Origin of the sequence: Flavobacterium branchiicola, assembly GCF_018383905.1 — a bacterium.
Classification (GTDB): domain Bacteria; phylum Bacteroidota; class Bacteroidia; order Flavobacteriales; family Flavobacteriaceae; genus Flavobacterium; species Flavobacterium branchiicola.
In genome coordinates this window covers 115344-158604 of the sequence record NZ_JAGYWA010000009.1, presented here as the reverse complement: position 1 = coordinate 158604, position 43261 = coordinate 115344, and the positions used below count along the sequence as shown (strand labels likewise).

Annotated in this window: 21 protein-coding genes and 1 pseudogene (1 of these 22 running past the window's edge); 7 read left to right on the top strand and 15 right to left on the bottom strand. The window is 33.4% G+C overall.

Annotation, left to right across the window (positions count from 1 at the left end):
* From KHA98_RS20555 to KHA98_RS20495, 13 genes and pseudogenes are all read right to left on the bottom strand, one after another.
* Positions 1-451 (bottom strand): sugar-binding domain-containing protein (locus tag KHA98_RS20555; RefSeq protein WP_379732353.1); only part of this gene is annotated, 451 nt, incomplete at its 3' end.
* A 56-nt stretch (positions 452-507) separates the two neighbouring features.
* Positions 508-3642 (bottom strand): glycoside hydrolase family 2 TIM barrel-domain containing protein, encoded by a 3135-nt coding sequence (locus tag KHA98_RS20550; RefSeq protein WP_213259868.1) that lies wholly within the window; start codon positions 3640-3642, stop codon positions 508-510.
* A 206-nt stretch (positions 3643-3848) separates the two neighbouring features.
* Positions 3849-5366 carry a RagB/SusD family nutrient uptake outer membrane protein gene (locus KHA98_RS20545; protein WP_213259867.1) on the bottom strand — a complete coding sequence of 506 codons (1518 nt, stop codon included), beginning with the start codon at positions 5364-5366 and terminating at the stop codon, positions 3849-3851.
* Between the two features lie 10 nt (positions 5367-5376).
* Positions 5377-8424: a SusC/RagA family TonB-linked outer membrane protein gene (locus KHA98_RS20540; RefSeq protein ID WP_213259866.1), complete on the bottom strand. Its 3048-nt coding sequence runs from the start codon at positions 8422-8424 to the stop codon at positions 5377-5379.
* Between the two features lie 730 nt (positions 8425-9154).
* Positions 9155-13204 (bottom strand): hybrid sensor histidine kinase/response regulator transcription factor, encoded by a 4050-nt coding sequence (locus tag KHA98_RS20535; RefSeq protein ID WP_213259865.1) that lies wholly within the window; start codon positions 13202-13204, stop codon positions 9155-9157.
* Positions 13205-13710: 506 nt separating this feature from the next.
* Positions 13711-14358, bottom strand: a complete 648-nt coding sequence (locus KHA98_RS20530) for a hypothetical protein (protein WP_213259864.1) — start codon at positions 14356-14358, stop codon at positions 13711-13713.
* 340 nt (positions 14359-14698) lie between these two features.
* Positions 14699-16183, bottom strand: coding sequence for a tetratricopeptide repeat protein (locus KHA98_RS20525; RefSeq protein WP_213259863.1), 1485 nt, complete (start codon positions 16181-16183; stop codon positions 14699-14701).
* A gap of 1155 nt (positions 16184-17338) precedes the next feature.
* Positions 17339-17767 carry a lipocalin-like domain-containing protein gene (locus KHA98_RS20520; protein WP_213259862.1) on the bottom strand — a complete coding sequence of 143 codons (429 nt, stop codon included), beginning with the start codon at positions 17765-17767 and terminating at the stop codon, positions 17339-17341.
* A 249-nt stretch (positions 17768-18016) separates the two neighbouring features.
* The gene (locus KHA98_RS20515; RefSeq protein WP_213259861.1) at positions 18017-18958 is read right to left on the bottom strand and encodes a hydrogen peroxide-inducible genes activator; all 942 of its coding nucleotides are present in this window, start codon (positions 18956-18958) and stop codon (positions 18017-18019) included.
* 168 nt (positions 18959-19126) lie between these two features.
* The gene (locus tag KHA98_RS20510; protein WP_213259860.1) at positions 19127-21067 is read right to left on the bottom strand and encodes an OmpA family protein; all 1941 of its coding nucleotides are present in this window, start codon (positions 21065-21067) and stop codon (positions 19127-19129) included.
* 12 nt (positions 21068-21079) lie between these two features.
* On the bottom strand, positions 21080-22009 hold the full coding sequence (locus KHA98_RS20505) for a PorP/SprF family type IX secretion system membrane protein (RefSeq protein WP_213259859.1): 930 nt from the start codon (positions 22007-22009) through the stop codon (positions 21080-21082).
* 62 nt (positions 22010-22071) lie between these two features.
* A complete protein-coding gene (locus KHA98_RS20500) occupies positions 22072-27078 on the bottom strand; it encodes a T9SS type B sorting domain-containing protein (RefSeq protein ID WP_213259858.1) in 5007 nt (1668 codons plus the stop codon).
* 1072 nt (positions 27079-28150) lie between these two features.
* Positions 28151-28432: pseudogene (locus KHA98_RS20495) on the bottom strand (helix-turn-helix domain-containing protein); the annotation flags it as partial.
* A 332-nt stretch (positions 28433-28764) separates the two neighbouring features.
* Here KHA98_RS20495 and KHA98_RS20490 point away from each other — a divergent pair.
* The gene (locus KHA98_RS20490; protein WP_213259856.1) at positions 28765-31950 is read left to right on the top strand and encodes a starch-binding protein; all 3186 of its coding nucleotides are present in this window, start codon (positions 28765-28767) and stop codon (positions 31948-31950) included.
* Positions 31951-32341: 391 nt separating this feature from the next.
* On the opposite strand, the gene KHA98_RS20485 is transcribed toward KHA98_RS20490, so the two are convergent.
* Complete coding sequence (locus KHA98_RS20485) at positions 32342-33064, bottom strand: hypothetical protein (RefSeq protein WP_213259855.1); 723 nt, start codon at positions 33062-33064, stop codon at positions 32342-32344.
* Positions 33065-34207: 1143 nt separating this feature from the next.
* Here KHA98_RS20485 and KHA98_RS20480 point away from each other — a divergent pair.
* The 6 genes from KHA98_RS20480 to KHA98_RS20455 all read left to right on the top strand — a co-directional run bounded on the left by KHA98_RS20480 (position 34208) and on the right by KHA98_RS20455 (position 42515).
* Complete coding sequence (locus KHA98_RS20480; protein WP_213259854.1) at positions 34208-35767, top strand: O-antigen ligase family protein; 1560 nt, start codon at positions 34208-34210, stop codon at positions 35765-35767.
* Positions 35768-35789: 22 nt separating this feature from the next.
* Entirely contained in the window at positions 35790-37325 is a 1536-nt protein-coding gene (locus KHA98_RS20475; RefSeq protein WP_213259853.1) for a hypothetical protein, read from the top strand.
* A gap of 79 nt (positions 37326-37404) precedes the next feature.
* Complete coding sequence (locus tag KHA98_RS20470) at positions 37405-38688, top strand: hypothetical protein (protein WP_213259852.1); 1284 nt, start codon at positions 37405-37407, stop codon at positions 38686-38688.
* A gap of 117 nt (positions 38689-38805) precedes the next feature.
* On the top strand, positions 38806-40329 hold the full coding sequence (locus KHA98_RS20465; protein WP_213259851.1) for a T9SS type A sorting domain-containing protein: 1524 nt from the start codon (positions 38806-38808) through the stop codon (positions 40327-40329).
* Between the two features lie 5 nt (positions 40330-40334).
* On the top strand, positions 40335-41825 hold the full coding sequence (locus KHA98_RS20460) for an N-acetylmuramidase family protein (RefSeq protein ID WP_213259850.1): 1491 nt from the start codon (positions 40335-40337) through the stop codon (positions 41823-41825).
* Positions 41826-41843: 18 nt separating this feature from the next.
* Positions 41844-42515 carry a hypothetical protein gene (locus tag KHA98_RS20455; RefSeq protein ID WP_213259849.1) on the top strand — a complete coding sequence of 224 codons (672 nt, stop codon included), beginning with the start codon at positions 41844-41846 and terminating at the stop codon, positions 42513-42515.
* Between the two features lie 633 nt (positions 42516-43148).
* Here the strand turns inward: KHA98_RS20455 and KHA98_RS20450 are convergent.
* Positions 43149-43261, bottom strand: partial view of a CorA family divalent cation transporter gene (locus KHA98_RS20450; protein WP_213259848.1) — the 3' end only. The gene runs 847 nt beyond the window's last position; only the last 113 of its 960 coding nucleotides appear in the window; the start codon falls outside the window, past its right edge; its stop codon occupies positions 43149-43151.

Genomic DNA, 43261 nt, shown 5'->3' with positions numbered 1-43261 from the left:
CATAAGGCCAGGTTCCGACATAATTTCCGTTGAGGTAAATTTTGGCATTGGCCATTGCTCCATCAAAATCAACAAAAATCTGTTTTCCAGAATCGGAGGCAGGAACGGTGAAATGTTTGCGATACCAACCAATTCCTTTCCATGGCAATTTTCCGGTTTCGCCTCTTAATTCAATTCTGAAAGGCCCTTTTATAGCCCAGTCGTGCGGAAGGTTTAATTTTTCCCAGTTAATTTCATTAGTAGCAATTGCTTCCAGATTTTTAGGTTCTTCCTTAATCAATCCATCTGCCTGAAGTCCGTAGCGGGAAAAAATCCAGTTATCATCAAAAGACTGCGTGTCGGCTGAGCCCATTCTTTTTATCGCAGTTTGCTGAGAAAATCCAGTCGATCCTATGATAAAACAAAGTACCAATACTATACTTTTACTTATCGGAAATATCTTTCTGTACATCTTTGTGAGGTTAGTTATTATGATACTTTTTTGTAAAAGACTATATTATTTATTACTTATTTCTTTTTGGCTTTAATAATAAAACCATAACTATACTCCTTATTCTTTAATTGGTACTGTTGATGCGGAAGGGCTCCCCAGCTCGTATCACCCCCAAGGCCTCTTTGTGCTAAATCAACACAGACCACAACTTCATTTCGCGGAGTGATATCACTAGTATGACGATTTTTCTTTGTTAAACCCGGGTCAAAATCTTCAGGGTAATTATGTAGTGCACTTATTCCTAAAGGCTGCAATCCTTGAATTTCAATACCATTTCCTGAATTATCAGTGAGTGTTAGCCAGCGAACATCTGTTTTATAACCGTTTTCTTGTGGTCGGATATAAGGCACATATTGATCCGCTACTTTACTCTGGTAAATACCTTTTAAAGAAGATGCATTTCTGTCCTGATAGTTTTCCCAAGGGCCTCTTCCATAATAAGAAAAATTATCAAATTCTTTTTTTAGTGAAAACAGCATTCCAAAACGAGGCATTTCGGCTAATTCATTATTTCCTGCCTTGAATGAATTCATTAGGGTAAGACTACCATCTCCATTCATTGTGTAGGTAATAGTATAGGAAGACGCTACATCTTTTAAGAGGAGGTTTGCCACTACTATTGCCTGACCACCTTCTTCTTTTATTTCAATTGTTTTCAAACTGCCAGAACTCCCTGCAGTTCTCCACATATTACTTGTTAACGGCATGTTATTGCCAAAATCATTATCAGTAGGGGCACGCCAAAAATTAGGAGTTGGCATTTGACTGAAGTAATACTCCCCATTTGATTTATATTGTATCATTAAACCCGTTTTCTTATCTATTGTTACCTCAACACCTGCCGAACTAAGAGTAATTAAATCATTACTATCTTTAACACCAGGTTTTATACCTGCCACATTTGATTTCACAAAGTATTTACCCTCCCCGATGGAAAATTGTTCTCGTGCAACTTCAAAATTTTGAGGCAAAACTTCTGTACCGTATTTTGTGTTTGCAAAAATATTTACAAGATATTCCACCCCGTCTTCAATGACTATTTTAGGCAGTTCGAGTTTAATTTGTTTTTTAGACTGCGGAGCTAATTCTATAGCAATATTACCGGTTTTAACAGCTACTCCATTTTTTAATACTTCATATTTAAAAGAGTACTGATTAAGGTTCGTATAACCAAATCCATTTTCAACTTCTATAATTCCTTTGGTCAAATCGATACCTTTAAAAAGAATATCCTGATAACTTTTTTTTACTTCAAAAGCACCAGGGTGCGGAATACGATCCGGCCACACCAATCCATCAACACAACCATTTTCATCATGAGTGTAATTTTGACCTCCCAGATCACCGCCATATGCCCAATATTTTCGTCCCGCTTCATCTTTCATCTCAAATCCCTGATCAACCCAATCCCAAATAAATCCGCCCTGCATGTTTTTACTACTGTGAATAATATTCCAATACTCCTGAAAATTCCCATTACTATTTCCCATAGAGTGTGCATATTCACACATTATAAAAGGGCGTTTTACATCTTTACGTGCGGCATATTCTTGCATATAAGCTATAGTAGGATACATAGGGCAAACTACATCGGTATTTTCCTGCTCCCCTGCCTGCTCGAACTGAACCAATCTGGTTTTATCTCTATTTTTAACCCATTGATATGCTTCATGGAACACAGGCCCGTTTCCGCATTCATTTCCTAATGACCAAAGGATGACAGAAGGTTGATTTTTATCGCGTTCAACTAAGCTGTAGATACGGTCCATATGTGCTGCCTTCCATTGCGGAAGATAGGCCGGATGTTTACTTTTGTCGAAAGGACCTTGTAATTCAGCCCCCATTCCATGTGTTTCAATGTTGGCTTCATCAACTAAAAACAAACCATATTTGTTACATAATTTTACCCATAACAAATTATTGGGATAATGACTACAACGCACCGCATTAATGTTGAGCTGCTTCATTAATCTGATATCCTTCATCATTGTTTCCTTGTCCTGATAATGTCCGGTCTTTGGATTATGCTCATGAATATTTACCCCATGTACCATAATGCGAATACCATTCACTAATAATTGTCCGTTTTTTAATTCTACTTTTCTGAAGCCTATCTGAGAAGCGACAGTTTCAACGAACTTTCCGTTCTCATCTTTTAATGTAAGGAGCAGTGTATATAAATCCGGAGTTTCATTACTCCATAATTTTGGCTTAGATACATTTTGAGTAAAAGTGGCAGACTGTGTTGAATTAGCTCCTACATTTATTTTTATGTTTCTTTTAAAAACTTCCTTTCCATCTGCATCTATTAATTTGGCCTCGATTCCCTGGTTATCTTTCGCCACTGTATTCATATTCTTTAAGACAACATCAACAGAGAGACTTCCATTTTTATAGGAAGCATCAAGATCGGGACGTGCAAAGAAATCTGCTATACGTGTATTGGATGTACTATATAGATAGACATTTCGATCAATCCCTGATAAGCGCCAAAAATCCTGATCCTCTAAATAAGAACCATCACTCCAGCGATAAACCTGAACCGCTATCTGATTTTTTCCTGCTTTTACATATGGGGTCAAATCAAACTCTGCCGGACTTTTAGTGTTTTCGCTATAGCCCACTTTCTGGCCGTTTACCCAAATATACATCGCTGAAGTTCCTGCTTCAAAATGCACATAAACACGGCGTCCTTTCCAATTTTGTGGCAACTCAAAAGTGCGTTTGTAGGACCCTACAGGATTATCTGAATGCGCTATAAACGGAGGATTTTTAACAAATGGATAGATTATATTGCTGTAAATAGGAATACCATATCCCATCAACTCCCAGTTAGAGGGCACTGTAATTTCATTCCAGTTGGTCGTACTAAAATCGGTTTTAAAAAAATCTTTTGGTCTCTGATCTGGTGTGGGCGACCAGTTAAACTTCCACTGCCCATCTAAAGACAAAAACCATGGCGAGCGGGTATATTCATCTGCAATTGCAGATGCATCGTCCGCATAAGGCAAAAATGCGGCCCTTGCCGGCTCACGATTTATTTCAAAAACAGCAGGATTTTCCCAATCATTATTTGAACTCATTTCCTGCGAATGAACTGCCAGTGAAGACAGTGCAAAAATAAAGGCTAAAACTGTACTTTTTCTCATATAATATTTCTTCTAATAGGTATCATCAAAATTTATCATTATCAAGAGTTTATCATTAATAGTCAGGTCTTAACTTTATTTCCTTACTGATAGATCAAATCAGCCCGACTAATGACAATGATAATAAGAGAAGACAAATGACTGATACAGGCAGATCAATCATTTGTCAAACTCACACAACTAATTAATTAAACAATTACTAACACTTACCAAGGTGTATTTTGAGTCATATTGGGATTATTATTCAATTCACTTTGCGGAATTGGATAGTAGGAGAATTTTGGAGTAAAAAGCTCATATCCACCTACCTGACTATCTTTTATTACTGTCTCTAAGATCCCCCATCTTCTTAGGTCGAAGAAATGTAACCCCTCACGAGCAAATTCAATATTTCTTTGATTCATAATTTCGGTCATCATTTGATCTTGTGTCCATCCTGTCATTGAAATATCATTCAATTTTGCTCTATCCCTGATTCTTTTAACAAGAGGTATTGCCTCTGCGACTTTTCCCTGCATTGTTTTTGCTTCGGCAAGCATTAAAATTACGTCGGCATAACGCATGGCAAATTCATTTAATTCTGATTTCCAATCTCCTTCGTCATTATTCCACCAATTTTGATTTTTTCTAATCCAAATGGCGTGTGCTCCAAATTTGGTAGCAAAATCAGCATTGTAAAAAATACATCCCGGATAGTTCCATGCAAGAGTAGTTAATGCTCTTGGATCAAATTCACCTGCAGCGGTTTTCTCTTTTGTCATTGCATTTAGCAAAACTGTGGTAGGTAATAATTCGTTCCACCCGCCTACTTCTCCAGGAGCGCATTCCTGAGCCATGGTTGTTGCTCTTGTTCTTTCCGGTGGTGTTCCTCCCCAAATAGTCGAGCCACCTACTTTGCTAAACTGAATTTCAAAAACAGATTCTTTACTGTTTTCATGCTTGCCATCAAATAATTCAGCGTAATTATCCACAAGCCCATAACCATTGGTACCTTCATTATTTACCAATTTGGTGAACTGTTCTTCAGCTTTTGCATAATCTTTCATATACAGGTAGGTTTTACCTAAAAAAGCAATAGCAGTGTTTTTGGTTATTCTTCCTTTTTGAGCTGCAGGATAGATTTCCGGTAAGGCACTATTAGCCGCAAATTGAAAATCGGCAATAACCTGATTCCAAACTTCAGCTTCAGTAGCTTTTGACTTAAAATAATCAGCCTGTGTCTGTATTAATTCAGTGGTAATTGGCACTGCCCCATATTCATTAACCAAATTAAAATAATTTAAACCTCGGAGAAAAGTTGCCTCAGCAACCAATTGCTCTCTTTTTATCGGATCAATATTCTGAATCTTTGGCGCATAACTAATTACTTGATTAGCACGAAAAATTCCAATATAAAGTGTTTTAAATATTTCCGCAGTCAGTTTATTTCCTGCATCATTCTTATAAAAAGATACCGAATAGCGATCCTGCACGTCATTTCTTGCCACAAAATTTTCTGTTCTGTTCTCTTTAAGCTGCATGGCTTGTATCTCCCAATAACCCGCATTATTATTATCCACCAGTGTATTGTATATAGTCGCTACACCAGATTCAAGATCTTCAGGGGTTTTCCAAAAAGAAGTTGTTGTTTGTTGACTTGGATTTTCTAATTCCAGATTGGTATCACAAGAACTCAGCACTGCAAGTCCCGATATTAGATATAGTATAATTGATTTCTTTTTCATTTTTTTCTAGTTAAAAGTTAATTTGCAAACCAAAAAGGATCGTCTTACTCAATGGATATGATTTGTAATCAATTCCTCTTCCGCCCAATGCATCTGCAGATACATCCGGGTTATAACCTGAATATTTTGTAAACGTATAAAGGTTATCTCCTGCAAAATAAATTCTACATTTATCGATAGATGCTTGTTTAGTAATACTATTTGGAATAGTATATCCTATTTGAATAGTTTTGATTCTCAGATAAGAACCGTTTTCCAGAAATCGATCTGAATAATCTGCACTATTATTATTTTTGTCATCGATATCTAACCTCGGAAAATTTGAATTTGGGTTAAAAGTATACGAATCTAATGTAGAGCTTGCATAATTGATATTTGCACGAACAGTTTCAAGATCTGTATTGTTTCCATTATAAATCTTATTGCCAGAAGTTCCTTGTAAAGCTATAGTACAATCCAGTCCTCTCCAATCTCCCTGAAAACGCATACCATACTCAAACTTAGGGAAAGCACTTCCTTTGTATTGTCTGTCCTCGCCATTGATTTCCCCGTCTCCATTATAATCAATGTAACGAATATCTCCCACCTTTGCATTTGGCTGAATAAGGGTTCCATTCTTGCTATGCGCATCAATCTCTGCCTGAGATCTGAATAATCCATCAGTATCTACCAGAAAAAAAGAATAAATAGGATAGCCTACTTTGGTATAAGTTACTGGTGCACCATGAAAAGATCCACTAGAACCTTCTACAATCTGACTTCCGGTACTAAGTTCATCTACATTATTTTTAATACTGGAGAAATTCCCTGTAATACTGAAATTAAAATCTTTTATTTTTTCATTATATGTAAGACTCATTTCATACCCTTTATTGGTAACATTCCCAGCATTAGTATACGGATTGTTATTAGAGCCAACTGATAATGGAATCGGCACTCTTAAAAGTAAATCTGAAGTTTGCTTTTTGAAATAATCGAAAGTGTATTGCACTTTTCCATTCCACAAATCAAGATCTAAACCAATATCCGAAGTGGCCGTTTCTTCCCATTTTAAATCTACCGCCGGAGAGTTCGTTTGAATATTTCCGTTCCATAATGTGTTTGGTTCCCCTATTCCATAACTGATTCCTGAAGTAATTAATCCTAAATACTGATAATCACCAATTTCCTGATTTCCTAACACACCATAACTTGCACGAATTTTTAAATCTGATATTGGCGTTTTTAGCTTCGTAAAGAAGTTTTCCTTTCCAATACCCCATGCAGCAGAAACTGAAGGGAAATTACCCCATTTATTATCTGGAGAGAATCGTGAAGAGCCATCACGTCTAATGGTAGCTGACAAACTATATTTATCATCATAAGAATAGATAACACGGCCTAAATAGGAAACCAGATTGTTTTCTAAATTAAAACCACTGGCCGCTGGTTGTATGGCTCCGGAAAGTGTGTAAATATTGTCTGGAATACCACTTACAGAACTTGTTACTGATTTGAATGTATTATTATAAACGGTGTATCCAACCAGAGCATTGAAATAGTTTTTACCAAAAGACTTGGTATAATTCAATGTATTTTCTACCTGAGTATAAAGGTTAAATTCATCTAAATGGGTCAAATCATTGTCCAGATTTTTAAAGAATCCCCCCACCTCATATCTCGGCGTATAACTATCTCTTACATTATCAGAAACAGTAGCTCCAAGATTTAGTTTGTACTTGAATCCATCAAAAAGATTAGCTTCAAGATAAGTATTTATTAAGGCTTGATAAGTGTCGCTTGTAACATCTAGAAGATTTAGGGCTGCAACGGGATTAAAAATATCTGTTACGGGTCCCGAAGCACCACCATATCCTCCAATTGCATTCTCATCATAAACAGCAAACCCAGGAATCATTGTAATGGCGCTTCCAAGCACATTTCTTCCCTGTCCGGGAACACCAGGTAACTCTTTTCTTTTTTCTTTGGTCAGTAAAATAGTTTCCCCTATTTTGAAAATCCCTTTTTTATAATCCGATTTCACCCTGATATTAAAACGATCATAATTGGTTTCTTTGATAATACCTTCCTGATTATAATAATTCAAAGACATGCTGTATTTTAAATTATCCGAGCCTCCTAAAAAACCTAATGAATAATTTTGGGTGGGTGCCACCCTAAAAATTTCATCTTGATAATCTACACCGGCTCCCCCTACTTCAGGATTAAGTGCTATAGGTAATGGTTCTTTTCCAGCAGCAGCATAGGCAGCATTACTTACTTTTGCCCAGCCTTCCTGATTTAATAAACTTAATTGTTTGGTAACGCTTGCTACTCCTCCAAATACATCCAGAGATACCTTTATATCCCCTTTTTTTCCATTTTTAGTGGTAATGATAATTACACCGTTTGCTGCTCTGGAACCATAAATTGCTGCAGCAGCGGCATCTTTTAGGACTTCTATCGACTCAATATCATTTGGACTTAAGTTATTCATAGAAGCAACCTGAATATCATCTACAAGAATCAACGGGTTGTTATTGTTTAAGGAACCCGCTCCTCTTATTTGAATTCTGGTTCCCGAACCAGGACTACCACCAGCCGCCTCTACAGAAACTCCAGCTACTTTCCCTTGAATGGCACTCCCTAAATTGGTATTACTCTGCGCGTCGAGTTGTTTTGCCTTCAGGCTGCTGATCGCTCCTGTAGCACCACTCTTTTTTACGCTTCCGTATCCAATAATTACCACTTCGTTTAGTGCGTTGCTTTCTTCATTTAGTGACACATCAACGGTTTCCCTGTTTTTGATAGCTTCCTCAACAGTGGTAAAACCAATATAAGAGAATACAAGTGTGCTTTGGGGATTTGAGACCGTAAGTTTATAGGTCCCGTCAAAATCGGTTACCGTCGAAGTTGTGGTTCCTTTAACTGTCACGGTAACACCTGGAATTTTCTGTCCTGTTTTACTTTCCCGTACAGTTCCTTTAATAGTATTTTGGGCTTGTGCGCAAAGAGATGAGATTAAAATAAAAACCGAAAGTGCTAGTTTGGACTGAATGAAAGATATAAAGCTTTTCATTCGACTGACATTTTTTTTGTTTTTCATAAATTCATAGTTTTAAAATTGGTTTTGGTTAATAGTTATTTTTAATTCACTTTTTAAAAAATTGAAATCAGTCTTTAAAAAATTGATATCATTGGTAAGTACAATTTTTATTATGCAACCTTTTTCATTTACTATCAGGTGAATCTCGTTTAGCCTTTTTTTTTTAATTGTTTTAATGCAATAATTTTTCTGAATTGGTTTCATTTTAAACAGGATTATAATAATGTGAAAGAGACTATTTGAAAGCTTTTTTAAACGTAAAAAACACACTTTACAAAAAACTTCCCAATATATTTTTTGGTCGCAATCTTATTTTTATTTGATGCAAAGTAATGTGTCTTCCCATGCTTTTAAGGGGGGTAAATTCAGGAAAAAACAAGGTCAAATTCACAATTAGTACTTTTTTTGGCAATAAAATTTCTAACTACAAAAAAAATTGTTCTTTTTTTTACATATATAACAATGTATAAAATAGCCACACCAATGGCTTTGCTTTAAATTAAAAAAGAGAAAGCAGGAGAAACTCAACTGTATGGAAGCATTTTTATGAGTTGATGGCATTACTGTTTTTTTGGGACAATGAGTGGGCAAAACCTAATTTAAAAACAATGAGCCCGATACAATATCGAGCTCACTATTTACAAATATCAGATTGCAACAGAATTAAAAGTTTTAAAATAGCATCTATAAAACTAAAATAATATCATTTAATAATATTGGTATCTGCATTAAAAGAGTTTTTATACTTTCTGATATATTCAGAAGGGGTCATTCCAAAAAGCTTTACAAATTGTTGTCTGAAATATTTAGGATCTTCAAAACCAACTTCTGCACTTGCCTGCGTAATATTGATATCCTTTGTCAATAATAACATAGCCGCTTTTCTGATTCTAACCGAACGAATAAAAGAACTTAAGGTTTGCCCTGATATGATTTTAATTTTAGTATATAACATACTATGGCTCATTCCCATTTCAAATGCGAAGTTTTTGATTTTGAAATCTTTTTTATGAATATTAGATTCCACAATATCGATACATTTTTGTAGTATTTCCTGATACTCCACCGGTACTTTCTGCGTGTTTTCCTTAAGGGTTATGCTGTCTAAAAAGTATTTTCGCAGATTACTTCTGTTTTTTAATAACGAATCTACGCGTGCCACCAGCATATCCTCATCAAATGGTTTTGTGATATAATCATCTGCCCCGTCGCTTATTCCCTGCAGATGAGTTTCCGGATTTTGCGATGCCGTGAGCAAAATCACCGGAATATGGGAAAGGGTATTATTTTCTTTTATTCTTCTGCACAATTCCAAACCATCCAATTCCTGCATCGTAATATCACTAATCACCAGATCAGGCATGTGTGTTTTGGTCAGTTTTAGTCCTTCCTCACCGTTCTCTGCACTATAAACAATATAAGTGTCGGAAAACAGTCTAATCAGATAATTTCTTATTTCAGCATTATCGTCAATAATTAAAACAGTGCGTTTGTCTGTGAGCATTATTTTATGAAAATCACCTTCTGTGGCCGCAAAATAATGTAAATCAGTTTCATCGTCTTTTTCGTCGTCCAGAAATTCATTTAACAATTGGCTTCTTTGATGAATTTCGTTAGAGATTTCTGCATCTTCAAAATGATCCACCCCTTTTAATAAAGTCAGTTTAAACACGCTTCCTTTTCCAATTTCACTAGTACAATTTACAGTTCCCTTATGTTTTTCTATAAAATACTTTACGATGAAAAGTCCAATTCCAAAACCAGTTCCAATAGATACTTTTGAATTTAACTGTTTGAATTTTTCGAATATGGCATCCATATTTTTTTCTTCTATGCCTTTACCTGTATCGGCAATCTCAAGAAACACCGCAGAATCATTTTCACTAAGTTTTAGCGTAATTTCTCCACCTGAGGGTGTATACTTAAAGGCGTTAGACATAAGATTAAACAAGGAAATTTCGATTTTCTCATAATCTCCTACGATTTCAACATCATAATCCGGAATACTAAAAATATAATTAATGTTTTTATCTTTTGCCTGACTTACAAAACACTGAAACACTTCATTACAAAGATTGTTTAAATTTATGGTCGAGAGTCGCAGGGAGTCCGCATCATTTTCAGCTTTACGAAAAAGCAACAGCTGATCAACCAAACTCAAAAGCCTTCGGGCGTTACGATGGGCAATTGCTAAATCACTCCCTGAAGAGCCTTTTTTAACACTTTCTTTCTGAACTGCTTTCTTGAGCGGATTTATGATAAGAGAAAGCGGCGTACGAAATTCGTGTGAAATATAGGTAAACATAGAGGATTGTTTCTCTGCAATTTCTTTCTCTTTCTTACTTTCTAGTTCTGCAATCGTGACTTTATACTTTAGTTCTTCCTTGTTTTTACTATACCTTCTGTAAGCAAAAATAATTCCGATGCCTGCCAGGAGATATAATGTATAGGCCCACCATGTTCTATACCATGGCGGAAGAACTATTATAGTGACCAACTTTTCTTCAGGATTCCAACCTCCTTTAAAATTGGTTGTCTTTACTTTGAAAATATACTTTCCTTCGGGCAATCTGGAATAATTTGCTTTGCGGGTTTGTCCTACATAATTCCATCGATTATCCCATCCCTCGAGAAAATAAGCATATTTTATCCTGTCACTTTTATTATAATCCAATGCAACAAATTCAACTGATAAGGTCGTTTGATCATAAGGCAATTTTACTTTTTTGATTTTCCCCTGGTCCCATTCTGAAATTATTTCATTTTTAGAATATTCAATGGGCTGATTATTTACGTAAAAATCAGTCAGCAACACACTATGATTTTGATTGAAAACTTTAATGGTCTCAGGATAAAAGAGATTAAATCCATTTATTCCTCCAAAAAGAAATTCTCCGGTAGATAATTTCAATCCTGCATTAAAACTAAACTGATTACTTTGGAGCCCATCGTTAACAGAAAAATTACTGAATATTTTTCTATTCTTATCAAACCTGCACAAACCATTATAAGTACTCATCCATAAATTTCCGTCTTTATCTTCGAGCAATCTTAAAATAGTATTTGAAGGTAAACCGTTGTCGGTGGTAAATCTCTTAAATGTGTTTGTTTTTCGGTCAAATAATATCAAACCTCCTTCCTGAGTACCTAACCAAAGGTTTTTATCCTGATCTTCAAGAATAGATCGTACCGGATTTCCTATCTCAACTTTATATATCTTTTTATTATTTCTTTCAAAACCAATTAATGAAGTGTAATTACCGCCCCACATTTTACCATCACTTGTTTCGGTAAGACACTGCATATTATCAATTGCCTTATTAAACAAAATAAAACTATTCTTCGTTCTGTCAAAACGATATAAAAAACCTTCATTGGTAGAACTTGCCCATATATCACCATGAGAATCCTTGTAAACAAACCAGATATTTTTCTCCACCTGTTTCATATACGGATTGTAACAGGAGTATTGGGTTACTGCGTTTGTTTTTGTATTAATTCTATTAACTCCTCCTGCCCAGGTCGATAACCAGATATCGTTATTATCATCTTTTATAATACTGGTAACAAAAAGACTCGAAAGTCTATTGGAATAATTGACATAGGTATTATTTTTTCGATTCCAGTATCTTACGCCTGCACCGTCTGTACCAATCCATATATTCTTTTTTTCATCTTCGCAAAAAGACAGAATAAAATTCTCTGTAGGATCATTTTCAATTGTGTTGTACCTAATATTCTTAAAATATGTTGGCACATTACTCAACATGCTTACACCTCCCCGGAGCGTTCCTATCCACTTGTTTCCTGCTCTATCCTCATACAGACATGATATGGAGTTACTTTTTAAAAGTTGATTATCACGTACTGATTTATAAACAACCGCTTTTTTATTTATTACTTTATAAACGCCACAACCATCTGTTGCAAGCCAGATTTCTTTTTTTTCATCTAAAAGAATATCCGTAACGGTACATTTTTCTGAAAAGTAATTTGCGGAAAGCGATCCGGATTTAGTGTTAAGAAGATAAAGCCCTTCATCTGTGCCAAGCCAAAGATTATTGTCCTGAGTAACCTGCATGCATTTTACTTCGTTTGCCAACGGGTATGCAACTTTTAATTTTTTGGAATTGTAATTATAGTTACAAATACCCACATTCCTCACATATACCCAGCACTGGCCTTCTACAAGGGTATTTTCCAAAACTGCGGCGTCGTATTTAAACGAATCCTTTTTATCGGGTAATCCTTCTAAAGAGATACCTGTACCAGTAAATAATCCATTTTCAAAAACAATTAATCCTGATTTTTGAGTTCCAACCAGAACCTGGTCCCCTACTGCCCGTATCTGACGAACGATACCTTTTACTATTTCGGCCTTATGGTTCGCAAAAACATATTTAACAGAATGAAATGTAGCATCCGTTTTATTATACACACACGCTCCATTTACTCCTCCTACCCAAATATTTTTTTTAGAATCCCCTTCTATATAATTGATGCTATTGAATCGCAATGATTTTGAATCCTTTATTCTATTTCGATAGATTTTAAAATTATATCCGTCATATCTATTCAATCCGTCGTAAGTGCCAAACCACATATAGCCATCACTATCCTGAAAAATTGAATTCACAGAATTGTGCGACAACCCATTAGAACCATTCAGAAATTTAAAAGTATGATCTTGTGAAAAAACAATTATAGGAAACCCTATAAATAATATAAAATTTAAAATAAAATATTTCAGCATAAAATAGGTCGGTTAGTTTTCAAGTTTCATAAAAAAACAACTATAATCAATTTCATAAACACCGCTGTTTATAAAATTGAAAATAAAGTATATTTACAATTTAATATTTGCTTTTCGGTAATTTCTGACCAGGCTTTACCCTTGGCAGTCAGATTCAAATATAATTGTTTCTGTAGTGAAATTTTCAAAAACTACATCAAATACATTTTTAAATCTTCCGATTTCCATAATTCCACTTGGTCTGAGATACCCTTCCGGAAATTTTGCATACTACATACCCCCTCTTTACAATTTCCTGAATACTTTTTTTCCTGAAACCATCTTCCTGATTTAGTAATTGATTTACCAATAGGGTCGATTATATTTTTTTAATCCGCCTAACAATTCACTAAATCAATAGCGCAGGTTATTGACCTTCAAAATTAAAAATCTCACAGATAAAATCAAATGTCGCCAGTGTTCCAACTCCTTTTCTAAAACAAATCTGATTCAGGAGTGAGGTAGTACTATATCTTTTTCTCTACTGACTTAGTTTCTACAAAGTCTTCATGTCTGGTGAAGTATTCTAATGCTAAAATTAATAATATCGAGCTTGCATTATACACTTTTTGCATGATTACTGCCAAACCTAAATAGCCAAACCCAAATAGGAAAAAGAAGCAGTAAAAAGTCAATAGGCAGAAAATACAACAAATTTTTAGAAAATGAAGTTTTGACTTTAGGATAAATACTGTAATAATAAATAAACCGACCAATATTAAAATGATCGATAGGGTTCCCAGGTCATGAAAGGGTGTTGCAATTAAAAAAATAAGTAATAAGTTGGTGATACCTATAAATTTTAAAACATTAGCCCATTGTTTTGAATAAATCTTTTTTGACATATTGATAAAAAAAATACCATAACCAACCGAGTGAAAAGCCATTGCAATGATTGCCCAGATCCTGCCGGGATTCTCTGCACCATTTAGTGCTTTTGCCGTAAACAAATTGCTCAGGAAATTTTTTGACCAGTCAAACCCAATAGAATTTTTATCAAGCAATGATCCTCCTGGATAAACTAAGCTTGCTTTTACAATCAAAAGCACCGAAATAACCAAACAGATCAAAACAGTGTATTTCTTAAGGATTGGGTTAATTCTTAAATTTTCCATTTATCAGTCAGGTTAGTTGTTGTTTATCTCATTAGCTAAATATCGCTAACTAATTCATATCTTCTATAAATATGGCATAATTAGTTATTTTCAAATGTATGATTTTCCTGTTATAAATCATCAAAATGACTTATAGTTTACCTGCTTCCTCTTGAGTACTATAGATTTCTCCGTTTTTTTTCTACTCGAAACTTAATCGTACCGCTGATGATTTAAATTCAGTACTGTAAACTCGTCCGACTAAATGTAGTAACTCCATCTTTGCATTGAATCATTTTATGGTTATGTATTAATGACAAAAATACCTTGTTCAACTAGATTCTTATACTATATCTACTATTTACTGGTCGAAATATTTGTAAATATCTTCTCCTTCCTCTAAAAAAAGTCGTTTCCGTAAGCGATTTTTTCTATTCTGTATTGCCTTAGCAGTAACAAAAGTGTAATCTGCAATTTCTTTAGTTGAAAATTTAAGTTTCAGATAAAAGCAAATTTTTTGTTCGGTTATCGTTAAATCGGGTTGTCTAGCAATCAATTTTAAATAAAAATCAGGATACAACTCTTTAAATACAACTACAAACAATGGATCATTCTTTTTAGCCATTTCTATTACCTCATCATAAGATGTTGTTACTTTCTTTTTTAGGGATACAATTTGAGTCGTTTTTTGTTCTATTTCTTTCTTCTTTTGTTGTGTATCTAATTTTAATTTATTTTTATAACAAAACTGCCAATAAGAATATAGCAATAAGCCAATGATAAGAAATCCAGCAATTAATAACAAAATCGTACTTCTGTTTATTAATACTTCCTTTTCAACCTCTGCTTTAGAAACAACATAATTGGTTGCCGCTATCATACTTTTTTGTTCTGCTATATGGGTACTATCTTTATAAATTAATTCCAACTTTTGATAATCCAACACTTGTTGTCTTAATCCTTTTTCTTCAGCTATCTTTTTATACAGTCCATAATTGTATTCCAGAATATAAAAGGTTTTTTTGCGCTTTGCTAATACAGTAGATTTATCCAAATAGGCAATCGCCTCTGCATAGCCATGCTTTTTATAATAAACTTCAGCCAGATTACTTAGTATTATCTCTGTGTAGTTTATCTTCTTTTTTTTATAATCTAATAATGCCTCTTTAAAATAGTATTCGGCTGAATCAAGTTTCCCTGCTGACATATAGGTATCACCTATATTTATTAGAGCATAATTGGGAATTTGCGGGTTTTTACTAAAATAATAGGATGCTTTTTTATGTAGCTCTATAAACTCTTCAAGTGTTGGTTTATTCTTTAGACCGGCCGAAAAACTAGCTTTAAAAGTATATAATCTACCTAAAAAACAAAATTTTGATTTTCCATCTAAACAATTAACTCTTGTCAGGCAATTGTCTAATTGAGAGAGTGCCAATTTATTAAGATGCATTCTTCCATGCTGGATTGCAATAGCAAAATCTGCGTAAAGCATAAGAGAATCATTGCTTATTTTTTGTGCTATCTCTTTCGATTTTTCTAAATAATTCAATGCCTTGTCATAGTCACGAAGTTTCCCTTTACAGTTTCCCATGTTTAATAAAGCCAGGGAGGAACCTAATCGATAACCTTGTACTAATGTAATTTGATATATGTTTTTTGAAATTTCATAACCTTCATTTGGAGAGTCTCTTAAAAACTGATTTACCGAATTTAAAGTACTATCAATTTCCTTTACTGTCAAATTCTTTCTTTGTCCGTAACTATTCCACAATCCAAAAACAATATAAAAAACAGTAAAATATAACCGTATATATTTAACTAATAAAAACTTACTTTGAAACATCTTTTTTATTCATTTATTCTATTCTACAAGGCGTTGCCTCTGCTTTTATTGTTCTTAATTACTTATTAAGAACTACCAATTTTTGCTACTGGCTTTATTTCTTACTTTATTCTCTCAATAAATTTTCTTGGTAAATCTTATTGATAAATTAATAATCAACTTATGTAAAACACTTGTTATTAATTAATAGCTAATAATTTCTAATATGTTAGATCTAATTCTAAAATAATAGCATTATTAATCATCCTTATTTCCTTAAAAAAAATAAGTTTGGCTACTGTTTTAAGTAAGATTTGTGTGTTTATAATAAACTCTTTTTAAAATTTAGTACGCTTTTGAAGCTTTTAAAAATTTGCACTTTACCAGAATGCAAAAGTACCATCAATAAAATTATAAATCTATAAAACTCCGGGTGGCTGCTTTGTAGATTTTGTACTACAGAAAACTCCTCATAATTAATTGTTATTTCAATTCTATTTTTCAATCAAATCGAGCAAAAATTAATTAATTTACCCTCTTTTATTGAGATTTATTATCTAAAAAAGAACAGCCCTCAGGCTGTTTCTTTTCTTAATTCTATACTATAACTTTTTATTTAATAATGATTGTCTGAACGATATATTATAGCAAATCACAACTACTTTATCATAACATACAGTAAAACAATTAGTTTGCAAATTTACTAAACTTGTATATTTAAATCAAACTGGTATTTTCTATGATATTATAGTTAAAAACTAATAGTCTAATCAATAATCTCAAAATGAGACATTAAAGCACTGACTTACGTAGCTTTTAAGTATAAAGAGTAAATTGAAAATTTTTAAATAATTCCTTTTTGAGTTTAGAAATATCAATAAAACTAAAACCTTTATTGTTGCCAGGTGCGCGGAGTATTGCTGTATAACTACCTATCATAATAGGAAGCCCCTTTGCATGTATTTTAATAAAACAAATCACTTTCTGAATAAATTACAAAAATGATAAGTGAACACTCTACTTGAAGAGTGTCTAAATAACTAATGGAATCAAAGTTTTGTAAATTTCAAAATCAATTAATTTCCCAAATTCCTTATTAAAAATTCAGAAAATCCATGTTGATTATCGTATACTAATATCCTTTTGATTCCATTATTTATTGTTTAAATAGGGCCTTTATTTCTTGCTGTATTCTTCTACAACCTGATCATTACCATCATTATATTTTATAAATAAGTTGCTCTTATTTAATTTGATTATTTTATACGGCAATGTATCTAGTGATTGCTGACGATTTCCGATACTTTTTGCCACAAGAAATAATTCTTCATTATCCATCCACCATTTTTCATATTGCAGCGTTGCCATATTGATAGATTTAGCTGTTCCGTTTTCCAGTAAACTAACCCCCTGCACTTCCTTGTTGTTAATTGGATTGGGCTGCACCCAATCACCCACAAGCTGCTCTTTTGAGAAATGATTTGATTCAACCATTTTTGTGGGTTCATTATTTTTATCCTGAATTTGTTTGTCATCACTTTTCTTACATGCTGTCAAAAGTGCCATTACGAAAATAGCTGCTAAAAATTTTCCATTGTGTTTCATAATCGTTTATTTAATTTGTTATTTATCAGAATCTCCAAATGCCTATTATTGCTTTTGAAGCAACTTTTATTTTAATAAAAAATAACTTTTTTGTCTAAAATATCGCGTAGAATAATCCTACATAGGTTACAGATTAATATCTACTTATTTTTAGAAATGGCAATTGCTGAATGAAAGATATTAATATAAATAAATCAAAAAAGTTATAGTTCTAAATGCTTAACTTTTTTGATTTCAAAGCAGGTTATATTACTGTTTTACAGGTATAACAGACATATTTTTCTTTAATAACATCGTGTCTGGTATAGTCTGTAGAATTGATTTTTTTAGAGCTTCTATTAATCTCTTTTTTACAAAAAGATTATAATATACCAATCCAATTTCTCTAACAGGATATGGAGATATAAAACGACTGGTTTTACTTCTTTGCTCTTTATTCAGGGTCAAAACTGTCAGCTCTGGGAGAATTGTCGTACCCATATTTAGATCTACCATTTGCTTAAGGGTTTCGATACTACCCGACTGATACTCTATTTTTAGATCTGACGTGCCTTTAACCCGCAATTCGCATAAATTTACAATCTGGTTTCGAAGACAATGCCCTTCTTCGAGTAATAATAATTTGTTGGAATCTATATCTTCAGGAACAATGTATTTTTTCTTAGCTGAAGCGGAGTTTAAATCACCATAATGATAGAATTCTTCATAAAATAAGGTTTCTTCTTTTAACGCTTTATCTAATAATGGAATGGCTAATATGGCGACATCTATTGTACCATTCTTTAATTTTTCCTGAATCTTTTCGGTTGTTAACTCGTTTATGACCAACTTGACGTCTTTATAGCTTTCCATAAAGTTTTTTATAAAAAGTGGCAATAAATAAGGCGCTAGTGATGGTATAATTCCTATCCTGAGATCTCCTTTTACCTCACCCGTTTCTTCACCAATTATTTCTTTTATTCTATTGGTTTCTTGTAATGCAATTTTTGCCTGCTCTATTATTTTTATTCCAATATCTGTAGGTCGAACCGGTTGTTTGCTTCTATCAAATATAATGACATTTAGCTCTTCTTCAAGCTTTTTAATCATACCGCTTAAAGTTGCTTGCGTAATAAAACAAGCTTCTGAAGCCTTTAAGAAGTGACGGTGTTTGTCTAATGAAACAATATATTCTAATTGTTGTATGTTCAAAATATTAGATTTTATCTATATATATTTTTGTTCGTTTATATGCATATATACAGTGGTATTTTATTAAGAAGAAGGGAATCAGCTGTAACGATAACCAAAATAATTACCATAAATGCCTATCCCTTCTATATTTAGTGAAAAAAGTGTTATTTTCTCTTTGACATAATCTTAGTTAATAGAGATAACAACGAACTCACTTCGTCTGTTAGCCTGATGTTCTTGCTCGCTACATTTTACACCATCAGAACAATGGTTTACCAATTGGGTCTCACCATACCCTTTTCCTGTTAGTCTATTTGCTGCAATTCCGTTTTTTACTAACCATGCTATTGTTGATTTGGCTCTTCTGTCTGATAATGCAATATTGTATCGATGTGTTGCTCTACTGTCTGTATGTGAACGGATATCAAGTTTCATTCCCGGATAATCATTCATTACAGCCAGTATTTTCTCTAACTCAAAAGCTGCTTCTTTACCAATAAATGATTTATCTAAATCAAAATAAATCATTGGTATATGGAACGTTTTGGCTAAATCTGTGCCTACTTCTATAGGTTTGATTCGTTTCTCTAACTGCAATGGTAATTCTGTTTTACCAGTAATGCTTCTTATTGTGATTTTTTCTTCTTTGGTTTCGTAATTCTCTTTTTCTGCACGTACAGAATATGTTTTTCCACATTCAGCATCAAACTTATATTTTCCACTAGAATTGGTTGTTACGGTAGCTATTAACTCGAATTGATCATTGAACAGGCTTATTTTTGAATTCGTCAAAATTGCCCCAGTTTCTTGATCTGTTATAACTCCAGATAACAATTGTTCGCAAGTAAGTTTACTCCTTTCTAAGAAACGATAAATATCATCGTAGCCTTTGCCGCCTGTTCTATTTGATGAGAAGAATCCATTTCTGTTTTTGCTATTTATTAAGAATGCAAAATCATCTTGAGAACTGTTTATTGGAGCACCAACATTTTGTACTTCGTCAAAGCTGTTGCCTTTTCTCATCTTTGATACAAATACATCTAAACCTCCGAGTCCAGGATGTCCGTCGCTTGCAAAATAAAGCTCGTTATCACCCGATATAAACGGAAAGGTTTCTCTTCCTTCAGTATTAATCATTTTCCCTAAATTCACGGGAACACCATAACTGCCATCACTATTGATTGCAACACTAAACAAATCTGATTGCCCTAATGTTCCCGGCATATCTGAGGCAAAATATAATGTATTCTCATCAAGGCTTAATGCTGGATGTGCAACGCTATAGTTATTACTGTTAAAAGGTAATTCGGTTACATTCCCCCATTCCTTGTCTTTTAAAGTGGCTTTGTAGAGTTTCAGCAGGGTTACTTGTTTACCGTCTTTCCCTTTTTTATGATCTAAATAATTGTTTCGAGTAAAATACATCGTTTGACCATCTTTGGTAAATACAGGTGTTGACTCATGAAACTTTGAATTGATTTTTTTGCTAAAGAGTTCTGGTTTTCCCATTTCTCCACCAGCTTTTATTTCTGAGGTATATAAATCAGTAAAATACTGATTGGTCCATTTAAACACGTTTTTAGAAACTCCTCCAGTATCTCTTGCTGAAGCAAAAACTAATTTGTTATCTAAAAAAGAACTCCCATAATCGGAATATATTGAATTAACATTGGCATCGGCTATATCAAAACGCCCTGAATTAGCTTTGATTTTTTCCAGATAATTTTTATTATTATCGAATAATTTAGCTCTTAAATCGTTGCCTGACTTGATATTGAATTGCTCTAACATCTGGTCTGCTTTAGCATAATTACCTATCGACTTGAGTGTTTGAGAATAGCGATAATAATACTCTGGTTCTTGGTTTTGGTTCATTGTAAAAAGTTCCGTATACCATTTTTCTGCTTTAGGCAATTGGGCATTAAAGTAATACGCATTACCTAACTTTTGGAACATCTTTTCGTCTTTGTACCCTTTCTCTGCTATACGTTCATAGGTAGCAATAGCATCAACATAGGCATACCTTTCATATTTCTTGTTTGCGGCATCTATTCCCGCTTTTTGCCCGTAACTTTGCAAGGCTAGGAAACTAAAAATAGTGCTATAAAGAATCGTTTTTATTTTCATAATAGTAGTGGTTTAGAAAAATCTTGGAGAAATGATTTTATCATATTTATTGAACAATTCATATCGAAAAAAGATTTCATGCGATCCTGAGTTGTAATTTCCTAATCTGGTAGTGTCTAAGTCATATCCATACCCAATAAACCAGGAATTGGTTGCTTGAAATCCTACCAAGGCACTTAATGCAGCACTCCACCTGTAGGCAATACCAGCGGTAAATTTTTCGTTGATTAGAAAATTTCCAGATACATCTACTTGCAAAGGTGCTCCCTGGACATATTTGGTCAGCAAGGCTGGTTTGAATTTTACATTATAACTTAAATCAAATACGTGACCTGCAATTAAGTATAAATTTATGTTCTCTTTAGCTACATGAGTATTAGATCCAGAACCTGCATAGCGATCAAAATGTTTGGTCTCTAACAAGTGTGGAGCCGATAAACCAATGTATGTATTATCAGAATGTAAATACACCCCTGCTCCTATATTAGGAGAAAACTTGTTATCAATATTAGTTTCAAAAGTGTAGTCATTCTTATCGGATTGATTCAATTTACTAAAATCAATATTTAATAAATCAGCTGATGCTTTTAATCCAAAAGACAATTTATAGCGATCTGACGCATGAATTGTGTAGGATAGATCTACAGCAATATTGCTCTCATCTGAAGGACCAATTCTATCATTAACAAAAGAAACTCCTATTCCTAAATTACTGCCGTTAATTGGTGTATTAATCGATGCCGCATTAGTTACTGGTGCACCATCTAGTCCTACCCATTGTGTACGATGCAAAGCAAAAATGCTCATTGTTTCTCGAGATCCTGCATAGGCCGGATTAACGTTTACAGTGTTATACATATACTGTGTAAACTGAGCATCTTGCTGTGCATAACTTGTGATTGTTGCCAGCAGCACAACAAATTTTATTATTCTTTTTTTCATCTATTTTTTTATTTAAATCCCTGAGCCGGGAAGCTTTCCCGTTCTCAGAGATTAATTTAAATTTATCTGTTTAGATACAAGTACCCTGCTTTTGAATGTCCATTTGAAGCATCGTCTTTATATTTTAAAATATAATAGTAAGTTCCTACAGGTAATTCGGCACTTTGTTTAATCGTTACCCGACCCTCAGATATTCCTCTAAAAGCTCTGTCTGAATTATTATAATTATCACGATCGAACACTAAAACTCCCCAACGATTATAAATTTCTACAGTGTTATCAGGGAAACACTCTAATCCATTAATTTTAAACAGATCATTTTCTCCATCTCCATTTGGTGAAACAGCATTAAAAACCTCAATAGTACAAGTTGGTTCTACAACTATTGTTACTGTCGCTGTATCACAATTTGTTGGATTTAACTTCTCGCAAATACTGTAAGTAAGGATATAATTACCTGACTGAGTATTAGGTAATACTGTAATTGTTCCGTCTGTATTCAATGTAAATCCAGTAGGTATAGTTATACCTGTTAAGTTTACTTCTGCTGCTGTAACTGTCAATCCGTTTAGGGTGTCATTTAGTAATACGCTTGGTGTTGTACCACCGTCTTTTTCTTTGATTGGTGTAGCTGAATAATCATCGGCATTTGCATCAATAACAGTTGTGGCTACAGCCACTGTTGCTGTTGTTGTATCACAATTTAATGGATTCAACTTCTCACAAATATTGTAAGTAACTACATAATTACCTGCTGGAGTGTCAGGCTCTACAGTAATAGTTCCATCAGCATTTAATGTCAATCCTGCAGGTACAGCTACTTCTGTTAAATTTATTTCAGATAATACAACAGTTGAACCGTTCAAAGTATCATTTAATAATACACTTGGTGTAGTACCTCCGTCTTTTCCATTAATTGGCGTAGCTGTATAATGATCAGTAATAGCTTCAATTATAGCTGTTTCTACAACTACTGTTGCTGTTGTTGTATCACAATTTGTTGGATTTAACTTCTCACAAATACGGTACGTAACGACATAATGCCCAACTGGTGTATTTGATGCCACTGTAATTGTACCATCAGCATTTAAAGTTAATCCTGTCGGAACTCTTACTCCTGTTAAAGTAACATCTGATGGTATAACTGGTACTCCATTCAAAGTATCATTTAATAATACATTTGGCGTAGTACCTCCATATTTTCCGTTAATTGGTGTTGCTCTATAATCATCTGCTACAGCACAAATAACAGATTGGATTACTACGTTTTGTGATACTGACGAAGTACATCCTGAAGCTGCATCTGTAACTGTTGCAGTATAGGTACCTGCTGGAGCTGTTACAACTCCCGCAACCGATATATTTACTCCTGTATTTGGTATGAAATTGTATGTTTTTGCAGCATCATAATTGGTAATAGCAAAGCTTCCTGTTGCTGTAGAACATGTTGGCTGAGTTACTGCACCAAATAATGCTGTAGCTGGTGCCAAAGGTGCTCCATTGATTGTTGTACTTGAGGCTAATGAGCTACAAACTCCTAATGTTGCAGTTACTGTATATGTCCCTTCCGGAACAGTTACAATTCCTGTGGCTGATACACTCACCCCTGTAATTGGTGTAACTTCATATGTATAAGTTGCATTGTAATTGGTAATTGCAAAACTACCACTTGGAGATCCGCAAGTTGTTGGTTGCGTTACAGTACCCAAGATTGGTTGTACTGGTGTAACTGGTTGTGTATTAACAACTGCACTTGTTGAAGAGGGCGAAACGCAAGTTCCCAATGTTGCCGTTACTGTATAGCTTCCTTCTGGAGCTGTTACAACTCCTGTTGCTGATATGTTTACTCCTGTTGTTGGTGTAACAGTATAGGTATAAGCCGCATCATAATTGGTAATTGCAAAACTTCCTGTTATAATAGCACAAGTAGGCTGTATTACAGTACCTAATGTTGGCTTTTCAGGTGTTAATGGCTGTGCATTAATTACTGAACTAGCCGAAACTGCTGATGTACATCCCGAAGTTGCATCTGTAACAGTTGCAGTATAGGTTCCTGCTGACGCTGTTACAATTCCCGCAGCCGATATATTTACTCCTGTATTTGGTGTAAAATTGTATGTTTTTGCAGCATCATAATTGGTAATAGCAAAGCTTCCTGTTCCTGTAGAACATGTTGGATGAGTTACTGCACCAAATAATGCTGTAGCTGGTGTTATTGGCTGTGTATTGACAGTCAAGCTAGTTGCCGCAGATTCACATGTTCCTGCAGAAGCGGTAACATCATAAGTACCTGAAGCTAATCCTGAGAATACACCGGTGGTATTAGTCATAGTTGCACCTATAGGATTTGTTCCTGTTAGTGTATAGGTAATATTTGAAGCTGCTACCGGAACAGTTACTGTAATGGTACCAGTTGCCAAAGCACATGTAGGTTGACTTACATTTGCAGTTGGTGCAGCCGGTGCAGCCGTATTGTTAATCGTATAAGTTGATACAGAAGTTCCAGAGCATAACCCCTTTACCGTATATGTAAATGTAAATGCCCCTGTTGCAGATACTGATGGCGACCAAAGATGACCATTTAAGTTTCCGCTTGATGGACTAGTTGTTTCTACCCATGTTCCATAAGGATCGGCAGTAACAGGAAGTAATGTATTTAAATCTAAGTTGGTAACCGATCTACAAACATCTGTTAAACTATCTGCCCCAGAATTTGGGTTATCTAAATTAGACGTTATCTGATAGTCTAAAACAACATCTACACAAGATCCGGGAAGAGATGAAGTAAGTCTTACATGATAAGTTCCTGTATTGGCAGCCACATTAAATACTGGAAAAGATAACGTTGAAGAAGTACTCAATACTGTAGGATCATTGTCTTTTGTCCAACTAAAATTAAGATATGGAACTCCATCCACAGAAAGCTTTCCTGTTGTAGAACCATTACATATATTAACAGCCGTAAGTTTTGGTAATCCTACTTTTTCAATATCAAGCAAAGAATTAACCACATTACCACAAGCATCTGTAATTGTAAAATTATAGATACCACTAGTTAAACCGGTGAAAAGATTACTACTGCCATTATTTACTGTAAATGGAGCGCCATTTTTTGTTGTAATAGCATAGTTATAAGGCTCTACACCGTCATAACCTGTTATCGAAGCATTATAATTTACACCATCTGAACATTCAAAAGAATATAAATCTTTCGCTTTTAGTCCCATTGTAGCATAATCAAAAGTAGACAAAACATCAAAACATTGCCTTCCATATCCCCAATGAGCAACTCCCGGTCCTAAATTAAGTGTCGAAAAAGTTTTTACAATTCTATAAGTTCCTGGTGTAGTCCATGAACCTTGTTGTTGTCCATTTGTCAAAGATTGAGCATTTGTCCCATCAGGAATATTACCAGAGTAACCTCCATTTATAGGATGCCCCCAATTACCACTGATAGGGTCTTTTATTTGTAACCAATAATAGATATTCTGATCTGCAGCGACGAGATTATCTCCCGTTACATTCAAATCAACATCGAAACTACTACATTTTTGAACTTTTGAGGCTACTACATTTCCTTGATCATAACCTGTTATAGTTAAAACAGTAGTAATAATATGTCCGCAATTATCTGTTGTTTCCACATTATATTTCCCTCCAGGAACATCTTGAAGAAAAACATTATAACCGTCTGAAGATATATAGGAAGTGGCGTCTACAGGATAGGAAGCAGAAAAAGCAGCTGGACCTGCCATAATTCTTGCATTTGTAAAGGTATAAGTAGCTATATTTTGTGATACAGAAAAGGAACCATTCCCAGCACCGCAGCCAATTCCCTGAAATGTCCACACAGATGCAATAGGAGTTGATACAGTAACTTGTTTATCGATAGAAATACCGCAGGCATCCGTTACACGAACTTCATAAGATCCATCAGGTACTGCATTTCCCGGTCCACCAATAAGATTTGAACCAGACGGACCTCCAATAACATATCCAGACGGTGCAGATATTACCTGATATGACAATGGACTTGCCATGTATTGTGTGCCCAAAGAAAAATAAGAACCCAAACAATCAGCCGGTATAACCTGCGCAGTTACTTGTGCCGGAGCATTAATATTCCTTGTCGCGGTAAATACATTTCCACAAGCATCTGTTACTTTCAAATCTAACACGTAAGGTGTGTTATAAAGTGGAATCGAAGTAGTTATATCATCTATAGTACTCCCGAAACGATTTGAGCCAGTTATGATTTTAGAAGTTGTAATATCAGCTCCTCCACCTGGTGGATGAACGATATAATCAAATTTAAGCGGATACACCATTACATTATTACTTGCTCCTGCATACAAAAATTGTCTGAAATTACCAGAACCACAAGTTGTATTTTCTGTATTGTAGCTACTAACTCCATCAGTATTAGATGTAAAAATTACATTAGGCGTAAACACAGTAAGGGTTACTGTCTGAGTTACAATTTCACCGCAATTATCTGTAACAGATACTACATAAGAGCCACCGCTAAGGCCTGTAAAACTACCAGTAGACTGAGGCCCTACTGTCATAGGTCCAGTAATTTTATAAGCATTAATAGCTGCAGGAGTACCTGCATTAATTGTGACATTAATTGCACCAGAATCTGGACAAGTCACATCGGTTTTTGTAATTGTAAAACTTAACGGACTAAGGTTTCCCGCTACATTACCATCCCATATTTGATTGTTACTTGTGTGACCAATCATACTTTGCGTCGCTATGATTCGATAAGCTCCACCGCTAAGCCCTGTAAAAGCATTACTTGTTGTAGTGGCAATTGCAGAGATAAAATTTGGAGCTTTGTAAACTGCATAGGTAACAATAGCGCCAGGATTAGTTCCTGTAGTACTGAATGTTAATGCACCATTGTTTCTACAAGTCTCTGCAGTTGGTGTCACACTTAGAGAAAATGCAGGCAAGGTTGCTTGTGCCTGCATTGCAAAATTTACCAACAGCAATAACAATAAAACCGATTTTCGGTGAAAAACCTTTTCGAGAGCGTTTTTTTTAATTAAAGTAATTTTCTTCATTGTTTCGCAGTTTTACTATTTTCAAATTGATTAAAAAAGATTTTATAAAATAATTTTGTCCAAGGCATAACCCGCCTCAAAAAATAAAAATGATTCATAATAATATATAAGCCGTTTAACTATTACACTCTAATGAGTAATTACATTTATTAGACACAACATTAAGATTTGATCCAATATTCATTCTTATATAAAACAGCAGCAAAGGCAAAATCCTGTGCGCTTTTTTACAATAATTAGATACCCTTCAAATCTTTAGTTTGCATTAATAACTTAGTAATTCTTTGGTAGAAAATAATTTGATTTTTGTAATCTGTTAACTTTGTTTAACAAGAAAAATAACAGCCACTATTTTCAAAAACTCTTGAGGTTAAGTACATAATTTATAATATGAAATTGATTTGGGAACAATAATCACATTACATAAAAACATGGGGCAAATGTATTCCATAACCCAGTGTATATCCTAAAAAACACATACCACATAGGTACTCGCGTCACTATAAAACAGATATTTAACATCTTACAGACAGAAAAAAAGATAAAGTTAATCGAGATTAAACTTTTTGCTATTCGAAAAATAAAACAAGGACTTTCTACCTACATTAGATTCTACTTAACTTTGGCTTTTGGATTGTTTTTTGTAATAATTTTCAAATGCAAAAGCGTTGTTTTTTATAATTATCCTAACATTTTAAAACCAGTTTTAGTAATATGTATTTACATTAATTATATCAAAAAAAGAGATTTTTTGACAATGGAAAATACCACATTAACTTACTGACGTAGTGCAACTTCAAAAAAAATCAGCTCCATTTAATTTTTTCAAACCAAATAGAGCTGAGCAATGAATTTTATATGATTAAGATCTGTATTTCAAGTATTTTATGTGAAACAATTCATGTTTTCTGCTGCAATAATAAACGCATTATTCTTATGGAGTTTACTTCAATTTTGCCACAAAAAACTAAAGTGGTTCTGAAAAAAAAGAATGACGACTTGTTTTTTTTAACACTGTAATTTTTATACAACTAAAAGATTCAAAAAACAGCTCTTTAGAATAAATTAATTTTCAATTAAAAGATTGCCTAAATTCTAATGGAGAAACGGTCACTTGGTTTTTAAATAAACGATGAAACGATTGCGGATATTCAAAACCCAATCGGTATGCAATCTCAGATACAGACATATAAGTCGTCGATAAAAGTTCTTTTGCTTTTTCTATTACTCTATTTTGGATATACTGTTGCGTTGTCTTACCGGTCTGTATACGTAACATATCAGAGAGATAATTAGGACTTAAATGAAACTCTTTAGCTATATTCTAAACTGTCGGAATTCCGTTTGCAATTAAATACCTATAAAATATATAGCCAATAAAATCAACTGCGCTCTCCTCCTAACTCCCCTGTTACCGGCAAAAACAAAATTTAAAATCAATCTATAAGAAAAATTAACTAAATAACTAACTAACAAGGATTAAAGAAAACTTTTAAAATTCTACAAACAGAAAAAATTTGCGGTTGCTTCTTGTTAACTTTTTATCAACAACTACCAAGACTATAACGTTGTAGTGTTAATTATTTACATAATATCAAGCTCAAATAAATATTATACGCAAAAAATTACATTATATATTATTAATTTCACAAAACATTAACTTAAACCTAATTAAAAACTAACCTTATGAAATTAAAAAACTATTTTTTATTATTCCTGTTTTTTTTTCTGCAGTCATTTGTTTTTTCACAAACAAAAGCAACAGGAAAAGAAGTAATGATTCAAGGATTTCATTGGACTACAGATGTATCAGCTACGAAATGGTATGAAGTAGTCAAAAGTAATTCTTCCGTTTTGCAGACAGCCGGTTTTGATGCTATTTGGCTTCCGCCACCAAGTAAATCTACCGGAGGGATGGGTTATATTCCTACCGTATGGTATGATTTAAACAATGCACACGGAACTCAGGCACAATTAGTGTCTTTAATTTCTGATCTGCATTCAAAAAATATTAAAGTAATCGCTGATATTGTAATAAATCATCGAGGGGGAACTTTAGGCTGGTATGATTTCTCGACGCCTTCTTGGAATACGCCAGCAGAAACCTGGTCTATTTGCAATACTTCCAACATAAGTGCCAGCGGCCAAAAAGGCACCGGTAATGCTGACTATGATCCAGTTGCCGCAGGTTTAAAATCGCCAGGAGAATCAGGAGGATTTTCTGCAGCGAGAGATTTGGATCATTCTAACGCATTGGTTAGAGAAGGTATCAAAACCTGGATGAATTGGCTAAAAAATGATATTGGTTTTGATGGATGGCGCTATGACTTTGTGCATGGATACGATGGTAAATATATCAAAGAGTATAATGATGCAACAAATCCCTATTTTTCTGTTGGAGAATTACTGGAAGGAGACAGAAACAGAATAGTAAAATGGATGGACTATACAAAAGCAGGAACAGCAACAGCATCTTCTACTGCTTTTGATTTTTCTACAAAGAGCTCTTTGCAAAATGCTTTTCGAGATAATAATTTGAGTTATTTAAAAGATGGCTCTGGAAAAGCATCAGGATTGATCGGAATATGGCCATCAAATGCAGTGACAATGTTAGATAACCATGATACAGGACCAAAACCCTATGGGCAAGACTTATGGATTTTTCCAGGTGATCAAGTATTAAAAGGATATGCGTATATATTAACCCATCCAGGAACACCTATGGTTTGGTGGCCACATTATTTTAATTGGGGTATCAAAAATGAAATTGATGCAATGATTAAAATTAGAAAAGATAACGGCTTGAGTAGTACTTCGTCATTGAATATCGTTGCTGCTACAAATAATTTATATGCTGCAATTATTGATGACAAGGTAGCCATGAAATTAGGTTCTGATAATTGGAATCCGTCTGGAACGGGCTGGACTTTAAAGTTATCTGGAACTGGTTTTGCTATTTGGGATAAAGGTACTGTTGTCGATGTTCCAAGCTTAACTATTTCGCAAGCCGGAGGTACATTTTCTACAGGAACGACGATTAATACAGTACTGACTGCTAATAATTCCTCGTCAACTATCTACTATACCTTAGATGGAACTACTCCTACTACGGCATCACTTTCAGCGGTTGGCACAAAAACGCTTTCTATTACTGCTAATACCACATTGAAAGCGTTTGTAAAAAATACCGCAAATGCCAGTTCTATTTTGTATACTGAAAACTATACTTTTGCCGCCACACCAACATTTACATTATATTTCAAAAAACCGTCAGCATGGGGTTCTGCAATAAAAGTTTACTATTGGGGAACAACAGGAACAGCTCCGGCTGTAACTTGGCCAGGAGCCGCAATGACACAAGATTGTGGAGATTGGTATACCTATACTTTCCCGTCAACGGTAAGTAGTTCTAATATCATTTTTACTGATGGAACTTTAAAAACATCCGATTTAACAGCTTCAGCTGGCATTAAATATTATGATTCAGGCTGGCTGAGTGCAGAACCTACAAACAGATGTCCCTTTGTAGCTCCTGATTTGACAATACTACAGGCAGGAGGAACATTTACAACCGGAACGACAGTAAATGTTACCTTGAATGCTAATGTAAATACATCTACGATCTATTATACATTAGATGGCACAACACCAACAACGGCTTCAGCATCTGCGGTTGGCACAAAAGCACTTATTATTACTGCTAATACTACAATAAAAGCTTTTGTTAAAAATACAGATGGAATTTCTTCGGCGTTAAAAACGGAAACCTATACTTTTAGCGCTCCAGGTACCTTTACTGTTTATTTCAAAAAGCCATCATCATGGGCTTCATCAATAAAAGTGTATTATTGGGCAACTACAGGAACTGCACCGGCAGTCACTTGGCCAGGAACCGCTATGACGCAAGATTGTGGGGATTGGTATAAATTTACTTTTCCGTCAACGGTTAGCGCTTCAAGTTTAATTTTTAATGATGGAACTTTAAAAACAGCAGATTTAACGGCTTCAGCCGGGATCAAATATTATGATTCAGGCTGGCTAAATGCTGAACCAGCTAACAGATGCCCAACTCTTGCTCCTGATTTAACAATACAGCAAACTGGAGGGACATTTTCTACAGGAACGACCGTAAATATAGTATTGACTGCCAATGTAAATACATCTACGATTTATTATACTTTGGATGGAACAGTTCCAACTGTTGCTTCAGCATCGGCTGTTGGAACAAAGACACTTTCTATTACAGCAGACACAACGGTAAGAGCATTAGTTGTGAATACTGCAGGAACATCATCAAATATAAAAACAGAAGTTTATTCGTTTGTTAGTATTCCAACTTTGACTGTTTATTTTAAACCTCCAACGACATGGACAGGAATACCAAAAGTACATTATTGGAATGCGGTTCCGACAGGAAGCGCTGCTAATACCACTTGGCCTGGTGTATCGATGACAGCAGATACAAATGGTTTTTATAAATATACTATAACAGGTCCAGCATCTATTAATTTGATTTTTAATAATGGTTCCGGTGGAACCGCTAATCAAACGGCAGATTTATTAAATAAAACAGATGGTTACTCCTTTACTTGGGGAGTAAGTACCTCAAAAATTGAAATCAAAAAAGAAGAGATAGCCACCAAAAGTGTGTCAATATCATTATATCCAAATCCGGTTGGTAACCTGCTTCAAATTAGTTCTGATGTAACGGCTTTGGAGTATCAAATTCTGTCTAATAGTGGCACAACAGTTCAAACTGGAAAAATAACTAGTAATACTATTAATGTAAATAATTTGTCAACCGGTCTTTATTTTGTTAAAATTCATTTTATAGACGGGCAAGAATACATCCAAAAAATTATTAAAAAATAATCATTTTTTTTAAAATAATTTAGAAAGCTCAAACTTACTATTAGTTTGGGCTTTTTTGTATAAACATTCAGAAGTAATGTGGGATAGGCAAACAAAAACTATAGACAAAGTTAAGTGGGGTAAAATGCTCATTTATTTTTTTTCGAAAATCTAATTTTAAAATCTCTTTCTAAAGCACAAACCAGCCAGATGAAATTTCATTTGTTTTTTATATAGTTATAAAGAGACTCTAACTTTATGTAAGGTTGATAAATATATTTTCTAACTCTTGTTTTCCTGCACAGCTTATAGATATATCTTTGATTGCCAAACTTTTTCTCACATTTTATTATGTGTGGAATTTCATCAACTTATTTGATGCATTGCCCAACCTTCGCTATTATGTGCTACCCTAATTGCCATCTTCATTATAAATATTGAACTTGTCAAAGGAAATAATTCCAAAATCTTTTGAAGTTTGCATTTTGTCAACATCAATGACTAAAGCTTCTGCATCTGAGGCATCACTTTCGTTTAGTTTATAACTTATATAATGATCTTTATAAAGAAACCAATTATTCTTCAATCTGTCATATTTAAATGTTGTTACTTGCTCCCAATGTTGTCCCCCTGCGATTCCGTGTTCAATTGAAAAGTAACCGTTTTTAATTGTTACTCCAGTAAAAGGATCTCCAAAAACTCCGCCACAGTCGATACAATAAACGGCGTTATCATTTCTAAATATAAGAGTATATGAATTATCAGGTTGTCCTAATAATAACAATAAAGGTCGTTTGTCAGGTTTGTCTTCGTTATAATTGGAAGTTGTTTCCTCTGTATCTTTTCTTAGGACTAAAATTTTATCTGTTAATCCATCAAAATTTGCGTCTCCCGATGATATCCTAATTGCAGAATAATTTGCAGGAATAAAAGATTTCAGATCTTCAGGAATTGAATCAATATTTTTATTAAATGTTTCGTGTTTTCTTATCTCTTCTGCAGAGCTTTTTGACTCATTTTTCACTTCAATTTTAGACGTTAAACTGTCTTTGGCTTGGTTAATTTTATTATTATCCGTTTTTTGTCCACAAGAAACTAAAATCAATAAGAGTCCAAAAGTGAAAAATCTAATCATTTATACTGTACGTTTTTAAAGAGTTACATAATATTCTAATACTATAGGGTTTGAAACTAAACCCATTATTAGGATTTATCGCCCAAGCGATAGCGAACAGGCCAAGCAAATCATCCCAAATACAAAACCAATTGTCAAAATCCGCGGTAGTAGCTGTTTAACTAAACTTTTGGCGGCGCCTAACAAACATTTAGTATCTTACAAATATAATTAAATTTCATAAATTAGGTCTACAAAAAAAGAGTTCAGAAGATTCTAAATCTCTCTGAAAGAACGGATTAATGTGCTCTTTAGAAAATGATAATAATGATATAACAAATTTAGAAGATGTTATCTTCTATTTATTGAGATTCTTAGTTTCTTCGTAAATCATGATCCGAAATACCATTCAATACTCAACTGTTAATTTCTGTACCTAACAAGTAAAGACATTGAGAAACACAAACTAAAAAAGAAGGCTGAAATTATTACTTTTAACCCATTTTTATTGAATTATTTTCTCCTCAAGAATAGATGTATTTTATCCAACGCAAAGAATTATTCCTTTTGGTTCAAAAAAAGTTATAAAATTCAATTTTTTATCATAAATAGATTTTCAATAGACCTATTTTCCTAAAAATCAACCTATTTCAATCAAAACCAGGTTACGTAAAAACTTACATTTTATTAAAATTAATTTATTAGCGTGCTCTTTTGGTCGATTTTGATTACCAATCATATTAAAAATAAATAATTTTTATAATAATTTAATAAAAATCTTATAAAATGTAAAAAATTTGCACTTTAGTAATAGATTTGTAAGTAAATTAACTATAAATAAATACAAATTGAAATTATTAAATTCTAAATTTTACATTTTTCACATACTATTTTTTTTATTAATATGTGTTAGTTCTATCTCACTAGACTTTTTCTATGATTTAAATTATTTCAGCAACTATTTTTTTTCTATTGCAACATTTATTTTATTACTACTATATATCTCACTTAATAATATTAGAATCAGTTTCTTAAAAAAAACCATTCTAATATTTGTTTTTTGGTGCTTATACATTTTTTTTTCAGTTTTTAAGAGGTAATGCTACTTATGATAAAATGCTCTATTTTTTTTCATTGTCTTTTTTATTGATAATTATTTCGGGTTTGAGTGATAAAAAAGAATTCAATCATAAATTGTTATTATATGGAATTGCTCTGATTTCTACATTTCAGGCATGCTTTTGCATACTTCAGTTTTTAGGAATAATTGCAAGTAGAAATCCTTTTTTTAGTGTTACAGGCAGTTATAATAATCCAAATGTTATAGCAATATTCTTAGCATTAACAACTCCTGCATTTTTAGTGCTTTTTAAGACCAAATACAAAAAACTCCTCTTATTTTGTTTTGCAATAATTTTATCATCTCTAGTTTTATTAAAATGCAGAGCAGCATTTATAGGAACCATTTTGTCTATAACAGTCTTTTACAGTCTGGAATACAATTTTATTAAGTGGCTAAAAGACGCGAAAAACAGAACGTCTATGAAGGGGCTTTTAATAGTCTCTTTAATAGTTATAATTTCTTTAAGTTCTCATTTATATAATGCTAAAAAAGAATCTTCAGATGGAAGAAAGTTTATCTGGAAAGTTTCATCTTTAATGGCATTAGACAAACCTGTAATGGGATATGGTTATGGGAATTTTGAGAAGAATTATAATTTATATCAAGCTAAATATATAAGTGAAGGTAAAGCTGACAGTGACGAAATTAAAAATGCAGGTCCTGTAATTATGCCACATAATGAACTCCTATACAATTTTGTAGAGGGTGGTATTATTGGATTATTTTTTATGATCCTGTTTTTTTGGTTGCTAATATCAGCCTTAAAAGTTAAAAGAAATATAAATCCTCAAGAAATTAAGCCAAAAATAATCGATGACAGTTACTTTAATGCAGCATACGCTGGAGTTATTGCTTTTATTGGAATTTCCCTAGTAAATTCTACGATACAAGTTACTCCAATTATGATATTGCTCATTATGTATGCAGGTTTGATAAATACTTTTTTAAATCCAATTGGCTTTCCTTCGCTTCTTACAATTTCTTTAGACAATAGGACAAACTTAGTTTTTATTAAAAGTGTCCTTTTAGTTTTTAGCTGTTATATGTTATATCATCTTTTTGAAACAGGAAAAGCTCAAAGACAAAATAAAATTGCTGACTTACTACAGAAAGAATATAAACTTAAGGAAGCAGCACACATTATGTTCGGGTTGAATAAGCAATTAAATGAAGATAGTAATTATTGGAAAAATTACGGAATAATAAATCTTAAAGAAGGCAAATATAATGAAGCTTTAGATTGTTTTAATAAATCAAAAAAAGGCAGTTCACTTCCTGATTTGTACTTAGGCTCTGCAGCATGTTACGAAAAAATGAAAATGTACCCATATGCAATAAATGAGTATAAACAGCTTGTAATGTTTCTTCCTTCTAAGTTTTCCTACCGATTTAAATTAATGAACGCCTATTTGAATAATAAAGATACAATTAATGCTGGAATTACCGCTAAACAAATTTTAATGTTGGAACCTCGAATTCCATCTCAAAAAGTTAAGCAGTACAAAAGTATGGCAGCTCATTTATTAAAAGAATTAAAAGTGGATGACGGAACTTTAAAAAACCAAAAAAGTGATCAATTGTTATCTTTTTTTTTAAATTAATAATCAACAATAACTACTATTTATGGCACACTATTTTTGTGAACAAATAAAAAAATATAACTGCGTATTTTTATTATTATTTTCATTTTTAAGTTACGCTCAATATCCATCCAGCGTTGAGACTGTTTTAAAAAAGGCTGGAAAAAATCGAGTTGAACTTGAAAAAGCACTTCAATATGCAGATAGTTCAAAAGATACACTGAAAATAAAAGCAATGCAGTTTTTAATTGCAAATATGGATATTCATACTTCTTCTGATTATTATTGGGAAAATTCTTCCAAGGAAAAAGTCGCTTATAATGAACTTAGTTATTCAGATTTTGAAAAGGCTACAAAAGCTCTTGACGAAATTAAAACGGCAAATCCGGGTTTATATGCAAAGGCATATGTTACAAAGGATATTGAAACCATAACAGGAGATTTTCTTATTCAAAATTTAGAAAGTGCTTTTAAAGCCTGGAATTCTTCTACGATAGAAAATAAATCTTTTGAAAATTTTTGCGAATATATTCTTCCTTACAGAATTTGTGAAGAACCTCTGCAAAATTGGAGACCAGTTTATGAAAGTAAATATAAATGGATTAACGAACAAATTCCTTCTAAAGGTTTTAAAACAGTATTGAGATCCGTTAGAGATGATTATGATTCTTGGTTCATTAATAAATGGGGAGAGCAGCGTAAGGAGCCTTTACCTAAACTGAGTGCATTACAAATATTATTCAGAAAAGAAGGTCCTTGTCCTGACATTGCAGATTTGGGCGTTTTTACAATGAGATCTGAAGGAATTGCAGCGACTATAAATGTCATTCCTTTTTGGGCTACTTCTATTGGTGGTCACTTTACAAATACTTTTTTTGATGAAAAAATAAAACCTATTAACTACGATTATGGTTCCAGAATATTTGATGAAAAACTAGTTCGTGAGCCTTCAAAAGTACTTCGCATTACGTATTCTAAGCAACCGCAAACACTGGCAAGTTTTGAATTGGCAGATAATATACCCCCAGGTATATTAAAACAAATGAACTATCTGGACGTTACAAATGAATTCTGGGAAACCATTGACGTAAAATGCCGTTTATTCGACGATAAAAAGAATCGACCAATTGTCTATGCCACAACATTTAACGGATTGGCTTGGAGACCATTTTGGTGGGGAAAAACAAATAATAACCAAACCACTTTTACTTCCATTTGCAAAAATACAGTTATACTTCCTCAGTATTATTCTGGAGGAAAGATGGTTCCTGCCGGAGTACCTGTAATTGTACAAGATAATGCTTCTATTGAATTAATTCCAGATCTGAACCAAAAAAGAGAAGTGACAATTACTGAATCTGAAAAGTACTTAAAATTCAAAATGGGTATTACGTATAAACTTTTTTATTGGAGTAACGGATGGCAGTTAATAGGAACTCAAAAAGTCAATAATCAGGTAGTTAATATGGTTTTTGCAAATGTGCCCAGAAACGCATTACTATTATTTTTAGGAAGTGACTCAAAGAAATTAGAAAGGCCTTTTGTCTTTAATAATGACGGAAGCAGAACATGGTTTTAAACTAAAAATACAAAACTTTTTTTTGACAAAAAATGTAATCGATTACAATTATATATTAACCATTAAACCCTTAAAAACAATGAAAAAAAACTTAATTAGGACACTCACTTTACTGTCTGTGTTTTTATCAATGAGCAGCAGAGCTCAAATTAGTGAAAAGGTAACACGGAATTTCCCGGCACATATTGTGTATCAGGTATATGACGTGGTGTCTATAGTGAATATAAGTGACGAAAAACAGCTGAAAATAGCTGAAAATTTCAAAAAAATTGACAGTATAGCAAATAACAGGCTGGTAAACGGAGAACCTGTTGAGCAATTCAAACCGTATTATGCGGTTACCAAATCTTTTTTGAGCAGTATTCTTTCTACAGAAGAGTTAAATCGTTTTGAATATCAAAAGGATAAAGACAATAGGTTTTTAACTGCTTTAGCGTTTTCAAAAGAATTAAAGCTTGAAAAGGATCAAATCTCTAAAATCCAAAAGGTCACTGATTCTATATACTATCAGCCAAAGAAATCTCCAAAAGAAACAATTCAATTCTATAATCAAAAATTGAATTCTATTTTAGTCAAAGAACAATATCTGGCACTTATGAGACAAATCTATAAGGAGCAGGCAATGGAAGATGCTGCCGCTGACTGGGACAGAATAGTTAAACTGAAAATTAATACCTCGGGAAAAGAAAAAGAAGAGCTTCGAGCGATTGCAAATTATGAGTTGAATAAAAACAGTATTCTGGATAAAAAAGCAGATTTATACACCAAAAAAGAGAAAGACTTACTGGCTAAAAAAGTCGCTTTAATGGAGCCTTCCCTTTTAATACGTGCCAATATACTTTCTGATGGAAACTATGCCGAAAATAAATATTCTTCTGTACTGCAATATGAATCGCAATTAAGATTAAGCGCAGCTCAGATAGACTCTCTGGTATTAAATTATGTGACATTTGAGAAAGTTAAAATAGAAAATAAAGCTAACAAGGCAAATACAAAGCCTATTAAAAAAGCTGCACCTGAATATGATAAAATAGCTCAAATTCTTAATTCTGAGCAGGTAAATAAATGGCTTATAAATAAAAATACAAAAGAAGGCATCAAAAAAGCATATGAAAGCTGGGAAGCACTTGAAGAAGAAAACTTAACTGCCGATTTAGATAAATCAAAAATCATAGAAGAATTTTCTGTTTATCATCTTAGATATCTTGTTACGTATGAGCGCGCAAAAATATACAAAACTCAAGAAAATATTTTTTCTAAGCGTGACATAGAGCAGAATAAGCCCGATTTATTAAAACAATTGGATTTTATTAAAAATAATAAGTCTAAAAAATCGAAAGCTGCAAATGCTCTTGCGTGGTAGAATTCTCTACAAACTTAAATTCTAAAGTTTAATCTGACCAACTTGGATACAGCTTAAACATTTCATTTAAAAAAATCTCAACGTGAATTAAATAATTTTTTAACTAAAATAAAATTTATGAAAAAAATTACCAAAAAAGCAGTTTTACTACTGCTTATACTTGGTGGAATGGTCTCTTATGGCCAAAATACACCCGAAATTAAAAAAGAGTTACGGACAGCCAGCCTGTATCTGCTACAGGGAACTAATGTTTACAATCCCAAAGCTGCCATAGATATTTATCTAAAATTAGCCGAGAAAGGAAATGTTGAATCTATGAACTCTTTGGGATTAATTTATAACAAAGGTATCGGTGGTACAAAAAATGAAGAGCTTGGAAAAGAATGGCTTGAAAGAGCTGCAAATGCCGGTTACTCAAAAGCACGATATAATCTGGGAGTTATCTCTCAAACATCAAATCCAGCTGAAGCAATTAAACATTTTGAAATAGCAGCCAAAGCCGGATATAAGAGGTCTTATAGTAAATGGGGCGGCATGGCTATGAAAGGCGAAGGAACAGCTCAAGATTATAGTCTGGCATTGACTATTTTTAAAGAAGGTTCAGAAAAAGGAGATGTAAGCTCTACTTATTCTTTGGGTTATATGTACTATAAAGGATTAGGCTGCCAACAGAATTATTCTCTGGCTGTACAGCAGTTTGAAATTGGTGCAAAAAAAGGAAATTTATCTGCTATGTATATGCTTGGTTTGTGCTATAGAAACGGGTATGGAGTTACTATAGATACTGAAAAAGCGAAATACTGGCTTTTGAAGGCTTCAGAAAGGAGGCACAAAAAATCTCAGATTGAACTGGATGATCCGGAAGCTGAAAACGCAGTTCCCAATCAGCGTCTAACTTTGTCTAAAACACTTCCAGAAGTTACATCTATTACCGAAATTAATGCTCCCGAGACTTTTCTGAAAGTAAAACAGGCTCCTATTTCTAAAAACATATCAGGTAATTACACAGGCCAATTAATCAGGTATGATTGGAGCGGGCAAAATATTATCAGCCAAACTCCTCTTCAAATTGACCTAAAGCAGGACGATAGTAAGCTTTCAGGCGTGTGGAATGAAGAACACGGCGACAGTGCACCATTTACAGCTCAAATAATGGAAAATGCAATAGTTTTTGAAGATTCCAAAATTGACAGAACGGAACATTTCTATAAAGATACAATTGCGACCTATTCATTTAAAGAGGCTAAAATTCAATTAATCGATGCTGATGAATCACTATTTATAGTTGGAAACCTTCAGCTTTATAATATTAAAGAAAAGGAAAATGAAAGACCAATGTACATTATTCTTGATAAAAAACAAGAAAAGAACATACAAGAAAAAGAATTAATATCTTCTGTAATTGCTTATCCCAATCCAGTTCTAAATGATTTTAATTTAAGTTTTAATCTTGCCCATTCAGCAGATGTAGAGATGAGTATCCATTATATAAATGGTGTCCAAATATACAAACAACAATGGAAGAATTTACCTGCAGGACAACAAACTAAAACCCTTGTTTTAAATGCTCCAACGGGATATTATCTGCTGCGTCTGACCTATGAAAGTGAAGTGAAAACAACAATTTTAATAAAAAGGTAAATCATATGAAAAATAAAGTTTTTATATTAGCTTTTACGTTCTTATGCTTACTGATCGGACCTAGCAGTTATGGGCAGGATTGGGAAGACATGGGATTTAGTGATGAAATTAATGATTTACTACAGTCTTTTGAAGATCAGGGTGGTCATGTTGAAGTTTATGATAATGTTGCGGATTATGTTGATGCCGTAAATAATGATAATGATTATAGCAATGATTTTGTAGATTATAATAGTGATGGGAATATAGATGCTTTTGATAATCTTGAAAAGCAACTTACTACTAATATCTTAGATTTGCCTATGACAATTAGTGACGAAGATCTAAAAGCAATTTTAGAGACAGGTATTCAATTAAACAATGTTGATATTCCTGCCTTTATTCCAAGTCCAGATTCAGATCCAGGTTGGCCAGATCCTGAGCCATATGATATTTGTACTTATTTTCCTCTCTATTGTGATATTTTTTTAGATGATTCACCACCAGGCCCTAATCCAGAGCCAGATCCCGATGTCTGCACCTTAGTGTCTTGCTCCACTTCAAAACAAGTTGTTGATTATGAGCAATGTTTATGTGTACCTAAAATACGACCATGGTTTTTGGATAAAGACGGTGACGGTTGGCATGATACAAGTACTGCAATAATTGAATCAGATGAAAGTCCCGGATCTAGCTGGTTTGACAGTACTAAAGGTGCAGATTGTGATGACAATAACATAATGGCAAATGTGCTATGCAGCACTACAATACCTTGGTATTTAGACTATGATAATGATGGATTTTATGGTGAAATTATGGAATCAGTTTCTTGGCCAGGAAATTTTTGGAAAGCCACTACATATGGAGAAGACTGTAATGATGATGATCCAACGAAAGCACTTGATTGTTCTTCGACTAATCCTTGTGATGGAAAAATTTCTAAAGCAGCTTTATTAGCCGCTGCAAGTTTACTACATCTTACAGTTGAGCATATACTTGCAGTTTTTGAAGTAGAAAGTGAAGGAAATGCTTTTCGCTCCAATGGTGATCCCAAAATCTTATTTGAAAGACATTATTTTAGTGCTCTGACTAATGGAATATATGATCAATCTAATCCTGATATATCAAATCCAAATCAGGGAGGTTATGGAACTTATGATGAGCAGCTCGATAAGCTGGCAAGAGCTTTTGCATTAAATCCAGAAGCCGCTGTAAAATCAGCATCGTTTGGTGCGTTCCAAATTATGGGGAAAAACTACGCTCAAGCAGGTTATACAAACGCAACAGCTTTTTATAATGACATGACATCTAGAAACTTAGACAAACACTTAAATGCGTTTGCTAACTTTATAATCACAAATGATCTCGTTGGTAAACTTCAGAATAATCAATGGGCAAATTTTGCTGCAAAGTATAACGGGCCTCAATATAAAAAGAATGATTACGATACAAAAATGGCTACAGAATACCAGAAATTAAAAAGCGACCTTAATTTGCTGGCTAAAGATTGTTTTTAATACTATAAAATCAAAAAAATGAAATATTTAATAGCTTTAATAGCGCTGCAATTTACGATTAATTGCAGCTCTCAGACTATAAAGGAGCAGTTTATGACAACCTTAAACCAACAGCCTCTTAATAACAATGTTACATATCAGTATGATGGTTTTGGGAATAACATAGAAGTGCACTGGCCAAATGTATATGTGGCAGAAGAGATGGTAAACCTCACAGATAGGTTAATTAATGATCCAAGCAGTTTAGCTTATGGTACAACATTAGGTGAATGTGGAAAATATGATATTGTATTAAAGGTAAAGACTTATAATTACAATTTTCTAAGTATAGAACAGTCTTATTCTTCTATGTTTTGTCCAATTCGTGATGATGTTGAATTTGAAACATTTAACTTTTTCTATGCGAATGATGGAGTAGTTTATACTGTTAGCGCTCGACGAAACGGATATGTTGATAGTCAAATTGACAAGTTTCTTCAGACTGCTGATAAAGATTGTAATTATGACAAAAAATACCTTCGACCACATCTTGTTTTTGAGAATAATATTCCTAGATTATACATTTCAAAAGATAAAGTATGTACTGAATATGCTTCGCAGTCGTTGGATATTAATAAACTGGATCTGATTTTCACTCCTGTTACGTATGGCACTCTTTCTATTAAAGATACCTATATGAAATTTAATTAATAATGATTAATTCTAAATAATCAATACAGATTACTAATTTAATTAAACCCCTGTAAAAACTTTTTTTACAGGGGTTTTTAATTAATAAGGTCTCATCACTAGTATGTTTTGTTGTTGTATTTGATTGGAGGGAAGCATATTTTAGTTGTCGCCAATTTTGTTACAAAAACTTAAGGCTGCTAATTTTATATTTTCAAATGGATTACTTATTTTGGATTTTAAAACACAACTATATCGCTCTGGAATTCATACCTAAAATTGGACTCTGAAAGAAGTGATTTTTGGTTAAAAAAAAGAGAATACCAAAACCAAAACAATTATAGACGTTACAATTCAAAGTACAGGATGCTAATAATTATATCCAGAAATTAACTTTTCATTTTTTAAGTGCACTAATTACATTCGAGGAATAATTAAGAAACAATTTAAAAGAAGTACAATTAGAATTGTAAATAAAAAGAATTTTATATATTTTTCCCTAAAAAAAATTAGTATTCATAGCTTATGGTAGAATCGTGATATAGTATATTTTGAATGGATACCTTTTCTGCCACAAAAATTACGGCGGTTTACACAAAAAACTATAACTCTAGTTCACTTTAAAGCTTTCGGTATAAACCAGAAGCCTTTTTATTAGAGCCATCTTTTTCGTTTAAACCAAATCAGAGGGCCAACAAAACAAACTATTATTAGTACAATTGCATAAAAATATCCATATTCTAATTCTAGTTCAGGCATATTTTTAA

Excerpts from the sequence above, each read along its gene's own strand:
- KHA98_RS20460 (WP_213259850.1), top strand. The coding sequence starts at position 40,335 with ATGAAAAATAAAGTTTTTATATTAGCTTTTACGTTCTTATGCTTACTG.
- KHA98_RS20475 (WP_213259853.1), top strand. The coding sequence starts at position 35,790 with ATGGCACACTATTTTTGTGAACAAATAAAAAAATATAACTGCGTATTT.
- KHA98_RS20530 (WP_213259864.1), bottom strand. The coding sequence starts at position 14,358 with ATGGAAAATTTAAGAATTAACCCAATCCTTAAGAAATACACTGTTTTG.
- KHA98_RS20505 (WP_213259859.1), bottom strand. The coding sequence starts at position 22,009 with ATGAAAAAAAGAATAATAAAATTTGTTGTGCTGCTGGCAACAATCACA.
- KHA98_RS20465 (WP_213259851.1), top strand. The coding sequence starts at position 38,806 with ATGAAAAAAATTACCAAAAAAGCAGTTTTACTACTGCTTATACTTGGT.
- KHA98_RS20485 (WP_213259855.1), bottom strand. The coding sequence starts at position 33,064 with ATGATTAGATTTTTCACTTTTGGACTCTTATTGATTTTAGTTTCTTGT.
- KHA98_RS20540 (WP_213259866.1), bottom strand. The coding sequence starts at position 8,424 with ATGAAAAGCTTTATATCTTTCATTCAGTCCAAACTAGCACTTTCGGTT.
- KHA98_RS20500 (WP_213259858.1), bottom strand. The coding sequence starts at position 27,078 with ATGAAGAAAATTACTTTAATTAAAAAAAACGCTCTCGAAAAGGTTTTT.
- KHA98_RS20470 (WP_213259852.1), top strand. The coding sequence starts at position 37,405 with ATGAAAAAAAACTTAATTAGGACACTCACTTTACTGTCTGTGTTTTTA.
- KHA98_RS20525 (WP_213259863.1), bottom strand. The coding sequence starts at position 16,183 with ATGTTTCAAAGTAAGTTTTTATTAGTTAAATATATACGGTTATATTTT.
- KHA98_RS20520 (WP_213259862.1), bottom strand. The coding sequence starts at position 17,767 with ATGAAACACAATGGAAAATTTTTAGCAGCTATTTTCGTAATGGCACTT.
- KHA98_RS20455 (WP_213259849.1), top strand. The coding sequence starts at position 41,844 with ATGAAATATTTAATAGCTTTAATAGCGCTGCAATTTACGATTAATTGC.
- KHA98_RS20535 (WP_213259865.1), bottom strand. The coding sequence starts at position 13,204 with ATGCTGAAATATTTTATTTTAAATTTTATATTATTTATAGGGTTTCCT.
- KHA98_RS20510 (WP_213259860.1), bottom strand. The coding sequence starts at position 21,067 with ATGAAAATAAAAACGATTCTTTATAGCACTATTTTTAGTTTCCTAGCC.
- KHA98_RS20490 (WP_213259856.1), top strand. The coding sequence starts at position 28,765 with ATGAAATTAAAAAACTATTTTTTATTATTCCTGTTTTTTTTTCTGCAG.
- KHA98_RS20550 (WP_213259868.1), bottom strand. The coding sequence starts at position 3,642 with ATGAGAAAAAGTACAGTTTTAGCCTTTATTTTTGCACTGTCTTCACTG.
- KHA98_RS20545 (WP_213259867.1), bottom strand. The coding sequence starts at position 5,366 with ATGAAAAAGAAATCAATTATACTATATCTAATATCGGGACTTGCAGTG.